Origin of the sequence: Pantoea vagans (assembly GCF_004792415.1) — a bacterium.
In the GTDB taxonomy this organism is placed as follows: Bacteria; Pseudomonadota; Gammaproteobacteria; order Enterobacterales; family Enterobacteriaceae; genus Pantoea; species Pantoea vagans.
Genome location: NZ_CP038853.1, coordinates 3,433,630 through 3,490,542 on the forward strand (window position 1 = coordinate 3,433,630; position 56,913 = coordinate 3,490,542).

The 56,913-nt window shown below is 54.5% G+C and carries 53 protein-coding genes, 3 tRNA genes and 3 pseudogenes (1 of these 59 only partly in view); 36 read left to right on the forward strand and 23 right to left on the reverse strand.

The genetic code is table 11. The annotated features are described in order from the left end of the window. The 5 genes from urtA to urtE form a co-directional block, all read left to right on the forward strand. A protein-coding gene (urtA, locus tag EGO56_RS16205) for an urea ABC transporter substrate-binding protein (protein WP_135910593.1) crosses the window boundary here: on the forward strand, positions 1-167 show its end. 1,102 nt of this gene lie to the left of the window's left edge; only the last 167 of its 1,269 coding nucleotides appear in the window; its start codon lies beyond the left edge, outside the window; its stop codon occupies positions 165-167. A gap of 100 nt (positions 168-267) precedes the next feature. Then, on the forward strand, positions 268-1,833 hold the full coding sequence (urtB, locus tag EGO56_RS16210) for an urea ABC transporter permease subunit UrtB (protein ID WP_135910171.1): 1,566 nt from the start codon (positions 268-270) through the stop codon (positions 1,831-1,833). Then, entirely contained in the window at positions 1,833-2,906 is a 1,074-nt protein-coding gene (gene urtC, locus EGO56_RS16215) for an urea ABC transporter permease subunit UrtC (RefSeq protein ID WP_135910173.1), read from the forward strand. The genes urtB and urtC overlap by 1 nt, the downstream gene beginning before the upstream one ends. After that, positions 2,903-3,694 carry an urea ABC transporter ATP-binding protein UrtD gene (urtD, locus tag EGO56_RS16220; protein WP_135910175.1) on the forward strand — a complete coding sequence of 264 codons (792 nt, stop codon included), beginning with the start codon at positions 2,903-2,905 and terminating at the stop codon, positions 3,692-3,694. Before urtC ends, urtD begins: the two co-directional genes overlap by 4 nt. A 1-nt stretch (position 3,695) precedes the next feature. Next, positions 3,696-4,394: an urea ABC transporter ATP-binding subunit UrtE gene (gene urtE, locus EGO56_RS16225; RefSeq protein ID WP_033731451.1), complete on the forward strand. Its 699-nt coding sequence runs from the start codon at positions 3,696-3,698 to the stop codon at positions 4,392-4,394. 7 nt (positions 4,395-4,401) lie between these two features. On the opposite strand, the gene EGO56_RS16230 is transcribed toward urtE, so the two are convergent. From EGO56_RS16230 to rbsK, 3 genes are read right to left on the reverse strand one after another with little or no spacing between them, the layout of a single operon-like run. Further along, the gene (locus tag EGO56_RS16230; RefSeq protein WP_135910177.1) at positions 4,402-5,415 is read right to left on the reverse strand and encodes an aldose 1-epimerase family protein; all 1,014 of its coding nucleotides are present in this window, start codon (positions 5,413-5,415) and stop codon (positions 4,402-4,404) included. Further along, positions 5,412-6,737, reverse strand: a complete 1,326-nt coding sequence (gene fucP, locus EGO56_RS16235; RefSeq protein WP_135910179.1) for an L-fucose:H+ symporter permease — start codon at positions 6,735-6,737, stop codon at positions 5,412-5,414. Before fucP ends, EGO56_RS16230 begins: the two co-directional genes overlap by 4 nt. A 9-nt stretch (positions 6,738-6,746) precedes the next feature. After that, positions 6,747-7,664: a ribokinase gene (gene rbsK, locus EGO56_RS16240; RefSeq protein ID WP_135910181.1), complete on the reverse strand. Its 918-nt coding sequence runs from the start codon at positions 7,662-7,664 to the stop codon at positions 6,747-6,749. A gap of 381 nt (positions 7,665-8,045) precedes the next feature. On the opposite strand from rbsK, the gene deoR reads away from it, so the two are divergent. Both deoR and ettA read left to right on the forward strand, forming a co-directional pair. After that, positions 8,046-8,810: a DNA-binding transcriptional repressor DeoR gene (gene deoR / locus EGO56_RS16245; RefSeq protein ID WP_135910594.1), complete on the forward strand. Its 765-nt coding sequence runs from the start codon at positions 8,046-8,048 to the stop codon at positions 8,808-8,810. A gap of 180 nt (positions 8,811-8,990) precedes the next feature. Next, the gene (gene ettA / locus EGO56_RS16250; RefSeq protein WP_135910183.1) at positions 8,991-10,658 is read left to right on the forward strand and encodes an energy-dependent translational throttle protein EttA; all 1,668 of its coding nucleotides are present in this window, start codon (positions 8,991-8,993) and stop codon (positions 10,656-10,658) included. A 45-nt stretch (positions 10,659-10,703) separates the two neighbouring features. On the opposite strand, the gene EGO56_RS16255 is transcribed toward ettA, so the two are convergent. Further along, a complete protein-coding gene (locus EGO56_RS16255; protein WP_135910184.1) occupies positions 10,704-11,600 on the reverse strand; it encodes a LysR family transcriptional regulator in 897 nt (298 codons plus the stop codon). A 204-nt stretch (positions 11,601-11,804) separates the two neighbouring features. Here EGO56_RS16255 and EGO56_RS16260 point away from each other — a divergent pair, with 204 nt between their 5' ends. After that, the gene (locus EGO56_RS16260) at positions 11,805-12,806 is read left to right on the forward strand and encodes a zinc-binding alcohol dehydrogenase family protein (RefSeq protein ID WP_013356689.1); all 1,002 of its coding nucleotides are present in this window, start codon (positions 11,805-11,807) and stop codon (positions 12,804-12,806) included. A 45-nt stretch (positions 12,807-12,851) separates the two neighbouring features. On the opposite strand, the gene nadR is transcribed toward EGO56_RS16260, so the two are convergent. From nadR to serB, 3 genes are all read right to left on the reverse strand, one after another. Then, positions 12,852-14,093 carry a multifunctional transcriptional regulator/nicotinamide-nucleotide adenylyltransferase/ribosylnicotinamide kinase NadR gene (gene nadR, locus EGO56_RS16265; protein WP_135910186.1) on the reverse strand — a complete coding sequence of 414 codons (1,242 nt, stop codon included), beginning with the start codon at positions 14,091-14,093 and terminating at the stop codon, positions 12,852-12,854. 71 nt (positions 14,094-14,164) lie between these two features. Further along, positions 14,165-15,547, reverse strand: a complete 1,383-nt coding sequence (gene radA / locus EGO56_RS16270) for a DNA repair protein RadA (protein WP_003854897.1) — start codon at positions 15,545-15,547, stop codon at positions 14,165-14,167. A 13-nt stretch (positions 15,548-15,560) separates the two neighbouring features. Next, positions 15,561-16,538 carry a phosphoserine phosphatase gene (gene serB, locus EGO56_RS16275; protein WP_095706237.1) on the reverse strand — a complete coding sequence of 326 codons (978 nt, stop codon included), beginning with the start codon at positions 16,536-16,538 and terminating at the stop codon, positions 15,561-15,563. 107 nt (positions 16,539-16,645) lie between these two features. Between serB and EGO56_RS16280 the strand changes: the two genes are divergently transcribed. After that, positions 16,646-17,296 carry a YtjB family periplasmic protein gene (locus tag EGO56_RS16280; RefSeq protein ID WP_135910188.1) on the forward strand — a complete coding sequence of 217 codons (651 nt, stop codon included), beginning with the start codon at positions 16,646-16,648 and terminating at the stop codon, positions 17,294-17,296. 405 nt (positions 17,297-17,701) lie between these two features. On the opposite strand, the gene yjjG is transcribed toward EGO56_RS16280, so the two are convergent. The 3 genes from yjjG to EGO56_RS16295 are packed head-to-tail and all read right to left on the reverse strand — an operon-like array spanning position 17,702 to position 19,223. Further along, positions 17,702-18,382: a pyrimidine 5'-nucleotidase gene (gene yjjG, locus EGO56_RS16285; protein WP_135910190.1), complete on the reverse strand. Its 681-nt coding sequence runs from the start codon at positions 18,380-18,382 to the stop codon at positions 17,702-17,704. An 18-nt stretch (positions 18,383-18,400) separates the two neighbouring features. Further along, positions 18,401-18,841, reverse strand: coding sequence for a ribosomal protein S18-alanine N-acetyltransferase (rimI, locus tag EGO56_RS16290; protein WP_013356684.1), 441 nt, complete (start codon positions 18,839-18,841; stop codon positions 18,401-18,403). Continuing rightward, positions 18,813-19,223 (reverse strand): DNA polymerase III subunit psi, encoded by a 411-nt coding sequence (locus tag EGO56_RS16295; RefSeq protein ID WP_135910192.1) that lies wholly within the window; start codon positions 19,221-19,223, stop codon positions 18,813-18,815. Before EGO56_RS16295 ends, rimI begins: the two co-directional genes overlap by 29 nt. Before the next feature lie 106 nt (positions 19,224-19,329). On the opposite strand from EGO56_RS16295, the gene rsmC reads away from it, so the two are divergent. The 4 genes from rsmC to EGO56_RS16315 all read left to right on the forward strand — a co-directional run bounded on the left by rsmC (position 19,330) and on the right by EGO56_RS16315 (position 20,831). Next, positions 19,330-20,361 (forward strand): 16S rRNA (guanine(1207)-N(2))-methyltransferase RsmC, encoded by a 1,032-nt coding sequence (gene rsmC, locus EGO56_RS16300; protein WP_033731428.1) that lies wholly within the window; start codon positions 19,330-19,332, stop codon positions 20,359-20,361. Between the two features lie 151 nt (positions 20,362-20,512). Further along, a tRNA-Leu gene (locus EGO56_RS16305) sits at positions 20,513-20,599 on the forward strand. A 30-nt stretch (positions 20,600-20,629) separates the two neighbouring features. After that, positions 20,630-20,716, forward strand: a tRNA-Leu gene (locus EGO56_RS16310). Between the two features lie 28 nt (positions 20,717-20,744). After that, positions 20,745-20,831: transfer RNA gene (locus EGO56_RS16315), tRNA-Leu, on the forward strand. Positions 20,832-20,977: 146 nt separating this feature from the next. On the opposite strand, the gene EGO56_RS16320 is transcribed toward EGO56_RS16315, so the two are convergent. Further along, the gene (locus tag EGO56_RS16320) at positions 20,978-21,262 is read right to left on the reverse strand and encodes a DUF1435 domain-containing protein (RefSeq protein ID WP_033781777.1); all 285 of its coding nucleotides are present in this window, start codon (positions 21,260-21,262) and stop codon (positions 20,978-20,980) included. A 232-nt stretch (positions 21,263-21,494) separates the two neighbouring features. Between EGO56_RS16320 and EGO56_RS16325 the strand changes: the two genes are divergently transcribed. The 3 genes from EGO56_RS16325 to EGO56_RS16335 all read left to right on the forward strand — a co-directional run bounded on the left by EGO56_RS16325 (position 21,495) and on the right by EGO56_RS16335 (position 24,130). After that, complete coding sequence (locus EGO56_RS16325; RefSeq protein ID WP_033781775.1) at positions 21,495-22,592, forward strand: diguanylate cyclase; 1,098 nt, start codon at positions 21,495-21,497, stop codon at positions 22,590-22,592. A gap of 184 nt (positions 22,593-22,776) precedes the next feature. Further along, complete coding sequence (fhuF, locus tag EGO56_RS16330; protein WP_135910194.1) at positions 22,777-23,571, forward strand: siderophore-iron reductase FhuF; 795 nt, start codon at positions 22,777-22,779, stop codon at positions 23,569-23,571. A gap of 94 nt (positions 23,572-23,665) precedes the next feature. Next, positions 23,666-24,130: a YbaK/EbsC family protein gene (locus EGO56_RS16335; protein WP_135910196.1), complete on the forward strand. Its 465-nt coding sequence runs from the start codon at positions 23,666-23,668 to the stop codon at positions 24,128-24,130. A 149-nt stretch (positions 24,131-24,279) separates the two neighbouring features. Here EGO56_RS16335 and EGO56_RS16340 read toward each other — a convergent pair whose 3' ends face one another. The 3 genes from EGO56_RS16340 to EGO56_RS16350 form a co-directional block, all read right to left on the reverse strand. Further along, a complete protein-coding gene (locus EGO56_RS16340; RefSeq protein WP_135910198.1) occupies positions 24,280-25,266 on the reverse strand; it encodes a nucleoside hydrolase in 987 nt (328 codons plus the stop codon). A gap of 11 nt (positions 25,267-25,277) precedes the next feature. After that, positions 25,278-26,300 (reverse strand): LacI family DNA-binding transcriptional regulator, encoded by a 1,023-nt coding sequence (locus tag EGO56_RS16345; RefSeq protein ID WP_135910199.1) that lies wholly within the window; start codon positions 26,298-26,300, stop codon positions 25,278-25,280. An 87-nt stretch (positions 26,301-26,387) separates the two neighbouring features. Continuing rightward, positions 26,388-27,776 (reverse strand): MFS transporter, encoded by a 1,389-nt coding sequence (locus EGO56_RS16350; protein ID WP_135910201.1) that lies wholly within the window; start codon positions 27,774-27,776, stop codon positions 26,388-26,390. 580 nt (positions 27,777-28,356) lie between these two features. Between EGO56_RS16350 and EGO56_RS16355 the strand changes: the two genes are divergently transcribed. Beyond that, a complete protein-coding gene (locus EGO56_RS16355) occupies positions 28,357-28,911 on the forward strand; it encodes a histidine phosphatase family protein (protein WP_135910203.1) in 555 nt (184 codons plus the stop codon). Here the strand turns inward: EGO56_RS16355 and EGO56_RS16360 are convergent. Next, positions 28,893-29,858 (reverse strand): beta-propeller fold lactonase family protein, encoded by a 966-nt coding sequence (locus tag EGO56_RS16360; protein ID WP_135910205.1) that lies wholly within the window; start codon positions 29,856-29,858, stop codon positions 28,893-28,895. The genes EGO56_RS16355 and EGO56_RS16360 overlap by 19 nt on opposite strands. 504 nt (positions 29,859-30,362) lie before the next feature. Between EGO56_RS16360 and EGO56_RS16365 the strand changes: the two genes are divergently transcribed. After that, positions 30,363-31,376, forward strand: a complete 1,014-nt coding sequence (locus tag EGO56_RS16365) for a glycosyltransferase family 32 protein (RefSeq protein ID WP_135910207.1) — start codon at positions 30,363-30,365, stop codon at positions 31,374-31,376. Here the strand turns inward: EGO56_RS16365 and EGO56_RS16370 are convergent. Next, the gene (locus EGO56_RS16370) at positions 31,353-32,270 is read right to left on the reverse strand and encodes a LysR substrate-binding domain-containing protein (protein ID WP_135910209.1); all 918 of its coding nucleotides are present in this window, start codon (positions 32,268-32,270) and stop codon (positions 31,353-31,355) included. The genes EGO56_RS16365 and EGO56_RS16370 overlap by 24 nt on opposite strands. Before the next feature lie 102 nt (positions 32,271-32,372). Between EGO56_RS16370 and EGO56_RS16375 the strand changes: the two genes are divergently transcribed. The 3 genes from EGO56_RS16375 (at position 32,373) to EGO56_RS22410 (ending at position 36,195) form a co-directional block, all read left to right on the forward strand. Next, positions 32,373-32,762 (forward strand): tautomerase family protein, encoded by a 390-nt coding sequence (locus EGO56_RS16375; protein ID WP_098051578.1) that lies wholly within the window; start codon positions 32,373-32,375, stop codon positions 32,760-32,762. A 209-nt stretch (positions 32,763-32,971) separates the two neighbouring features. After that, positions 32,972-35,263, forward strand: a complete 2,292-nt coding sequence (gene opgB / locus EGO56_RS16380) for a phosphatidylglycerol--membrane-oligosaccharide glycerophosphotransferase (RefSeq protein WP_135910211.1) — start codon at positions 32,972-32,974, stop codon at positions 35,261-35,263. A 218-nt stretch (positions 35,264-35,481) separates the two neighbouring features. After that, positions 35,482-36,195 (forward strand): hypothetical protein, encoded by a 714-nt coding sequence (locus EGO56_RS22410; protein WP_185948865.1) that lies wholly within the window; start codon positions 35,482-35,484, stop codon positions 36,193-36,195. 13 nt (positions 36,196-36,208) lie between these two features. Here the strand turns inward: EGO56_RS22410 and EGO56_RS16390 are convergent, their stop codons facing one another. After that, positions 36,209-36,922, reverse strand: a complete 714-nt coding sequence (locus tag EGO56_RS16390; RefSeq protein WP_135910213.1) for a GNAT family N-acetyltransferase — start codon at positions 36,920-36,922, stop codon at positions 36,209-36,211. 100 nt (positions 36,923-37,022) lie between these two features. Between EGO56_RS16390 and pdxR the strand changes: the two genes are divergently transcribed. Continuing rightward, positions 37,023-38,471, forward strand: coding sequence for a MocR-like pyridoxine biosynthesis transcription factor PdxR (gene pdxR, locus EGO56_RS16395; protein ID WP_135910595.1), 1,449 nt, complete (start codon positions 37,023-37,025; stop codon positions 38,469-38,471). Positions 38,472-38,476: 5 nt separating this feature from the next. Here the strand turns inward: pdxR and EGO56_RS16400 are convergent, their stop codons facing one another. Further along, positions 38,477-39,562, reverse strand: coding sequence for a LacI family DNA-binding transcriptional regulator (locus EGO56_RS16400; protein WP_135910214.1), 1,086 nt, complete (start codon positions 39,560-39,562; stop codon positions 38,477-38,479). 193 nt (positions 39,563-39,755) lie between these two features. Here EGO56_RS16400 and EGO56_RS16405 point away from each other — a divergent pair, with 193 nt between their 5' ends. The 4 genes from EGO56_RS16405 (at position 39,756) to EGO56_RS16420 (ending at position 43,313) form a co-directional block, all read left to right on the forward strand. Next, entirely contained in the window at positions 39,756-40,568 is an 813-nt protein-coding gene (locus EGO56_RS16405; RefSeq protein ID WP_135910216.1) for an ABC transporter substrate-binding protein, read from the forward strand. Between the two features lie 61 nt (positions 40,569-40,629). After that, positions 40,630-41,436, forward strand: a complete 807-nt coding sequence (locus tag EGO56_RS16410) for an amino acid ABC transporter permease (protein WP_033781763.1) — start codon at positions 40,630-40,632, stop codon at positions 41,434-41,436. Beyond that, entirely contained in the window at positions 41,429-42,181 is a 753-nt protein-coding gene (locus tag EGO56_RS16415) for an amino acid ABC transporter ATP-binding protein (protein ID WP_135910218.1), read from the forward strand. The genes EGO56_RS16410 and EGO56_RS16415 overlap by 8 nt, the downstream gene beginning before the upstream one ends. A gap of 19 nt (positions 42,182-42,200) precedes the next feature. Further along, complete coding sequence (locus EGO56_RS16420; RefSeq protein ID WP_135910220.1) at positions 42,201-43,313, forward strand: NAD(P)/FAD-dependent oxidoreductase; 1,113 nt, start codon at positions 42,201-42,203, stop codon at positions 43,311-43,313. A 45-nt stretch (positions 43,314-43,358) separates the two neighbouring features. On the opposite strand, the gene EGO56_RS16425 is transcribed toward EGO56_RS16420, so the two are convergent. Continuing rightward, positions 43,359-43,874, reverse strand: a complete 516-nt coding sequence (locus tag EGO56_RS16425) for an RcnB family protein (protein WP_061061526.1) — start codon at positions 43,872-43,874, stop codon at positions 43,359-43,361. A 32-nt stretch (positions 43,875-43,906) separates the two neighbouring features. Continuing rightward, a pseudogene (locus EGO56_RS22535) lies at positions 43,907-44,164 on the reverse strand (hypothetical protein); the annotation flags it as partial. A gap of 357 nt (positions 44,165-44,521) precedes the next feature. Between EGO56_RS22535 and EGO56_RS16435 the strand changes: the two are divergent. The 7 genes from EGO56_RS16435 to EGO56_RS16465 all read left to right on the forward strand — a co-directional run bounded on the left by EGO56_RS16435 (position 44,522) and on the right by EGO56_RS16465 (position 50,267). Further along, the gene (locus EGO56_RS16435) at positions 44,522-45,190 is read left to right on the forward strand and encodes a YecA/YgfB family protein (RefSeq protein ID WP_135910222.1); all 669 of its coding nucleotides are present in this window, start codon (positions 44,522-44,524) and stop codon (positions 45,188-45,190) included. 352 nt (positions 45,191-45,542) lie between these two features. Next, on the forward strand, positions 45,543-45,959 hold the full coding sequence (locus EGO56_RS16440; RefSeq protein ID WP_135910224.1) for a GtrA family protein: 417 nt from the start codon (positions 45,543-45,545) through the stop codon (positions 45,957-45,959). Between the two features lie 11 nt (positions 45,960-45,970). Continuing rightward, positions 45,971-46,777 carry a glycosyltransferase family 2 protein gene (locus tag EGO56_RS16445; RefSeq protein ID WP_135910226.1) on the forward strand — a complete coding sequence of 269 codons (807 nt, stop codon included), beginning with the start codon at positions 45,971-45,973 and terminating at the stop codon, positions 46,775-46,777. A gap of 10 nt (positions 46,778-46,787) precedes the next feature. Next, positions 46,788-47,657, forward strand: a complete 870-nt coding sequence (locus EGO56_RS16450) for a lysylphosphatidylglycerol synthase domain-containing protein (RefSeq protein ID WP_135910228.1) — start codon at positions 46,788-46,790, stop codon at positions 47,655-47,657. Position 47,658: 1 nt separating this feature from the next. Continuing rightward, positions 47,659-49,122, forward strand: a complete 1,464-nt coding sequence (locus tag EGO56_RS16455) for a hypothetical protein (protein WP_135910230.1) — start codon at positions 47,659-47,661, stop codon at positions 49,120-49,122. After that, positions 49,115-49,513, forward strand: coding sequence for an HAD family hydrolase (locus EGO56_RS16460; RefSeq protein WP_135910231.1), 399 nt, complete (start codon positions 49,115-49,117; stop codon positions 49,511-49,513). Before EGO56_RS16455 ends, EGO56_RS16460 begins: the two co-directional genes overlap by 8 nt. Positions 49,514-49,523: 10 nt before the next feature. Next, entirely contained in the window at positions 49,524-50,267 is a 744-nt protein-coding gene (locus EGO56_RS16465; protein WP_135910233.1) for a glycosyltransferase family 2 protein, read from the forward strand. 593 nt (positions 50,268-50,860) lie between these two features. On the opposite strand, the gene EGO56_RS16470 is transcribed toward EGO56_RS16465, so the two are convergent. After that, on the reverse strand, positions 50,861-52,351 hold the full coding sequence (locus EGO56_RS16470) for a hypothetical protein (RefSeq protein WP_135910235.1): 1,491 nt from the start codon (positions 52,349-52,351) through the stop codon (positions 50,861-50,863). Positions 52,352-52,976: 625 nt separating this feature from the next. Between EGO56_RS16470 and EGO56_RS22665 the strand changes: the two are divergent. Beyond that, a pseudogene (locus tag EGO56_RS22665) lies at positions 52,977-53,494 on the forward strand (fructose-specific PTS transporter subunit EIIC); the annotation flags it as partial. Next, positions 53,489-54,245 (forward strand): annotated as a pseudogene (locus EGO56_RS22670) (class II fructose-bisphosphate aldolase); the annotation flags it as partial. The pseudogenes EGO56_RS22665 and EGO56_RS22670, both read left to right, overlap by 6 nt. Positions 54,246-54,363: 118 nt before the next feature. Here the strand turns inward: EGO56_RS22670 and EGO56_RS16480 are convergent. Next, entirely contained in the window at positions 54,364-55,158 is a 795-nt protein-coding gene (locus tag EGO56_RS16480) for a CDP-diacylglycerol diphosphatase (protein WP_420371901.1), read from the reverse strand. 222 nt (positions 55,159-55,380) lie between these two features. Between EGO56_RS16480 and EGO56_RS16485 the strand changes: the two genes are divergently transcribed. Then, complete coding sequence (locus tag EGO56_RS16485; RefSeq protein ID WP_135910596.1) at positions 55,381-56,253, forward strand: phosphorothioated DNA-binding restriction endonuclease; 873 nt, start codon at positions 55,381-55,383, stop codon at positions 56,251-56,253. Positions 56,254-56,546: 293 nt separating this feature from the next. On the opposite strand, the gene symE is transcribed toward EGO56_RS16485, so the two are convergent. Further along, positions 56,547-56,876 carry an endoribonuclease SymE gene (symE, locus tag EGO56_RS16490; protein WP_135910238.1) on the reverse strand — a complete coding sequence of 110 codons (330 nt, stop codon included), beginning with the start codon at positions 56,874-56,876 and terminating at the stop codon, positions 56,547-56,549. Positions 56,877-56,913: the final 37 nt, after the last annotated feature.

Consider the following 56,913-nt stretch of genomic DNA (forward strand, 5'->3'; position numbering starts at 1 on the left):
AGACCAACCATCATCTGCATAAGCCGGTCATGATTGGCGAAGTGGAAGAGAACGGCCAGTTCAGCGTGGTGTGGCAGACCGATAAGCCGGTGCGCGCGCAGCCGTGGAGCCCGTACATTGCCGGTAACAACAAGAAGCCCGATCACCCGGTGAAGACCGCGCAGTAAGCGCGCGTTGCTGATGAGAAAGCGTCACCCGCTGTGACGCGGCAGCACGGCAGCCACTTTTCAGGCTGCCGTGCTGACCTTCCCAAACGAGGCTCCTTTTATGAATTTATGTCGCTGCTTTTTCAGCCTGCTGCTGCTGGTCCCGCTGTTTGCCAGTGCCGGACCGGCGGCTGACTTTGCCGCTGCCAGCCGCAGTCAGCAGGCCACGCTGCTGCAACAGTGGGCCGCCGCGCCGGACAGCCATCGTCTGCCGCTGCTGGAAGCGCTGAAGGCCGAAACCGTGGTCATCGACCAGAACAAACAGCCATTCAGCCAGCAGGGTTCGACGCTGCAGCCGCTGGACGCTGTATCGCAGCCCACCGGCAACCTTAAAAAGCTGTTTATGAACAATCGCCTGCGCGTGCTGGTGAACAACGCGCTGGCTGCCCATCAGCTGGTGAGCAGCGATGCCACACTGCGTTTGCGCGCGGCGCAGCAGCTGCAGAATGACGGTTCTGCAGACCAGCTGCCGCTGCTGGAACAGCGTCTGGCCGCCGAAAAAGATAGCCGCGTTCACGCCGCATTAGCGCTGGCACTGGCGAACCTGCAACTGGCGGATGGCGAGCCGATGGTGCGCCTGCGGGCGGTGAAACTGCTGGGCGAGTCCAGCGATCCCAATACCCAGGCCAGCCTGCAACGCCTGACCCAGCCCGCGAATGAACCGGACGCCACGGTGCGGGCAGCCGCGACGGAGAGCCTGCAGCAGATTCAGAAACGGCTGATGTGGGGCGATCTGCTGGGGCAGGCCTTCAGCGGCCTGTCACTGGGCTCCATCCTGCTGCTGGCCGCGCTGGGCCTGGCGATCACCTATGGCCTGCTCGGCGTGATCAACATGGCGCACGGTGAAATGCTGATGCTCGGCGCGTACGCCACCTGGTGGGTACAGAGCCTGTTTCAGCAGTTTGCACCGGACTATTTAGCCTGGTATCCGCTGCTGGCGCTGCCGGTTGCCTTTATGGTCACCGCCGCCATCGGTATGGCGCTGGAGCGCACGGTGATCCGCCATCTCTATGGCCGTCCGCTGGAGACGCTGCTCGCGACCTGGGGCATCAGCCTGATGCTGATCCAGCTGGTGCGGGTGCTGTTCGGGGCGCAGAACCTGGAGGTGGCGAACCCGTCGTGGCTCTCCGGAGGCTTACAGCTGCTGCCTAATCTGGTGCTGCCGTGGAACCGCATCGCGGTAATCCTGTTTGTGGTGTTTGTGCTGGCGCTCACCTGGCTGCTGCTTAACCGGACCCGTCTTGGCATGAACGTGCGCGCCGTGACGCAGAACCGCGCCATGGCGGAGTGCTGCGGCGTGCCGACCGGTCGTGTCGATATGCTGGCGTTTGGCCTCGGCTCCGGCATTGCCGGGCTGGGCGGCGTGGCGCTGTCGCAGCTCAGTAACGTCGGACCGGAGCTGGGTCAGGGCTACATCATCGACTCGTTCCTGGTGGTGGTGCTGGGTGGCGTCGGCCAGCTGGCGGGCACCGTGGTTGCCGCGTTCAGCCTGGGGATTCTGAACAAAGTGCTGGAGCCGCAGATTGGCGCGGTGCTGGGTAAGATCCTGATTCTGGTGATTATCGTGCTGTTTATTCAGAAACGTCCGCAGGGCCTGTTTGCGGTTAAAGGAAGGGTGACTGACTGATGACGCAACCCATCACGCTCCGCGCGGTGCGCACTGCGCCGCGCCTGACGATCAGCATCGGTCTGGCGATCACCCTGGCGTTACTGGTGATGCCGTTTCTGGCGCTGCTGCCCGCCACGCATCCGCTGGCGATCTCTACCTATACCCTGACGCTGGTCGGCAAAATCCTCTGCTACGCGGTGGTCGCGGTGGCGCTGGATCTGGTGTGGGGCTACGCCGGATTGCTGTCGCTGGGTCACGGCCTGTTCTTTGCTCTGGGCGGATATGCCATGGGCATGTACCTGATGCGTCAGGCCGCCGGTGAGGGCTTGCCCGCCTTTATGTCCTTTCTCTCCTGGCGTGAGCTGCCCTGGTTCTGGACCGGCACTGAATATTTCGCCTGGGCGCTCTGTCTGAGCATGCTGGTGCCGGGCCTGCTGGCGCTGGTGTTTGGCTTCTTCGCTTTTCGCTCGAAGATCAAAGGCGTCTACTTCTCCATCATGACCCAGGCGCTGACCTACGCCGGGATGCTGCTGTTCTTCCGCAACGAAACCGGTTTTGGCGGCAACAACGGCTTTACCGGCTTTACCACCCTGCTCGGCTTTTCGGTGACCGCGACCGGCACGCGTGTCGGGCTGTTTATCGCCACCGTACTGCTGCTGCTGCTGAGTCTGGTCATCGGCTTCGCCCTGGCGCGCAGCAAGTTTGGCCGGGTGCTGACGGCAGTGCGGGACGCCGAAAACCGCCTGATGTTCTGTGGTTACGATCCACGCGGCTTCAAGCTGTTTGTCTGGACGCTCTCCGCCGTGCTGTGCGGTCTGGCCGGGGCGCTCTATGTGCCGCAGGTCGGCATTATCAATCCGGGGGAGATGTCACCGGCTAACTCGATAGAAGCGGCGATCTGGGTGGCGCTGGGCGGACGCGGCACGCTGATTGGCCCGCTGCTGGGCGCGGCGATTGTAAACGGCGCGCGCAGCTTCTTCACCGTCGCCTTCCCTGAATACTGGCTCTTCTTCCTGGGACTGATGTTTATCCTGGTGACACTGTTTCTGCCGCACGGCGTGATTGGCCTGCTGCGCCGGAGGAAAAAATGAGTGATGCCCTGTTTACCCAACCCCAGCTGGCGGATCGCCACCGGGTGCAGCGCGATCCGGTGCTGCAACTGGAGAAGATCAGCGTGTCGTTTGACGGCTTCCGGGCGCTGAACGATCTCTCGCTGCAGATCGGCGTCGGTGAGCTGCGCTGCGTGATCGGCCCCAATGGCGCGGGTAAAACCACGCTGATGGATGTGATCACCGGCAAAACCCGGCCAGACGCCGGTCGGGTGATCTACGACCAGGACAGCGATCTGACCCGTCTTTCACCCGTCGAGATCGCCCGCGCCGGCATTGGCCGTAAGTTCCAGAAGCCCACGGTGTTTGAGGCGTTAACCGTGTTCGAGAATCTGGAGATCGCGCTCACAGCCGATAAATCGGTGTGGGCCAGCCTGCGCGCCCGCCTTAGCGGCGAACAGCGCGATCGCATTGATGAGGTGCTGAAACTGCTGCGGCTGGGCGGCGAACGCCAGCGGCGCGCGGGTCTGCTGTCACACGGCCAGAAGCAGTTTCTGGAGATCGGCATGCTGCTGGTGCAGGAGCCGCATCTGCTGCTGCTGGATGAACCGGCGGCGGGCATGACCGACGCGGAGACGGACTACACCGCCGAGCTGTTCCGCAGCCTGGCGGGCAAGCATTCCCTGATGGTGGTGGAGCATGACATGGGCTTTGTCGAGACCATCGCCGATCATGTCACCGTGCTGCATCAGGGGCAGGTGCTGGCCGAGGGTTCGCTGCGCGAAGTTCAGGCTAATGAGCAGGTTATCGACGTTTATCTGGGGCGCTGAGATGTTACAGGTTACTGAACTGAATCAATATTATGGCGGCAGTCACATTCTGCGCGGCCTGTCGTTTGAGGTAAAGATTGGCGAAATTACCTGCCTGCTGGGGCGCAATGGCGTTGGGAAAACTACGCTGCTGAAGTGCCTGATGGGGCTGATCCCCGCGAAGTCGGGCGAGATCCAGTGGCAGCAGCAGCGGATGAATGGCCGCAAGCCACACCAGCGGGTGCAGGCGGGCATTGCCTACGTGCCGCAGGGGCGGGAAATCTTTCCGCGTCTGACGGTGGAAGAGAACCTGCTGATGGGTCTGTCGCGCTTTCCGGCAGCAGCGGCGCGTGAAGTGCCGGAGGAGATCTACCAGCTTTTTCCGGTGCTGCTGGCGATGAAGTCACGACGGGGCGGCGATCTCTCTGGCGGTCAGCAGCAGCAGCTGGCGATCGGCCGGGCACTGGCCTGTCGGCCACAGCTGCTGATCCTCGACGAGCCGACCGAAGGGATCCAGCCTTCGGTGATCAAAGAGATCGGCGCGGTGATCCGCCAGCTGGCGCAGCGCGGCGATATGGCGATCCTGCTGGTGGAGCAGTTTTATGACTTCGCGGCGGAGCTGGCGGACAGCTATCTGGTGATGTCGCGCGGGGAGATCGTGCAGCGTGGCCGCGGCGACACCATGGAAGCTGAGGGTGTGCGCGGCCTGGTGGCGATTTAAATCCGGCTCACAGCAAACCGGTTTCCACGGAGAAGTGCCGCTGTTCGCCGCTCGCCAGAGTGATCAGCGTGCCGGCCTGTTGCGCGGCAAGAAAACCCTCGGGCCGGCTGGTGGCGGGCAGAATGTAGGCCGCCACCTGCTGATCGTGGTTGTGCAGCAGCCAGCGGGTCGCGTGCGGGAACTGCGCGGTAGAGAAGCGCGTCATCAGCGCAAAGCCCTGCGGCGAGTGCAGCTCAAACTGCACGTCATCGCCATACTGCGGCAGATCGTCCGCGAAGAAGACGATCTCCGGATCGCAGAGTTGTGGCTGATCGAGCTGCTGTAACGCTTGTGGATCGCGCGATAAGCGATCCATGTACTCGCGCCAGGCGGGTGTGGGTTTAAGGTGCGCGGGGATCGAGCGTCGCAGCTGAAATGCTCCTTCGGGGATCGACTGCCGGAAGCGTCCCTGGTCGATCCACGCGCTGTTAAGGTGACACATATACTGCAACGGCATCGGTGCACCCGCCAGATTAGTCACCGTCATCTCAATCCTCAGACGGGGCCGATCGGCCTGAAGGCGGACGGCAGGGGCCGCAAGGTAGTGATGGCCGAAACCTTTGACATATTCACACTCCCCTTCCAGCGACAGCGTCTGATCGTCCAGTACCAGCCAGGCGCTGTCCATGCGGGCGCAGGCCATCTCACCATGCAGCGGATGATCGTCCTCTGGCGCCGGGCAGCCGTTAGCCAGCAGCCCCGAATGAAAGGCAAAACAGCCATAGGTGTCGATGATCGAACTGGCAGGCAGCGGCTGTTTAAAGCTGTGGCCCATGGTCAGGTTATGATCGTCAAACTGCACGTCCCAGATCATCTGCCCGAGAAACGGCAGCACGGTCACGCTGCCGCGCCGGTTATGAATGCGCACCGCCTCAATGCCCGCCGGGTAGCGAAACAGCTCAACCCGGAAGTCATCACTCTCCAGCAACACCCAGGGCGTGGCGTGAAACTGCTCACGCGCTAAGGGCAAACGGGTTTTCATGGTAACTCCTCCACCAGACGACCGGCCGCGACCGGCTGTTTTTTATGGCGCAGTTCGCCATAGAAGTAGAATCCGACCCAGGCAAAACAGAGCAGCGAGACGCCAAACGCCAGCTGCATTGACCCCAGCGTGTCAGACACCAGGCCCTGCAGCGCCGGAACAAAAGCCGCGCCGACAATCGCCATCACGATAAACGCGCCTGCCACTTCGGTATATTTATTATCGACTGTCGCCAGCGTACCGGCATAGATCGTTGCCCAGCAGGGGCCAAACAGCACGCTGACAAACACGGCGGCGTAGACGGCGGTAAAGTTCGGCACCAGCATCACATAGGCCAGCGTCAGCACACCCAGCACCGAATAGGCGATCAGCACTTTCTCGGCACGGAAACGGGTCATCAGAAAGTTCGCCACGAACTTGCCGATAAAGAAGCAGACGAAGCTGTAGATCATAAAGTTCGAAGCGTGACGTTCATTGGCCGCCCCCAGCGTCAGCGCCAGACGAATGGTAAATGACCAGACCGCCACCTGCATGCCGACATAGAGGAACTGGGTCACAATGCCCCGTTTAAAGTGACGATTAGCCGCCAGATAGCGGAAGGTTTCGCCCAGCGACGGCCGGGATTTCTCATTACTCTCTGGTTTACAGCGCGGATAGCGGGTGAACATAAACAGCAGCATCACCACCACCAGCACCATGACCAGATATTTGTAGGGCTCCAGCGTATGTTCCAGCATCGTCAGGCGGAAGGCATGCGCCTGCTCTGCCGTCATCGTCGCCATCTGACTTTCCAGGCTGTCGCCCTCCTGGAACACCAGATATTTACCCAGCACGATCCCCATCAGCGCACCAATCGGATAGAAGGTCTGGCTGACGTTGAGGCGCAGCGTGGCATGGTCGCGATGGCCAATCATCGAGCTGTAAGTATTGGCCGCAGTTTCCAGGAAGCTCAGGCCGATGGCGATGGCAAAGATCGCCGCCAGGAACATGGTGTAGGTCGCCATGTGCGAAGCGGGATAGAAGGCGATACAGCCAGCAATGTAGAGCGCCAGGCCGATCATAATCGCCATCTTGTAACTGGTTTTGCGGATCACCAGCGAGGCGGGGATCGCAATCAGAAAATAGCCGCCATAAAAGGCGCTCTGCACCAGCGCACTGGCAAAGTCGCTCAGGGCAAAGACGCTTTTAAACTGGGTGATCAGGATATCGTTGAGACTCGCCGCACAACCCCAGAGCGGAAAGAGGCATGACAGCAGAATGAACTGGAATAGCGGCGTTTTATTCAGATAGCCATCAGATTGCTGAACAATTTTCTGTTGCATAGCAGAGCCTCAGTTACGGTTGAGAAAACGCTGGAATTGCGCGGCGTCGGGATAAGCGCACTGCGTGCCGCGTCCGGTGACGCTGCAGGCGGCATAAGCCGAAGCCTGAGTCATGGCGGTGACCACATCGCCGGTTTTCACCAGCAGATACGCGAAGCAGCCGATAAAGGCATCGCCCGCGCCGCTGGTATCGACCGCCTGAACCGGTATTGCGGCCACGCGATGCACCTCGTCGGCACTCATCCAGACCGAACCCCGGCTGCCCAGCGTGATGATTAGATTTTTAAGGCCGCGCTTCAGCAGCGACTGCCCGGCCAGGATCACCTCTTCATCGGTGCTGACCGGCAGGCCGGTGAGGATCTCCAGCTCGGTTTCGTTCGGCATGAAGAAGTCGCATTTGCAGGCGTAGTGAATATCCAGCGTGGCAACGGCGGGTGCCGGATTGAGGATCACCCTGATCTGATGCTGCCGGGCAAAATCGATGGCGTAATAGACCGTCTCCAGCGGGATCTCCAGCTGCAGGATGATCAGCGCACAGGCTTTCAGCGCCTCTGCCGCGTCGTCGATATCGGCCGGTTTCAGCTGCTGGTTGGCACCTTTGATAATCAGAATGCGGTTCTGCGATTGATCATCGACAAAAATCGGTGCCACGCCGCTGGAGGTGCCTGCTGCGGTAGTGACAAAGCGCGTGTCCACGCCCTGCTGCTGTAAATTGGCTACGGTGTTGGGAGCAAAGAGGTCGTCGCCGACCTTGCTGACCATCATCACGTTGCCGCCCATTTTCGCGGCCGCGACCGCCTGGTTAGCGCCTTTACCGCCGCAGCCAATGGCAAAGTCGGGCGCTTCAAGGGTTTCACCCGCTTTCGGCAGGCTGTTGGTGTAGGTAATCAGATCGACCATGTTTGAGCCGATGACCGCAATTGTCATGAACATTTCTCCCGGATGTTTTTCACATTTAAAATGTTATTAAAGTAACAATAACCTTTCTTAAAGGTTAAATATGTGACAAAAACCACATCCTGAAGCGGCGAATAATGCCGGAATACGGCATGAGCGGGGATTTAAAATGTTACTATTATAACAAGATCACATCATGGAGCGTGGCGACTGAGAGGCGTGATCGCCTGCAGGGAAGGTCCGTTATCACCGTACGGCGGAGGTTTGCGGCCCTTACAGATTGCAGGTAAGATTGACTGCCAGCCTGGCGGATGAGACGCAACTCATTCAAATCTGTGAGGTTTGTAGCGTATCGACGTCGATTATGACGTCCCTTCTCCGCACTGCAGGATAGGTAACAGAGAGATGACCATGCAAACCCGGCGCGACGAACGCATTCACAAGCTGACGCAGGCGCTGAAACGCACCGACAAACTGCATCTGAAAGATGCGGCCCAGCTGCTGGGTGTCTCAGAGATGACGGTTCGCCGTGATTTAACCGAGCCGGGTTCCAGCGTGGTCCTGCTGGGCGGTTACATTGTCAGCGATCCGAAAAGTCATGCCGGCCACTATTTTGTCAGCGATCAGCATGGGCAGAATGCCGCCAGAAAGCAGCGGCTGGCGCAGGCGGCGGCCAGCCTGATCGGTGAAAACGATACGGTCTTCTTTGACTGCGGCACCACCCTGCCCTATATCGTTGATGCCATTCCTGACACGCTGTCGTTTACCGCTATCTGCTGCGCCATGAATACCTTTCTGACCCTGAAAGAGAAACCGGCCTGCAACGTCATCCTCAGCGGCGGTGAATTTCATGCCGACAATGCGCTGTTTACGCCGATTGGCGTGCATACCATCCTGGACGATCTCTGTCCGACGCTGGCCTTTATCTCTGCCGCGGGCATCGACAAAGATCAGGGGGCGACCTGCTACAACACCAATGAGCTGATGATGAAACATCACGCCATGCTGCGCGCCCGTAAGTCGGTGCTGGTGGCGGACAGCAGTAAATATGGCAAAGTGCTGCCCGCCCGCATCGCCGAGCTGCAGCGCTTTGATCTGCTGGTGAGTGATAGCGCGCCCGATCAGGCATTACAAAACTGGCTGGCACAGCAGGCGATACCGCTGCGCCTGCCCTGAGGCCTGCCCCGGCACTATCGTCAGCGATTGAGCGCGGAAATCAGTCAGTTATCCCGCATGCTGCCCGGCATCACATCCTGCAGGGCATTATTCGCCGCCCCCCGGCTGGGATTAGACGGTGAAAAAGGCTAAACTTCGACATCATTCCAACGACCAACAGACCCAGAGGCTCAAACCAACGTGGCTCAATTCGTCTATAGCATGCATCGCGTCGGCAAAGTGGTTCCGCCGAAGCGTCATATTCTGAAAAACATCTCCCTCAGCTTCTTCCCTGGCGCAAAAATCGGCGTACTCGGTCTGAACGGTGCGGGTAAATCTACCCTGCTGCGCATCATGGCTGGCATCGATAAAGATATCGAAGGGGAAGCGCGTCCGCAGCCAGGCATCAAGATTGGCTACCTGCCGCAGGAGCCGCAGCTTAACCTTGACCACACCGTGCGTGAGTCGGTTGAAGAAGCGCTGTCAGAAGTGGTTGGCGCACTGAAACGTCTCGACGAAGTCTATGCGCTCTATGCCGAAGAGGGTGCAGATTTCGACAAGCTGGCCGCTGAGCAGGGCCGTCTGGAAGAGATCATCCAGGCACACGATGGTCACAACCTGAATACCCAGCTGGAGCGTGCTGCCGATGCGCTGCGCCTGCCGGACTGGGACGCAAAAATTGCCACCCTTTCCGGTGGTGAACGTCGTCGCGTCGCCCTGTGCCGCCTGCTGCTGGAAAAACCAGACATGCTGCTGCTGGATGAGCCAACGAACCACCTGGACGCCGAATCTGTCGCCTGGCTGGAGCGCTTCCTGCATGACTTCGAAGGCACCGTCGTGGCGATTACGCATGACCGTTACTTCCTGGATAACGTGGCAGGCTGGATTCTGGAACTTGACCGCGGTGAAGGTATTCCGTGGGAAGGCAACTACTCCTCCTGGCTGGAGCAGAAAGATGCGCGTCTGGCGCAGGAAGCCTCTTCTGAAGCCGCTCGTCGTAAGTCGATTGAGAAAGAGCTGGAGTGGGTTCGTAAAGGACCAAAAGGCCAGCAGTCGAAAGGCAAAGCCCGTCTGGCACGCTTTGAAGAGCTGAATAACACCGACTACCAGAAGCGTAACGAAACCAACGAACTGTTCATTCCGCCAGGTGCCCGTCTGGGTGACAAAGTGCTGGAAGTCAGCAATCTGCGTAAGTCCTATGGCGACCGTGTGCTGATTGACGATCTCTCGTTCTCCGTGCCAAAAGGCGCGATTGTCGGGATTATCGGTCCGAACGGTGCGGGTAAATCAACCCTGTTCCGCATGATGTCCGGTCAGGAACAGCCTGATTCCGGCAGCATCGTGCTGGGTGAGACCGTTAAGCTGGCCTCCGTCGATCAGTTCCGCGACAGCATGGACAATTCCAAAACCGTGTGGGAAGAAGTTTCCGGCGGTCAGGACATCATGCGTATCGGCAACACCGAGATGCCAAGCCGCGCCTATGTCGGCCGCTTTAACTTTAAAGGCGTCGATCAGGGCAAACGCGTGGGCGAACTCTCCGGTGGTGAGCGTGGTCGTCTGCACCTCGCAAAACTGCTGCAGGTTGGCGGCAACATGCTGCTGCTCGATGAACCAACAAACGACCTGGACATCGAAACCCTGCGCGCGCTGGAAAACGCCCTGCTGGAGTTCCCGGGCTGTGCGATGGTGATCTCGCATGACCGCTGGTTCCTGGACCGTATCGCGACGCACATTCTGGATTATCAGGATGAAGGCAACATCGAATTCTTCGAAGGTAACTTTACCGAATATGAAGAGTACAAGAAGCGTACCCTCGGCGCCGACGCGCTGGAGCCGAAGCGCATCAAGTACAAACGTATGACGAAGTAATTGACTAAACGGGCGGCAGCGATGCCGCCCTTTTTTATCGCCGTATCAGCGATAAAACTCCCTGAACACAGGTGACTGCAGCGCAAACTCAATAAAGCGCGCCAGCGCGGGTGAGTTCAGCTTCCGACCCGGATAGACCAGCCAAAGCTCATTCCCCTCAATCTCCCATTCCGGCAGCACCGGCACCAGCCGGGGATCCGCCATCGCCCCGTCCGTCAGAAAGTGCGGCAGCAGCGTAATGCCCGCATCGCCCAGCGCCGATTCACGCGCATAGAGTAAATTGTCGGTGAGATGACCCGGCGGCAGCAGCCAGCGGTAGAACTCGTCGTCACGCTGCAAAACCCATTCATTCCAGGCGCGGTGCGCAATACAGCGGTGAGCCGACAGCTGCTGTGGATGCAGCAGCGGCGGGTGCTGGTTAAGATAGTGCTGTGATGCCACCAGCAGCCGCGGGCAGTTGCCAATCCGTCGGCCAATCAGTGAAGACTCCTGCGGCTGACCGGTGCGCAGCGCCACATCAAAACCCTCCTGCACCAGATCGCGCATCTCATCGGAGATCGAAACATCCAGCGTCACATCCGGATAGAGACGTAAAAACTCTGCATTACAGCGCGCCAGCAGCGTAGCGCCAATCCCTGCCGGGCTGGTGATGCGCAGACGCCCGCTGGGGTTTTCCCTCAGGCTGGCAATCGCCTGATCGGCGCGTTCACTGGCCTGCATCATCTCCTGGCAGTGCAGCAGATAGCGTTCACCGGCAAAGGTCAGGTTGAGCTGGCGGGTGGTGCGGTTCAGTAACCGGATCCCCAGCCGCTGCTCCAGCTGGCTGATGCGCTGACTGACGCTCGATTTGGGCAAACCTGCACGTTCCGCCGCGCCGGTAAAGCTGCCGCACTCCGCCACCAGCGCAAACAGCGCCATATCCTGCCACTGACGAAACGCCATTGTTCACCTCAGACGAACACTCTATGAAAGATTGTCCATCTTATCACTGCTAAAACCAGGTTCTACACTTAAAGCCTGTTCCGAATCATTACAGCAGTCTGCCACGAACAGCGTGGCTCAGCCCCTGCGAGTGTGAGCACTCTTCAGGGCCAGAATAGTAACCACACAATCCAGGCTCCTGGCCTGACTCAACAGGAAAACGTTATGTCTATTCGCGCTATCGCAGTAAACCCGGAAAATCCTGAACACTTCACTGAAATTTTCCCTGAAACCCCAGCGCCAGGTGAGTATGACCTGCGCGTTGAAGTCAAAGCCGCGTCGGTCAATCCGGTTGATACCAAGGTGCACAAAGGGGCGAAGAAGAACGGCTTACAGCAGCCACGCATTCTCGGCTGGGATGCCAGCGGCGTCGTGCTGGAAGTGGGCAGCTCAGTCAGCAACTTTAAGCCTGGCGATGAAGTCTTCTATGCGGGCGACCTGACCCGTCCTGGCAGTAACAGCACCGAGCAGCTGGTTGACTCACGCATCACCGGTCACAAGCCAGAGAGCCTGGACTGGGCGCAGTCGGCCGCGATCCCGCTGACGGCCCTGACCGCCTGGGAAGGCCTGTTTGAACGACTGAATCTTGAGACAGCATCAGAAGATCAGACGCTGCTGATCGTCGGCGGCGCAGGCGGTGTCGGATCGCTGGCGATCCCACTGGCGAAGCTGCGCAGCAAGGTGAAGATCATTGCGACCGCCTCGCGTGAAGATTCCGCCCAGTGGTGCCGCGATCGCGGTGCCGATCTGGTGATCAACTACAAAGATATGATCGGTGAGCTGGAGAAACAGGGCATCAAGCAGGTCGATTATATCTTCTGCCTGAATGACACCGACGGTCACTGGGAAACCATGGCGAAGCTGATCGCGCCACAAGGCCATATCTGCACTATCGTGGAAAACGAACATCCGCTGTCGATGGACCAGCTGAAGCTGAAGAGTGCGGCACTGCACTTCGAGCTGATGTATACCCGCAGCATGTTTAACACGCCGGATATGGCGCGTCAGGGCGAGATTCTGGATGCGGTATCGGCATTGCTGGACGAAGGGAAGCTGCAAACCACGCTGAGCGAAACGCTGCACGGCTTGAGCGTTGAGACCTTAACTGCCGCCCACCAGCGCGTGCTGGAAGGCCATATGCGCGGCAAAGTGGTGATGGTCTATTAATGTGCTGACCCGGCTGCCAGGCGGCAGACCGGGCCAATGCATGCGTTACGGCTGGGCGTTTTTCTCGCCCAGCATCGCTTTCACCAGTTCAATGCAGCGCAGGAAGCGGGTGTCATAATCATCTTCCTTCACGTGCAGGAATTCGATGTTGTTTTCCCGCAGCATCGTGACCAGCATCGACTGAAACTCCCGTCGATCCACTGAACTGCCCAGGCTGCGCAAGCCATCCGCGACCCAGGGCACATTGTTCTCCAGCAGGATCACCAGATCAAAACGATATTCATCGATCAGCGCCTGCACAAAGGGATGTTCACGCCCTTCATACTTGAGACAAAATGCCTGTGTGGTGACAAAGTCGGTGTCGATAAACGCCACTTTATTGGCATATTTAACGGCGAAATCGATGTACTGCGCCTGGCCCAGCGCGATCTTGTCGTAATCGGAATATTGCAGCGCCATTTCATCACCGCCCAGATGGGAAAAGACATAATCGCGGCCATATTCCCAGGCACTGGTGGTATTGAAGATGTTGGCGAGTTTATTCACCAGCGTCGATTTACCGCTCGACTCTCCGCCAAGGATCGCCACGGTGCGCACAAAGAACGGTTTCACTTCCGTGGGAATGTAATCCCAAAAGCGGAACGGATCCTGACGAATCTGCGCGCCGCTGATGCTCATAAAGGATCGGCTGGGATCGACCAGCACGGTCTGGATGCCCAGGTGCTGCTGGTACATCTCCGCATCGGGCGCTTCGCTGGTGTAGATGCAGTCTGGCGCAATGCCGTGCTCACTGAGAAACGCGCTGACGCCTTGACTCCAGACATCCCAGCCGTGCGGATAGGGTTCGATCCCCTCTTCATCAAAGGCGTGAATGCGGATATTTTTCTGATACTTAAAGGTCTGCAGCAGCCAGCGCAGGCGATCGCTGACCGTCGGCTGCTGTGACATCGCACTGTTCTCAAACAGCTCGCGGTCGCGCGGCTCGTCATAACCCATAATGATATGCAGCTCATCCACCTGGCTACAGGCGCGCTGAATCAGATAGATATGGCCGGTATGCAGCGGATAAAACTTACCAAAGACCACGCCCACCGTTTTATCGCGGCGCGGAAACTCCAGGCCCAGAAAGCGGTGCAGCGCCTCCAGCTTTTGCGCGCTGGGGCTTTTAATTTTGGCATTGAGCAACTGACTCAGATAGCCTTTGGTCATGCCGCTGGCATCAGCGACCTGTTGCAGCGTATGGCCCTGTTGGCGGATAGCCGTTTTCAGATAATCAAACGACGACATGTCGTGCCTCCTGCATCAATGCGGTTAAGGTGGGAGCAGCCAGCCCGCGACGCAGGCTGGCCGCAGGCGCGTTACAGATCGTCCAGAATCGCCAGCGCATCGGCCAGCTTCTTCGCGCTGAAAACCTGCATCCCGGCAATCGGTTTTTTCGGTGCATTCCCCGCCGGTACAATGGCGCGTTTGAAGCCATGCTTCGCTGCTTCAGAGATGCGCTCCTGACCGCTGGGCACCGGACGGATCTCACCGGCCAGTCCTACTTCGCCGAAGATCACCAGATCCTGCGGCAATGGGCGATCGCGCAGGCTCGACACCATCGACAGCATCAGCGCCAGATCCGCACTGGTTTCGGTGACCTTAACGCCACCAACCACGTTCACGAACACATCCTGGTCCGCCATCTGCAATCCGCCGTGGCGGTGTAAAACGGCGAGCAGAATCGCCAGACGGTTCTGTTCCAGACCCACCGCCACGCGGCGCGGATTGCCCATCATCGAATGATCGACCAGCGCCTGAATCTCCACCAGCAGCGGACGCGTTCCCTCCCACAGCACCATGACCGAACTGCCCGAGGTGACCTCTTCGCCACGCGACAGGAAGATAGCGGATGGATTGCTGACTTCACGCATGCCCTGCTCGGTCATGGCAAATACACCCAGCTCATTCACCGCGCCGAAGCGGTTTTTATGGCTGCGCAGCGTGCGGAAGCGGGAATCGGCATCGCCATCCAGCAGCACCGAACAGTCGATGCAGTGCTCCAGCACCTTCGGCCCGGCCAGCGAGCCATCTTTGGTGACGTGACCGACCATGATGATCGCCACGCCGCGCGTTTTGGCGAAGCGCGTCAGGTAAGCGGCGGTTTCCCGTACCTGAGCCACGCTGCCCGGCGATGACTGGATCTCCGCCATGTGCATCACCTGGATCGAGTCGATCACCATCAGTTGCGGCTGCTCCTGCTCGGCGATCAGGCAGATCTGCTCAATGCTGGTTTCAGACAGCATATTTACATTTTCGGTGGGTAATCCCAGACGATGGGCACGCATTGCCACCTGTTGCAGTGACTCTTCACCGGTGACGTACAGGGTTTTCATCCCTTCTGACAACCGGCACATCACCTGCAGCAGCAGCGTGGATTTGCCCGCGCCCGGACTGCCGCCAATCAGAATAGCACTGCCCGGCACGACGCCGCCGCCCAGCACCCGGTCAAACTCTTTAAAGCTGGTCGAGAAGCGCGGTAACGCCTCCAGGCTGATTTCAGAGAGCTTCTGCACCCGGCTGGTGCCGGCACTACCGGCATAGCCACTCAGGCGCTCGTTACGCGCAGCGGCGGGCGAGGCGGCGATGCGCACCTCGGTGATGGTGTTCCAGGCGTGACAGGCGCTGCATTGCCCCTGCCAGCGTGGGTAATCTGCGCCGCATTCATTACAGACAAATGCGCGTTTTGCCGCTTTGGCCAAATCAATACCTCTGTTAACGCTCTTCGTGGATCAGGCTGCCGGTAAGGATGCAGAACACACCCATTAAATCGGCATGGCGAATGGTGACCGCAGTCTGTTCATTCACCTTAGGTTTAGCATGGAACGCAATGCCCAGTGCTGAGGCTTTGATCATCAGCAGGTCATTGGCTCCATCGCCGATCGCCACCGTCTGTTCCGGCGCAATGTCAAAACGCTGCGCCAGCTTCTTCAGGGTATCGGCTTTATACTGTGCGTCGACAACCGGACCCAGCACGTTGCCGGTCAGCTTGCCGTCGCGAATTTCGAGTTCATTGGCCACCACCGCCGACAGATGCAGCTTGTCGCGCAGGTAGTCGGCGTAGTAGGTAAAGCCGCCGGACGCGATGGCAACCTGCCAGCCCAGCGCCTGCAGTTTCTGCGTCAGCGTCGTTAAGCCTGGCATCAGCGGCAGCGCATCACGCACCTGTTTGAGAATATTGGCGTCAGCGCCCTGCAGCGTAGCAACGCGCTGACGCAGGCTGGCGGTGAAGTCGAGTTCGCCGCGCATTGCGCGTTCCGTCACTTCCGCGACCTGCTCGCCGCAGCCCGCCAGTTTAGCGATCTCGTCGATGCATTCGATCTGAATCGCGGTCGAGTCCATATCCATGACCAGCAAGCCCGGCGTTTTGAGATGCGGGATTTTGCCCAGCGGCGCTACGTCCAGCCCGGCGTCGTGCGCCAGCTTGCTGGCAAACGGCGTCAGCGATCCCGCCAGGCGAATCACCTGATACTCATCGACGTTCCAGGCGCTGACGATCACCATCGCCGCACCCAGCTGGTGCTGGTAATCGGTCAGCCGTTGCTTATCCAGCCCGCGGCCATACAGCAGCCAGCCGGTGCGGCCAGCGCGATAATCCAGCGGCATCACTTCATCACCGCTAAGAGAAAGGGGCAAACCCGGCCAGAGGGAGACATCGGCGGGAAGATCGCACCAGGTTAAACGATTTGGCATCAGAGCTCCTGTAGGGACAACAAAACCACGCAAGAGGCTACCTTGTCGGCGCCGCTTCTGGCAACATAATCTCCAGGCTTTCTGTTGTGATATGACCCGGATGATTAATGGCTAAAACCGCACTGAAATTTCGCTTACATCGTACCGTGATCGTTCTTATCTCGATGGCGCTGCTGGTCGTGCTGATGCAGGGCGCTTCCTGGTTCAGTCTCGGCCATCAGACGGCGCGTTCTGAGCAGGTCGAGGAGCTGGCGCATACGCTGACCAGCCAGGTGGCGTTCAGCCTTGAGCCGTTGATGGACAACAGTGAAAATAACCGGAATCAGATAGAAGCCATTCTTAATCAGATGACGGCGAACAGCCGTATTCTGGATGCGTCCGTGTATGACGGCGACGGCAGCCTGGTGGCGCACAGCGGTGAAAACATCAATGTCCGCGACCGGCTGGCGCTCGACGGCAAGCGCGCGGGCAGCTATTTCAACCACCAGATTGTGCAGCCGCTGGCCGGAAACGATGGCCCGCTGGGCTTTCTGCGCGTCACGCTGGATACCCACGTGCTGGTCACCGACTCACATCAGGTCGATAACACCACCAATATTCTGCGTCTGATGATGCTGCTGGCACTGGCGATCGGCATTATTCTCTCCCGCACTCTGCTGCGCCACCGCCGCACCCGCTGGCAGCAGTCGCCGTTTCTGCTTACCGCCAGCACCCCGGTGAAAGAGGACCGGGATGAGGACGACGAGAAGAAAGAGTAGCGCGCCTGCGCTGCGGTAAAGATAAAACGAGAAAGGCCCGCACAGCGGGCCTTTTTTATACTGCTCAAAAAACAAAATCCGGGTTTGTATGACTGCAATGAATAAGCTGAATGCGCAGGGAACACGGGCAGAGGAGGAAAGCGTCCCGCCGCCCGGAAAAAAACGCCGGGAGCGTTTTTGAACAACGCAACGCGTTGGCCCGGTTACGGGCGCACCTCAGGGATGAGGGGCGTAATCGCGCGGGCCGAGCGGCCAGGGATGGTTTAAGCGACTTTCCGATCTGACCGTGTTTCCTTCGCAGACTCGGTCTTACCGCTGGCCCGGACTGAGTTTGTCAAAAATGGAAAAGGCCCGCTGTGCGGGCCTTTTTTATGAGAAAGTTGCGGATTTGCGAGGCAGCTTCCATCAGCCGATCAACAACGTTTCCAGTTCACCCAGCGATTTGACCTGCCAGGTTGGTCTGATGTGTTCCGGCAACGGCCGGGTGCCATGATCGAGCCAGCAGGTTTTCACACCAGCATTCATGCCGCCCAGAATGTCTGACTCTGGCGTATCACCCACCATCAGCACCCGCTGACGATCCGGATTGCCCATCAACTCCAGTGCATAATCAAAGATCTCTGCCGCCGGTTTTGGCACGCCGACCTGCTCAGAGATCACCAGCGCCGAGAAGTAATCACGGAAACCGGTGCGCTCAAGACGCGTCTGCTGCAGCGCGGTAAAGCCGTTGGTGATAATGCCCATCTTTACCCGGCCATGCAGCTGGTTCATCAGACTGACCGCACCCGGCAGCGGCGTGCAGATCTCCCCCATTGCGGTGAGAAAGCCGCTGTTAAGGATCTCTGGCGCAACGCTGAGCTTTTCGCTCCAGTGGTTAAAACGCTGAGTCTGCAGCTGTAACGCTGAAATGGTGCCGTTCTGATAATCGACCCACAGCGGCTTGTTGATCGCCTGATAATCGCTGTAATCCTGGTCGGTGAACTGCACGTCATAACCCGCGAAAAGGCGCTGTAAACCGGCATAGGCATCGAAATGAAAAAGGGTATCGTCCGCATCAAACAGAATGCAATCCCAGTTATCTAACATTAAAACTCCTTAACACCACTACGGCGTCAGGGCCATGAGAATGGCATCTTCACGGCCGCTGGCGGTGGGATAATAATTGGGGCGACGACTGACCTGGTTAAATCCAAGCTGCTCATAGAGCGCGATGGCGGGCAGGTTCGAGGCCCGCACTTCCAGCCACAGCGTCAGCACGTCGCGTTTGATCAGTTCATCGATCAGATGCTGCAACAGCTGGCGGCCCAGTCCCCGGCGCTGAAAGGCGGGATCGACCGCGATGTTAAACAGTGAGGCTTCGTCCAGCACCACCTGGGTAATGGCAAAAGCGGCCATTTTGCCGTCGACATCGAGACGTAAATTGATAAAGCGCTCGCCCTGATTGCTGGCAAACGTCTTTTCACTCCAGGGAAACGCGTGACTACGACACTCAATGGCGTAGGCCTGCGCCAGATCGTCAGGGGTGAGTAAAGAGATGGCTGTCATGGTTACACATCTGTTGCCAGAGCGCGCGTTTGGCGACGCCGCTACTGATCAGTTCATTGAAAGAGGCGCTGGTTAAAGCCACGCCATTAAAAGGCTGTTCGCTCTCTACGCCGAGCAGCCAGCCCGCGCAGTTCAGCGTCTCCGGCAGCATTTGCAGCTGATCCAGCGTCACGGTCATCACCTGAGCGGGTTGCAGGTTGAGAACATGCAGCACGTCGCGCATCAGCGGTTCATGCAGACCGGGCGGCGCGTCAGCGACAATAATTAACTGCGTGTCCGGTGCCAGCGTGACGGCAATTTCGCCCTGAAGCACGCGCGGGCGGCGCAGCTGGTACTGTGTAATTCCCATTTGCTGTAAAAGCCAGTCGCGCCTGGACGTCATGGTGTTACCTGTTCTGCTGCCTGAATGCGACGCTATGCTAGCAAACCCATCGAACATGCGCCAACAAACCACTATAATCCCCGCTCAGATCTTACAGGAGCCCTACATGTCTGCTTTAACCCCGGCCAGCGAAGTCATTCTGCGCCACAGTGATGAATTTACCGCCCGCCATGTTTTATTTGCTGGCGATCTGCAGGATGACCTGCCCGCTCAGCTGGAAACCGCCTCGTCGCGCGTTCACACCCAGCAATATCATCACTGGCAAAACCTGAGCCGCCGTATGGGCGAACAGGCGCGTTACGGCATGGTTGCGCAGGCAGAAGATGTGCAGGGCTGCGATACCCTGGTCTATTTCTGGACCAAGAATAAGCCGGAAGTGCAGTTCCAGCTGCAGAACCTGCTCTCTCTGCTGCCGGTCGGCTGTGACGTATTCGTTGTCGGTGAAAACCGCAGCGGCGTGCGCAGTGCCGAAGGTATGGTGGAATCGTGGGTGAAACTGGAAAAAATCGACAGCGCGCGTCGCTGTGGTCTCTACCACGGTCGCCTGGACAAACAGCCTGAGTTTGATGCCAGCAGCTTTGGTCATCAGTATCAGCTGGATGGCCTGACGATTCATACCCTGCCTGGCGTCTTCAGCCGTGACGGCCTGGACAGCGGCAGTGCCCTGCTGCTCTCGACCTTTACCCCGCACACCAAAGGTAAAGTGCTGGATATGGGCTGTGGCGCAGGCGTGATTGCTGCCTCTCTGCCGGCCCGTTCGCCTAAAGTGCGTCTGTGGCTGTGCGACGTGCACGCGGCTGCGATTGAAGCGAGTAAATTGACGCTGGCCGCCAATGGCATCGAGGGCGAAGTCTTCGCCAGCAACGTCTTCTCTGACGTGACGGGTCGTTTCGACATGATTATCTCGAATCCGCCGTTCCATGAAGGTACCCAGACCAGCCTCGACGCCGCCCAAGCGCTGATCCGTGGCGCAGTGAAACACCTGAACACCGGCGGCGAGTTGCGTATTGTGGCGAACACCTTCCTGCCCTACCCGCAGGCGCTGGATGAAGCCTTCGGCAGTCATGAAGTCATCGCACAGACCGGTCGTTTTAAAGTTTATCGCGCTGTTTACGGTCGCGGAGCCAAAACGCGCTAAGCGCTTTTCCCGGCGTTAATGGCGTTGCCGGGCTGAAAACGTTGCTTTTTACAGCGATCGTTTCAGCCCGACGAAATAGTTGTTGACGCAAAGAGTAAAATCTCTAGAATGCGCCTCCGTGGTTGTAACATTCTCAGGGTGTTACGGGTATGCGAAGGTGGCGGAATTGGTAGACGCGCTAGCTTCAGGTGTTAGTGTCCTAACGGACGTGAGGGTTCAAGTCCCTCTCTTCGCACCAAAATCACATGTTTCATATCGCGAGCACTGCGCGAAGGTGGCGGAATTGGTAGACGCGCTAGCTTCAGGTGTTAGTGTCTTAACGGACGTGAGGGTTCAAGTCCCTCTCTTCGCACCATTGCGGTGATATGAACAGACAACTCGATGCGAAGGTGGCGGAATTGGTAGACGCGCTAGCTTCAGGTGTTAGTGTCTTAACGGACGTGAGGGTTCAAGTCCCTCTCTTCGCACCAACGTTGTCATCCTCTGTTTTCCCCGTAATGCCCTTCTGCTTCCCTTGCAGTATCGTTTTATCCCCTGCTCAATTTAGTTTTTCAGCTCGGTTTCGCTCATCTGGTCGCTTCACGCTGTAAGACGATTTTCAGCCGCTCCGCCTTGATTAACTCAGATGAAAATTCACAGAGATAGCCGCCAGGCCACCCGCTAATGCCAGGCAGGATGGCAACAGCAGATAGTGTCGCAGACGCTGATTAAACAGCATCACGACAGTCAGCAGCAGCGCTACGGTCATTACCATCCGCCACTGACTGAAGCTCGGTTCCCATAAGGCGAACAGCGGCAGTGCGATGCAGGGCAGCAATACGCCCCACGCGCTATCCAGTTTTTTACCCAATGCCCAGCTGACTCCCCACAGGCCGCAGGCCGCAATAATCGCTATCCCCATGACGCAAACCTCAAATGATAAGCATTCCCATTATCATATAGCAGTTCTAATGCCCTTGCAGCCTGTTTTTGTCACGTCCGGCAACGAAGATGACAGACCAGTTGGAAAATGCTAGATTGCGGCCGATAATACTTTTAATAACAGCAACAGCAATAATTTGCTCACTCTCTGGCAGAATCTTTTTTTTGCCGGCTTGCGCTTTGGTATTTCAGGGCCGTCACGAGTATTTATAATGAAATTACAATCATATGAAGAACTGAAGCAGAGTAAATACCGGCTTTCAGTGATGCTTTTTCTCTTTTTAAATATCGCCGTTTCGCTATTTTATCTGCTGCCTGTAATGAGCAATGAGACCAATGACGCGACCCTGCCGGTAATTTGTGTCGCTGCGTTTAGCGGTATCATGCTAATTACCTATTTAATATGGCCCAGACTAAAACTTCCCCTGTTAAATCCTGTTGCACTTCTGCTGGGCATACTCTGGGCCTGGCACATTAATTATCGCTTTCATCAGGTGTTCTATTTTGATGGTGGCTTTCTTATTATCAGTTTGATCAGTGTGTTATTTATCAGTGCTATCGCCCTGAGCGATTATCTGGGTGCATTTTGTCTGCACGTCGCGCCGCCGGTCTTCACCGTATTACTGCTCGACAATGGACAGCATCTGCCGCTGATCCTGCTGACCATCATTCTGCCTCTGATCGGTTTCTCCCTGCAGCATCTGATGCGCCGCCGTGCCGACAACTTTACCCTGCGCCTGATGCATCAGCTCTACGAAGAGAAAGAGACATTCAGCGACCTCAGCATGCTCGATCCGCTGACCGGACTTTATAACCGCCGCGGCCTGAAGAACCGGCTCGATAATATTCTGGAAAACCACGCCGGCAGCCACTACGTGCTGCTGCTGGATATCGACCACTTCAAGGCCTACAACGATAATTATGGGCATGCGATGGGCGATCAGGCGCTGGCGCGGGTCTCTGTCGCGATTCGTGATGCGGTGCGTTCGCGCGATGTCGTCACCCGCTACGGCGGCGAAGAGTTTCTGGTGCTGATGACCAATGTGAACAGTTCCATCGCCATGAAGCTGGCAGAGCGAATCCGCCAGTATGTGCTGGATTTAGAAATCCCTCACCTTTTCAATGAGACCGTTTCCACCCACGTGACTATCAGTGCGGGCATCGCGCCCATTTATGATAATGAGTTCGATCTGGCGGTCGCCAATGCGGATAGCGCGTTATATGTGGCTAAAAATCAGGGTCGCAATACCATTCTCGCCTGGGAAGATTTGCCCCGACAGCAGCCTCAGACCTCCAGCGAACATGCCTGAGTAAGCATAACGCGGTCGTTGCTGACCGGAACAGTGGCGAGCGATGTGCTGCTCTGTCTGGCCTGATGACCGCTCTCAACCCCCGCCGTTTTCCCGCCAGCAGCGACGATTTTTTACACGACTTGTAGAGTTAATCAATAACGATTATCATTTGCTTTCTTATCTACACTTTCTGCGAGTCGTCATGGCAACTGCTTCAGCTCAGGAACAGCGTTTTAGCGCTCAGTCGATGATCTTCCGGCAGAATGACCGCCCGCTGGCGGAAAGTCTGCATGAGCGGCTGCAGCAACAGCGCAGCTATCTGCTTGAATCAACGAAGTTCAGCCAGTCTGCTCCGCGCGATACGCTGACGCTTGCCGCCTGGTCGGAATCAGAGGCCTTTGCCCCGCTCATCCAGCGCTATAGCGATTATCTCTATCGCGATCATCCTGATGCCGTTCGCGAAGCGAAACCGGTGCTGTCACTCTGGGCACAGTGGTATTTTGGCCTGCTGCTGCCTCCGCTCATCATGGCGTTGTTGCAGGAGTCACGTGCGCTGGACTGCTCGCCTGAGCATATTCGCGTCGGATTTCACGAGAATGGCCATCCGGCCACGTTCTGGATCGATGTGCAGGAAGATGAAGAAGCGCGCTATCTTAATTCCCTGCAGCGCATTGATCGGTTGATTCAGCAGCATCTGATCCCGGTGGTCAGGGGTATTACGCAGCATGGTGATATCAACGCCCGACTCATCTGGAACAACATGGGCTACTCATTCCAGTGGTTCCTGGGTGAGCTGAAAAGCCAGATCGATGAGGCGCTGATCCTGCAACTGGAGCAGGCGCTGTTCTTCAACCAGCGGCTGCTGGATGGCAGCGAAAACCCACTCTACCGCACCATGATCCCGCGTAACGGCGAACTGGTCCGTCGCAGCTGCTGTCAGCGTTATCGCATCCCTGATGTCGAACAATGCGGCAACTGCACCCTGAGCGGCAGCTAAACAGACTTAATTACAGCGAATTCTCCGTTTATCTCGTTTACAGGCACTGAGGCTTGTGGCAATTTTTACGCCTTCGATCAGCCTGGAGAGAAAGATGAGTCTGGAGTCCGTGCGCCAGTTCTTTGCCGAACACGCCCCTGAAATTGAAATTATTGAGCTGGCAGAAAGCACTGCAACGGTCGGGATGGCTGCACGCGCCCATGGCGTGACGCCAGGAGAGATTGCCAAGACCCTGTCACTGAAAGTGAAAAACGACGCGGTGCTGATTGTGACACGCGGCGATGCCCGACTGGATAATCGCAAGCTGAAAGCGGCTCTGGGCGCGAAAGCGCGGATGCTGAGCGTCGACGAGGTGATTAACTGGACCGGCCACCCGGTGGGCGGCGTCTGTCCGTTCGGTCTGGAGAATCCGCTGACCGTCTACTGTGATGTTTCACTGCGCAGCTTTGAAGAAGTCCTGCCCGCCGCTGGCGCTATCCACAGCGCCGTCCGCATCTCGCCACAGCAGATGGCTGAACTGACTAACGCCCGCTGGATCGACGTGTGCGAAGCGATTTAACGCTTTGCATCGGCTCACAAACCCTGCATTTCTGCCTGCGCCCGAATGCTGCTGACAACCTGACAGATTTTATCAGCCGGTGATAATCACCGCCCCATCATGGCAGTTAATCACGCGCAGTAAGCGGGCGCAGTTAATCGCCCATGACTTCAGGATGTCAGGCGCTTAAATGCCTGTTCGATGATCGACAACAGCAGCGTGTTATCGACGCTATGCAGCACATGCACCGATGCGCCGCAGTGATCTGGCACACCAACAGTGAGCCGAAGCGGCTGACGATAACGCCAGCTTTTGCCACGCGTCGCTCCGGGACGCAGTTCGATATCAACCCGATAATCGATGCCCGAGGCGACTCGCTGATTCAGCAACCAGGCGACCACCAGCGCATCGTGGATCCAGCACCCCGCCAGCTGACGGGTTTCCATTGAATAGTCGATCCACGGGCGCAGCGTGTCGCGCACAAATTCGGTCAGCGGATGATCGGCCGCGGTGAGACGTGTCAGATCCTGCTGGGTCAGCAGCGTCTGCGTGGTGACATCCATCGGCACCAGTGTTACCGCAGCACCGCTGTGCAACACCTGATGCGCCGCCTCGGGATCCAGACCAAAATTTGTGTCTTTGATGTAGTCATCCAGCGAGAAGACGCCGCCCATGATTACAATTTCCGCCACCGATTCTGCCATGGCGGGATAGCGCTGCATCGCCAGCGCCACATTCGTCAGCGGGCCAATTGCCACCAGCGTAATCTCGCCCGGATTGTCGCAAATCAGTTTGCCGATAGCGTCAGCCGCATCAAACGCATCCGCCGCAATATCGGCTGGCTGACGCACATCCTGCCAGAGTGTTCCCAGCGCAAGCTGATTGACCCGGTTATCCAGCGTCTCGCGCCACGGCGCAGGATCTTCCTGTAACGCCTGCGTCGCGCCCTGTACGACCGGGATAGATAATCCCAGCCGGACGATCAGATCTTTGGCAACGCGTGCACCCACGTCACATGGCGTGTTACCCGCTACGGTGGTGATCAATTCCAGCGACAGGGCTGGTGAAGCTAAGGCCAGCGCAATCGCCAGCCCATCATCGGTGTTGGCACCCGCGATACCATTGCCGGGATCGCAATCAATAATGATTCTTTTCATATTTTTATAAATTAACTCTGACTTTGCGGCTGACAGCCGCAGGATTCACCAATTTCAAGATAGTGTGGAAACTCCTTTAATTGCGCTTCGTTCTGTCCCTCTTTCAGCATCTGAATCGCAGAGCGTGCCATCTCACGCAGTGGCTGGCGCACGGTCGTTAATGTCGGGACATGAAACGACGAATGATCGGTCCCATTAAAGCAGACCAGTGCCACATCCTGCGGCACGCGAAGGTGATGTTCGGAAAAGGCGCGAAGCGCGCCAATCGCCTGACCTTCATTGCTGGTAAACAACGCACGAGGCACACAGCCGCGGGCGATCATGGTTTGTGCCGCATCGTAGCCGCCCTGTGGGGTGTAGCTGGCGGGGAACATCAGCGACTCATCAATCGGCAGGCCACGATCGTGCATGGCATCGCGCCAGCCCTGAATGCGATCCTGTGCGTTGAGCATATCGACCGGGCCGCTGATGATCCCCACCTGCTGATAACCGTGACTCAGCAGATGTGACGTCACCTGCCACGCGGCCTGACGCTCATTGACCCGCAGCATGTTCACGCCCGGCTGAGGCTCAACCCGCTCCAGCATCACCAGTGGCGTTCCGCTGGCTTTAATCAGGTCGATGTAAGGATGGCGATCGACGCTGTTGTAAAACAGACCATCGACCTGCCGGTTGAGCAGCCCCTGAATTAACTCCAGTTCGCGTTTGCGGTCATCACCGGCATCACCCAGCAGCATGACGTGACCGTGGTTCATCGACTCCTGCAACAACACGTGCGCCATTGACGCTACGAAGGGATTGCCGATGTTAGGCACCACCAGCCCAAACGTTTTGGTGTTACCGGAGGCCAGCGCGCGTGCTGCTGCATTGGGCCGGTAACCGGTGGCTTTAATCGCCTCCAGTACCCGCTGACGGGTCGCCTCAGCGACCGGACGAGGCCCGTTATTGATGACATAACTGACGACTGCCACTGAGGTGCCTGCCGCTTTCGCAACTTCACTGCGGGTCACTTTTCCCGTTAACGACTTAGGCACATCACGTTCCTCCATAAAAAAAACAGGCCGCTTTACACGGCCTGCTGTTTATCGCTCTCTCCTGGCAGACGGCACCTTCAGGTAAATCTAGATGGCATCTTCAGGCAGATTGAGATTCCGCCCTCGCGTCTCAGGAGCGACAAAAGTGGTAAAGAATCCAATGGCGGCCATTGCCGAGAAGTAGACCGCAATCGGCCACCAGTGACCGGTATAAGAGAGCATAGCAGCGGCAATAAGTGGCGCCGTGCCGCCGGATAAAATCGAGCCAAGCTCTTTGGCCACCGCCATTTTGGTATAGCGATGTTGAACGCCGAACATTTCCACGCCCCATGCCGCCTGCACCCCATAAATACCCAGTGACGCCAGCGCCATACCGACCACGATAACCGGGATCACCAGCATCGGTTCACGCGTGTCCAGCAGCGTAAAGGCGGGCCAGGCGTAGATCATCAGTAACAGGCAGAAGACGCGATAAACGATCCGGCGACCAAAACGATCAGAGAGCCAGCCCGCAAACGGAATAATCAGGAAACCCAGCAGTGAGGCAAGGAACACGGCCGTCGTCGGCACGGACTTATCCACCATCAGCACCTTCGCGACATAACCCACCATGAAGCCCTGAGCCAGATAAGAAGGGCCATTTTCGCCGATGCGCAAACCTATCATGGTCCAGAAAGCGCGGGTACGCTGGAAGAAAGGACGCGAGTCCACGACTGGCGTGGCCAGTACGCCTGCACGTTCCGCTTCCATCTCCGCCTTCCTGCGCTCAAATACTGGCGTTTCACGCAGGTGACGTCGAATCCATAGCGCAACAAGGGCAATCAGCGCACTGCTGAGGAAGGGAATACGCCAGCCCCACTCCAGCAGGCTCTGCTGATCCATCTGCACTACCAGCAGCCAGACCAGCGAGGCCAGCAACGTACCGCTGTTAGACCCCAGAGCAATAACGGATGAAACCAGCCCACGACGCTTAACGGGCGCATATTCACCCAGCATCACCGTGCCGCCCGATAACTCTGCGCCCGCGCCGAAACCCTGGGTAAAGCGCAGCAGCACCAGACAGGCCGGAGCCCAGACGCCAATCGCGGCATAGCTCGGTATTAAGCCGATAAAGGTGGTGGAAGCGCCCATCAGAATGATGGTGGAGATCATCACGACCCTTCGGCCTTTGCGGTCGCCCAGCCAGCCGAAAAAGAGTGCGCCGATAGGCCGGGCAACAAAGCCGACTGACCAGGTAGCAAAGCTGGAGAGCAGTGCCATCGCGGGAGTCGATTCCGGAAAGAAGACGTCGCCAAAGATGATACCGGCAGCCAGACCGTAGAGCGCGAAATCCGCGTACTCCATTGCCGTTCCGAGCCAGCATGAGAAAGTGGCGCGCCAGAAATCTTTGCGGCCTGAAGAAGTATTAAACCGCTCGTCGGCGGCTGAGGTGGAAGACAGTGATGCCTGCTGCTTAACGGAATTGTGTGCCGTCATAACCCTATCCCTGAATGAGTATGCAGATTGATAAACGCCCGTCCATGGGTCGATTCCCTGATGAAAGCGGAATTCCCCCGGTGGCGACGTTCAGTTGACTAACCATGATGAAAGGTTAAAGGATTCCCTGGTGTTGGAATCTTGTTCTTCGCCCCGTTTCGCCGATGTATTTTTCACCGGTCGCTTAAACTGAGCGAATGTAACTTAACAATCAATGGAGCCTACTGTGCATCGCACCGTGAGCAATCACTGGGGACCTAGTGTATCTACGCGCGTAGATAAATCAAGAGATCCCGACGCAAATTGTTAGTAAAACTTCACTATCACATTGCGTCATCACACATTTTCAGCGCAAATTCAGCCAGTTAACTCCACCCAATCGCACAATAAAAAATCACTCTGCACGGTAAGTTAGCATTTTCTCTAATCATTAAGCGTTATAAGCGGGGCAAAAATCCTTTCATCGGGTTCTGTTGTCGCACACCCGGATTACCTGCAGATGACACTTCATCTTTATTCTGAAAAATCGCTGCAAGCGCAGACAATGCGTTACCCTGAAAAAAAGCCTGACAGAGGTGTTATGACCATTATTCTGATGCGACACGGTAAACCTGACCACCAGGCAGCGGGTCGCCAGAGCGTGCAGGCACTGGCAGACTGGTGCGAAGCTTACGATCAGTCCGGAGTCAGTGACGGGCCGCCACCGCGCAGTATTAAGATTGCCCGTCAGGCCGCAATTATTGTCTGCAGTCCCCTGCCCCGCGCGCAATCTTCTCTGAGCCAGCTTGGCCTGCAGCCTCATGAGATTGATGCGCTCTACAGCGAAGTCGCCGTACCGCTGCTGCGAACGGGTGCCTTTCAGCTGCCGACGATCTGCTGGCTGGCCTTACTGCGGCTGTTGTGGTTCTGCGGTTATGCGGGTGAAGCGGAGTCGCTGCAACATGCGCGCAGCCGGGCCTCGGCGGCGGCAGAGAAGCTGATCGAGCACTCACGGCGTGGCACGGTGCTGCTGCTGGGCCACGGCATCATGAACAAGATGATTGCGCGAGAATTACGTAAACGCGGCTGGCAGGCAGAGAAACATGCCAGCAGCCGCCACTGGAGTTCCGCAATCTATCATCGTCCGTTTATCTGACCCATCGGAAAATAGCCCAGCACCTCACAGCCCGTTCCGACATGCGGTGTGGCAATCACTTTACGCTGCGCCAGTTCGATCACGCTCAGCGTGCCGTCATCCTGATTCGCAATCAGCAGCTGTTGCCTGTCTGGCGTGAAGCAGCCATCCATCGGCATGTTGCCCACGCTGATATCGCCCAGCGGATTCAGCAGGTCGTCAAACAGCGTTACCAGCGGTTCCTGATCGCCAATCGCCACCAGCTGTTCGCCATCGGCGCTGAAGCGAACCACCTGGCAGGGCTGCTGATGACCTGGCAGCGTAATGCGCTGGCGAATACGGTGGCTCTGTCGGTCGATCACATAGAGCAACGGCGCATCTGCTGCACTGGCGACCAGATAAGGGTGTTTTGGTGAGGCGGCGATACCCGCAATCGGACCCGGCAGCAGAATCGTATCAATCACCCGTCCCTCTGCTTCACAGAGATCCACGACGGTGATGGTCGCATCCTCTTCGTTAGCGGTGAACAGTTTGCGGCCGCTGGGTGATAGCGTCAGGCGATGCGCGTTGTGAGAAGGAATCGGGATGATCTTTTCCACTTTGTCGGTCTGCGGATCGATCACGGCTACAGCGGCGCTCTGCTCACAGCAGAGATAGACTTTGCCATCGCGGCCCAGTTGCCCGCTGTGTGGTGCTCGCAACGGCGACAGATCGATAAAGCCGCTGATCTCGCGACGCTGCAAATCAATGATCGCCACTTTGTGACCCGGATGCGGATTATTGCCATGAACGCCGTCACCATAGATGGGCACATACGCTTTACCCCAGGGTGCCAGCATCAGGAGTTCATGCGGCCGCGGTGGAAAAGCGTTCAGCTCGCGCTCGACCGCGAAGGTTTCCGGGTTAAGAAACAGGACGCGATTGCCCTGCTTATCAACCGCCAGTAAACCATAGGATTCACTCTGCATGCGCGCTCCTTTCTCAGTAAGTTCTTCTTAAGCGTAGACAATCCTCTTCAGGCTGTCCGATTCCGCACATTGTTGAGCCGGGCTTACGCCACACGTTAAGCGCAATATTCACTGTTTCTGAGGTCCGGGCCCTGAGAGAAGCCAAAGGCTTAGCATAATATTCAGACATTCCTTAGTTATGCGTTCCGCCACATTTAAATAACTGATTAACCGTGGCGATATTATTATTCCATTAAGGTGACCGGATTATTTCCGTATTATCCTAAAGTCAAAAAAAGACATAGCTAATGTGTAAATAATGTTTTATTAAAAAGGGGCAGTGCAATTAAAAAGCCGTGAGGAAACTATCGCGCGCTCCCGCACTGCGTCGCCACCAGGGAAAACTATTCATTAATTCCCGCACTCGTCGGAATTGCAGTCAATATGCAATGCCGCCCGTTCACGCCTCAGGCCCAACGGGCAGAGTCTGCACTATAGCGGGAAAATAAAAATAACAGGTGTACCATGACTTCACATCGCCAACGTCCAGCGCATAAAATCTGGCGTAACTGGAAAAGAATATCGTTCAGTAGCCAGATGTTATGGAATAAGAAACAGCAGAGCCTCTGTCAGGCACCGGAATATGATCCGGGACAGGAAGATAATGTCGTATTGATTGCTCAGCAGAAAGATCTGCCCGAGATTCCAAAGATTGTCTGGATGGTCTGGCATAACGATCAGCTGCCGACGTCAATGGCGCTGAATATCAGTAAAATCCGGCGGGACAACCCCGATCACCAGGTTTATCTGGTCACGCAGCGCACTCTGTCGCAGTGGCTGCCCGAACTCAGCTTTATCTCTTCCGATCTGACGCTGGCACATAAAAGTGAAATCATCCGGCTTGAGCTGATTCACCGCTATGGCGGTATCGGCATCGACTGCAGTACCCTGCTGTTTGAAAATCTTGCCTGGGTACATCGCGTTCACCATGCGCGACCAATGGATCTCATCGGCTACTATCGCGAGCAATCAACGCTGAACCTGCTTGCGCCGGTCACCGAGAGCTGGTTTATTGCCGCGCCGCCGCAGAATGCCTTTATTCGCGAATGGCTGAAACAGCTGGCACCGGTTAAAAACGTCGGTATCCGCAACTATTTCCATGAGCTGAAGAAGCGTGATGATTTTCCGCTGATTGTGCAGAATGTAGATAATCCGTCACGCCAGCTTCTGGCGCTGGCGCAGCAGGTCGCTATGCGCGAATACCGGCGGGCTAATCTTTATCTGCGTAAAGGTGAAGCCAGCGCCTGGTACTATCAGCGCCTGCATGCCGACAGCAGCACCGCGTTTGCGCAGTCTGTGATGTTTCAGCAGCGGCCAGAGACGCCACCACCGATTATCAAATTAACCGGCAACGAGCGACTGCATCTCGACTTCAATCTGCGACTGGGTTTGTATAACCGCAGCAGCCTGATTGGCGAGATGATGCATACCTCATCACCAGCGCTGGCATTGCCATCAACGGTCAAAGCGCGCGCGTAGCCACTGCGTAAAAGTGGTGACCGCGCGGGGCACCTGCGCCGCCCAGGGTCGGACGATCCACAGGCGGGCGGCAAAGGCCTCCACCGGCTCCCACTCAGGTAACACCTGCTGCAAAGAGCCTGCGGCCAGCGCTTCATGGGCGCTGAAGTCGGGCAGCATCGCGATTCCCAGTCCCTGCAGAGCGGCATCACGTATCGACTCACTGTTGTTAGTGGCAAAGCAGCCCTGAATCCGCACCTGCACCTCTTCGCCATCCGCTGCGGTAACAAACCGCCAGCGCGGTGATTCAACACCACGCGGATAGTAAAGGCAGTTATGCTGCATCAGATCCTGCGGCGTGTTCGGTATACCTTGTTGGTTAAGATAGGCAGGTGAGGCCACCAGCACTGTCTGCGTATCACACAGCGGCAGCGCCACATGGGTTTCCGGCAGCGTGTCACTGTGCCGGATGGCCAGATCAAACCCCTCACTGCTCAGCGACACAATGCGGTCCGTCACATCCAGCTGCAGACGCACCTGCGGATAGTCACGCAGAAACTCACCAATAATCGGCACCAGCTGCTGCCGGGCAAATGCCACCGGCGCGGTAATACGCACCAGACCACGCACTGGCCCGGCGGTATCACGCACGCTAAAAAAACTCTGTTCGATGCGGGCAAAAGGCTCGCGCAACTCCTCCACCAGCTTCTCTCCCGCTGATGTCAGTCGTACGCTGCGCGTGGTGCGCTGTACCAGCAGTACACCGGCTATCTGCTCCAGCTCTTTGATTTTCTGACTCATCGCAGCTTTGCTGACATCCAGCCGCTCCGCCGCGCGGGTAAAGCTGCCCTGCTCAGCCAGTACGGTCAGCCAGTGAAGATGATCCCACAGCGTATCCGTTTTCATCTCTTTCATTGCGATTGTTCATTATAGTGAATAATCATTTCAGGCTACGCGCTTTTTCCCGCCGGATAAAGGGGTCACCATAGGTTCATTAATCACGATGAGGAATTCACTATGCCACTGCTGCAATTCGATGTTATTCAGGGTCGTTCAGAATCAGAACTGCGTACACTGCTGGATGCGGCGCACCGTGCCGTGCTGACAGCTTTTAACGTGCCTGAACGGGATCGTTATCAGATTGTTCAGGAAAATAAGCGCTATCAGATGGTGTTTCAGGATACCGGGCTGGGATTCAGCCGCAGCGATAATCTGGTGATGGTGCGGGTTTATACCAGCCCACGCAGCCGTGAACAGAAGCAGCATTTTATGGCGGAGCTGGCGCGTGAGCTGCGTGAGCACTGTGGCGTGCAGGGCAACGATTTAATGATCAGCTTTATCACTAACGACAAAGGTGACTGGAGTTTTGCCGACGGCGAAGCGCAATACCTCACCGGCAAACTCTGAAAAACGTCCTGACTTCTGCTCTGCTGACGGTGCGCCAGCCACCGTCACGCCTGAAAACCTCACTTCTGAACCAATCTGCTCTCCACCGCACAAATCGGGCCGGATATGTTGCAGCCGGATGACAGCCAATATAGATTGTCGAAAAACCATCCCCGAAGGTGGCCGGTTGCGTGAAGCCTCGTGCAACCCTGTAGAGAGAGGATTTACCGTTGTCCGAATTGGTCTCCGTCGCGCTGTTTCTGGCCGCTATTGCAATCTATTCCTGTAAAGCCGGGCGTAACAAATTCTGGTTTATTCTTGTTCTTATCCTGCTGGTGCTTTTCGTTGTCCTGAATGCCACCCTCTATGCCAGCAACTATTTTACCGGTGACGGCATCAACGATGCGGTGCTCTATACGCTGACTAACAGCCTGACCGGCGCGGGTGTCAGTAAATATGTGGTGCCCGCGATTGGGCTGATTATTGTGCTGTTCCTGCTGTTCTGCCTGCTGTCGTGGATTCTGCGTCGGCGTAAGCGTCCGCATCACATGGGCTGGTCACTGCTGGCGGCCGCCTGCGCGCTCGGCTCGGTGCAGACCACCCCGGCCTTTCGCCAGGTCGCGACGCTCATCGTGTCGCATACCCAGATGGCGGACTCTGACTTCGACAACTTCTATAAAGTGCCGCGTAATCGCATTGAACAGCCGCGCCTTAACGTGGTTTACATCTATGGTGAAAGCTTAGAGCGCACCTATTTCGACCCCATCGCCTTTCCCGGCCTGGCGCCTGAGCTGAGCCGGCAGAAAGAGCAGAGTATCGACTTCAGCGAAACCGAACAGTTACCCGGCACCGATTACACCATTGCAGGCATGGTCGCCTCACAGTGCGGCATTCCGCTGTTTGCGCCGTTTGACGGTAATGCGTCGGCGTCGCTCTCCAGCTTCTATCCGCAGAACGTCTGTCTGGGCGACATCCTGAAAAACTCCGGCTACCAGAACTGGTTTATTCAGGGCGCCGATCTGCGTTTTGCCGGTAAAGATGTCTTCCTGAAATCGCACGGTTTCGACCCCGAAAATCTTTATGGTTCGCAGGAGCTGAAAAGCCGCGTTGCCGATCCTGCTTATCGCAATAACTGGGGTTATTACGACGATACGGTGCTGGATGAAGTCTTTGAGAAGTATCAGGAACTCTCGCAGGCCGGTAAACCTTTCGCGCTGTTTACGCTGACCGTCGATACGCATCACCCGGACGGGTTTATCTCACGCAGCTGCGATCGCAGGAGCTACAGCATTGATGGCAAACCGAATCAGTCCTTCAGCGCGGTCGCCTGCTCGCAGGAGCACGTGGCGCGGCTGATTACACGCATCAAAGCATCGCCGTGGTTTAAAAATACCGTAATTGTGGTGAGCTCCGATCATCTGGCCATGAACAACACGGCGCATCCGTGGCTGGTCAAACAGCCACGTCGCAATCTGTTCATGGTGATCCGGGGTGATAAACCGCAGGCGGAGCTGATGGAGGCGAAGCGCAGCACGCTGGATAATGGCGCGACGCTGCTGGATATTCTCGGCGGCGATAACGCGATTGGCCTGGGCCGCAGCAGCCTTTCTTCTCTTTCGCTCTCCACCCAGTTCGACGACATTAAGAGTAAGGTGGCGAGCTGGAAACCCGACATCATCCAGCTCTGGAACTTCCCGAAGAAGATAGACAGCTTCACGGTGGATCAGGCGAAGAATACCTTCAGCTTCTCAGGGACCACCTTTAAACTGCCGATTCTGTTCCGTATCAGTGATAAGCATGTTGAGCCGATGCCGGAAGGGGAATATTCAGCCCCACTGCGCTATCAGCTGGCCGATTTCGCCTCTGCTGATAAATTCCTCTGGGTGGATCGCTGTTTCAAAATGGCGCGACTCTGGCAGCCTTCGCTGGCCCTTTCCGGCGATCTCTGTGTGGCGATGGGGCAGCTGGGCGGCACGCCAACCGTGACACATGTCGACAAACCGCAGTGGAAAGGCAAAGTGCAGTTCCCGGACGGCGCTGTCAGCGAGGCACGTTACCAGCAGAACCTGGCGCAGATCCGCATTGAAGATAACAACATTCGCTATAGCGCCGACAGCTTCCGGCTTGATGTGCCTGGCGCGCCGGAAACGATTAAAAGCTTCAGCGGCATCTCACGGCCAGAGAGCTGGGGGCGCTGGTCAAACGCCAATCTCGCGCCAGAAGTGCATATCGATTATGTCGATGCACTCCCGGCTAAGTTTGATCTGGTCATTACCGCACGCGCATATGGCCCCAACGCACACCGCGCGATCCCGGTTCGGGTCGGCGATCAGCAGCAACTGCTGTCGCTGGGCGAAGAGGTATCGACGCATACCCTGCATTTCGACAACCCAGGCGCCAGCCATCAGCTGGTCATTGCCCCCCCTGAGCCGCAGCTGAGTAACACCGGCAATATTACCGGGCAGGATCCGCGCAAACTGGGCATCGGTATGGTTGAAATTAAAATCGTACCCCAGCCTTAAGACCCGTTTTTTCTTCTCCCGCCTCTGCGGATTACCGCAGAGGCGCCTCATCCTATCCCTCGCGACATGTTGCGAGGCAGCCCGTACTTCACTGCACGTTACCTGTTGTACTAATTGATATTTTCGACATGGCGCGCAAAATATAACCGACTGAGTGGTGATGCGCTTTTTGCCTGTCATGATGCGGTTATCGCCGGAGTACACAGGGAGGTGTCGTGATGACAAGCACAATGATGAGTACCCACAAAGCCTTTAAAGCGCTGCAACAGGCGGGGATCGACGATCAGCAAGCGGAGGCGATGGTGGAGGTTTTTACCGATATGCAGCAGAGGCAGCCAGGCGCACAGGTCGGGAAGCAGCTCGGTCAGATTCAGACCAAAGCCAATCATATTGACGTCCGGATCGGCCAGCTTCAGACAAAAGCTGAACAGACAGACGAGCAGCTCGGCAAGCTTACGATGAAAGTTGACCAGATGGACAATCGACTCGGCAAGCTCACGACGAAAGTAGATCAGATTGACGAGCGGCTCGGGCATCTCACCACAAAGGTTAATCAGATCGACGAGCGGCTTGGGCATCTCACCATAAAGGTTAATCAGATCGACGATCGCCTCGGGCATCTCACCACAAAGGTTAATCAGATCGACGATCGCCTCGGGCATCTCGCCACGAAGGTTAATCAGATCGACGAGCGGCTTGGCCATGTTGAAAGAAAAACCGACAAGCTGGCTATCCGTTTTAATCACCTGGAAATCAAAGTGGATAAGATGGACGCGATGCTCAGTGAAATGAATTTCCGATTAACGGGCGCTGTCGACAGCCTGAGAAATGACGTTGTGACACTGAGCACTGATATGCGCTGGATCAAACGGTTGTCTATCCTCATGACCACCACCCTGCTGGCGGCGGTCCTGAAAGATATTCTACTGTGAGCCCACTACCCGATCAGGGTCTGTCGCGCAGTGCTTCCAGCTTCTCACGCTGCTGACCCTCAGCGGTAAAGTTTTCCTCTGCCAGCCAGCGCTGCAGGCCCTTTTTTACCTGCGGCCATTCGCTGTCGATAATCGAAAACCAGCTGGTGTCACGCGAACGCCCTTTGTAGACAATTGCCTGACGGAACTCACCTTCATACCGGAAACCGAGACGGGCCGCTGCCTCACGCGACGGGGCATTGCAGCTGTCGCATTTCCATTCATAACGACGATAACCCAGCGTCTCAAACGCGTAGCGCATCAGCAGAAAATGCGCTTCCGTTGCCATGCGGGTCTGCTTCAGCCTGGGCGAAAAAGCAACGTGTCCGACTTCCATTACGCCATGTTCAGGCTGAATGCGCATTAACGACAGACTGCCCACCGCCTGCTCCGTGGCGATATCGATCACCGCAAAATGCAGTGGGTCGCGACTGCCTTCCATCTGGCTGAAATAATCCTGCCACGCCTGCCGGTCATCAAACGGTCCCATAAACATGTAAGTCCAGTCGCGTCCATCCTCAGCCAGCCCCCAGGCTTCAGACAGTGCATCACCATGCCGTGCTGCACTGAACGGCTCCAGCCGACATGACTCGCCGGTGAAAACCTGATGCTGCGGTAAAGGACGGGGTTGCCAGTCTGGTAAAGGCTGGCCGACCGGCTGACCGAATTGATTCAGATATTGTGACATATCGCCTCCCGGCTGCAGATGATATCCGCAGATTGCCACTATCATGGTGGGTTAAAAAGTACCACAATCAGGAAAAATGATAGATCCACGGGACCCGACTATGAAGCCAGAGATCTCCCCTTTGCTGCTGGCACCATTGATACCCGCCGCCGGGACCACGCTGCAGCAGCAACTTTATCAGCGGATAAAACAGGGCATTTTGCAGGGTCAGCTTGCCACTGGCGCGATGTTACCAGCTACACGGCAGCTGGCAGTTGAGCTGCAGGTATCGCGGAATACCGTGCTTAACGTCTGGACCCAGTTGCAGGCTGAGGGCTATCTGATGAGCGATCGACAGGGCAGCCGCGTCAGCTCACTGGCTTTGCCTGCCGGGCAGGCGGATGACGACACGCTAGCCAGCTGGCCGCTGGCAAAACGGATTGAGGCTTTTCACCAAAGCCAGTGGATCGACACCGGCTCATTGCCGCTGCGACCCGGCATACCGGCTCTGAATCATTTTCCGATGGCGGCCTGGCGCCGGGCGCTGAGTCAGGTAATGAGTCACCCGCCACCGTCGCTGCTCGGCTATGGCGATCCCTTTGGTGAAGCAGAACTGCGTGCCGTACTGGCGCAACAGTTGCGTATCACGCGCGGTGTACGTTGTGACCCCGGACAGATTGTGATTACTGAAGGTGTGCAGCAGGCGCTTACGCTGTGCGTCGCCCTGCTGAGTAATCCGGGCGATCATGGCTGGATTGAAGAACCGGGTTATCGTAATGCCAAATCGGCTCTGCAGGCCGGAGAACTTAACGTTGTCCCGATCCGCACCGATGACCAGGGAATGGCCCCCGAGCCGGAACACTGGAAACAGGCTCCACCCCGTCTGATTTATACCACGCCTACCCATCAGTATCCCACCGGCGTCGTCATGAGCGCGGCCCGGCGTCTGGCGCTGATTGCGGCTGCGCAGCAGCACCAAGCCTGGATTATTGAAGATGATTATGATGGCGACTTCCATTACCACGGCGAACCTGTAATGGCGATGCAGGGCATGACCGATAATGCTCCGGTTATCTATCTCGGCTCATTCAGCAAGACGCTATTCCCCGCGCTGCGCATCGGTTTTATGGTGCTGCCCGCGCCGCTGGTCAGGCGTCTGCAACCGGCACTGCATCAGATCCTGCGCGGCGGAAACCGGCTGGAACAACAGGCGCTGGCGCGTTTTATTCTCAGTGGTGATTATCGCCGCCATCTGGGCAAAATGCGTCGTCTCTATCGTCAGCGACAGGCATGGCTGCGAACCGAACTGCAACGCGCTGCAGGGCAGGCGATTCCGTTGCTGGGTGGTAACAGCGGTATGCATCTGGTGCTGCCACTCGAGCCTCATCGGGATGACGTCGCTATCACCCGCACACTGCTCCAGGCGGGCTACGCACCTACGGCTCTCTCGACCTTCTGTCTGCGCGAACCGGTGCAGCAGGGGCTGGTGATTGGCTATGGTAATTGCAGCGACACGCAAATTACCGCAGCGACGCGCCAGCTAAGTCGCCTGCTCGGCTGGCCCGGATAACCTAATCATTCCGTGCTGACAAGGCTGGCCGGCGCAGCAATCGACTGGCGAATCATCAGGCGGGCATCAAAGCGCGGCATCGGCCCGACGGCTTCGCCGCGTATCTCCGAAATCAGGCGTCGTGCGGCTTCCCGGCCCATCTCATACACCGGTTGCGCCACTACAGTCAGCGGCGGCGTGACAATCTCACTCCACGGAAAATTGTCATACATCACAAAGGAGAGATCGGCAGGGATGCGCAGTCCGCGCTGCGTGACTTCCCGCAGCAGCCACATCGCGACCACGCTGTCTGAGGCCACCAGCGCCGTAGGCGGCTGCGGACGCTGCCACAGTTCAGCCACAATACGGGCAATCTCGGTTTCATCCAGCGCGTTCACTTTCACTAGCGTTTGATCAAACGCCACGCCCGCGGCAGCAAAGGCCTGCATCATGCCGCCAACGCGCTGGGCGACCGGCGTCAGGCCAAAATCGCCTGGCGTGCTGTAGTCGGTTGCTAGCGCCATGCTGGTGACATAGGCGATATGACGATGACCGGCCTCCAGCAATCGGGTAGTCGCCTGTTTAGCGACCTCAGTGAATTCGCAGCAGATCGCTTCCACATCAAGGTCAGTCACTGCGCGATCAAATAATTTCAGCGCTCTGCCGTCTTCCAGTACCTGCGTCAGATGGCTGTTGTGCTGGTGCTCCGAACAGCATGGCGCCACGATAATGCCGTCGACCTGCTTTTCCAGCATCACCCGCACTGCATCCTGCTCAGCCTGCAGTTTCTCATCGCTGTTACTGAGCAGCAGATGGTAACCCGCCGTGCGTGCCACATCGGCCATCCCGCGCAGCGCAAGGCCAAAGTGAGGATTTTCGATATCGCCGACAATCACACCGATGGTATTAGAACGCCCGGTATTCATGCTGCGGGCCAGGGCATTCGGACGGTAGCCCAGCGCAGAGGCCGCGCTGCTGACCCGCTCCTGCACCTCATCACTGACTGCCCCATAGCCTCCCAGCGCACGCGCCGCCTGAGCTTTTGAGACGTTTGCTGCACGTGCCACATCCGCCACGGTAGGCGCTTTCGATTGTCGTTTCTGACTCGTCATAATTATTTTGAATCACAGGTTGATGACAGGAATATTGACGCCGAAAAAAGGCTGTGCTTAAACTCATTGTAACCCCTTGAGACCGGTCTCACAATGCCCACGTCTTAAGGTGCCACCTGCGTTGAGACCGGTCTCAATTATAATTGCTGGCTCAACAGTCTCTGATGTTTAAACCTGCAAAAACGGATGAGCTATGAAATCGCAAACCACCCTGGGCAAACTGCTCGGCACCACGCTCGCACTCTGTTCACTTTCGTTCTGTACGCTGGCTGCCAGCGATAATAATCCTTATGGGCTGATCGAACCGGGTCAGCTACGGGTCGCCAGCGTCGGCGACTCCAAACCTTACACCTTCACGGACGCCAGCGGTCAGTTCACCGGCTTTGACGTCGAGTTTTTCCGGGACGTCGCCCACCGTATCGGGATCGATAAGGTCGATTTTATTGGTCAGGACTTCTCGGCGATCATGCCGGCCGTGGCTAACGGTCAGTATGACGCGGCGGTGGCGGCTATCGGCATCACGCCTGCGCGGGAAAAGACGGTCGACTTTTCGATGGGGTATCTGGCGGGATTTCTCACCGTTCTCACCCGATCTGACAGCGGCGTGAAGGATGTCGCCAGCCTGGCAAAACACCGGCTCGGCGTCGTTCAGGGCACGCTGCAGGAGAGCTATGCCGTCGAACACTTCCCACAGACCGATCTGGTGCGCTTCCCGGATAACAACAGCGCCGTCTCCGCGCTCAACAACGGCACGCTCGACGCCATTTTCCTGGACTACGAGGCGGCCAAAAGCTACGCCGAACGCTTCAAACTGGTTTCTGCCGCCGACATTCCCTCGTTTGATGCACCAGCTGGCATTGCCATAGCCAAAGGCAAACCCGCCTTTAAGGCCGCGCTGGACGGGGCCATCAAAGCCGCGATGCAGGATGGCACCTGGAAACGACTTTACGAGAAGTGGTTCCCCGGATCGCCGATGCCAAAACAGTATCTGCCTGGCGGGCAATAAAGAGGCGGACGTTCGCGTCCTGAGTTAACCGGGGGAACCCCCGCCCTGCATGGAGACGGCGATGGACCTGCTCACGATTCTTTCGCGCACCTTCTTTGATTTTCCATCCATGATGGAAGTGCTGCCGCAGATGCTGACCACCGGGCTGGTCAACACGGTGATTATCTCGCTCGCAGCTACGCTGCTCGGCACGCTGTTTGGGCTGCTGCTGGCGCTGATGGGCATTTCGCCCTCACGCTGGCTGCGCCTGCCGGCCCGGCTCTATACCGATCTGTTTCGCGGGCTGCCTTCGATTCTGACCATTCTGCTGATTGGTCAGGGCCTGGCGCGCTTCAGCTATCAGCTGTTCGGTCCTACGCCCTATCCGCTGGGGATCTTCGCCCTCAGCCTGATCGCCAGCGCCTATATGGGCGAGATTTTTCGCGCCGGTATTCAGAGCGTGGAGCGCGGCCAGATGGAGGCCTGCCGGGCGCTGGGGATGAGCTATGGCCGGGCAATGCGACTGGTGGTGATCCCACAGGGGATCCGCCGCGTGCTGCCCGCCATCGTTAACCAGTTCATCGCCATCATCAAAGATTCCTCGCTGGTCTACCTGCTGGGCCTGATGACCCAGCAGCGGGAGCTGTTCCGTGTGGGTCAGGATGCCGCGGTGCTCACCGGCAACCTCTCGCCCCTGATGCTGGCCGGGCTGTTCTATCTGATCATCACGGTGCCGCTGACGCACATGGTCAACTATGTCGATGTGCGCTATCGCACCGGCCGCCGTCGCCTGACGGCACCGAAAAGCGGCTTAAAAGAGGTGGATGAAGTCAGAGCGCCCGGCGTTTCACTGGTCACGCAACCCCGAATCGGAGGCACCCATGAATAACCTGAATGGCGCGAGCTGGCATGGTGCCAGCCTGGAGCTGCGCGATCTGACGCTGGCCTATGGCCCGATTGAGGTGCTGCGTAACGTCTCGCTGCGGGTCGCGCCAGGCAGCACCACCTGCATTATCGGGCCATCCGGCTCGGGTAAATCGACGCTGCTGCGCGGCATCAATCGGCTGCATGAGCCGCAGTCCGGGGATGTCCTGCTTGCTGACCGATCGGTGCTGCACGACAAGCCTGATGCGCTGCGGCTGCGGATTGGCATGGTGTTTCAGCACTTCAACCTCTTCCCCGATCACAGCGCGCTGGAGAACGTGGCGCTGGCCCCGTGGCGGGTTAAAGGCCTGCCCAAGGCGCAGGCAATGGCGATTGCGCGTCAGCGGCTGGAAGAGGTGGGCCTGGGCCAACGTGCCGATCACCGGCCACGCGATCTCTCCGGCGGCCAGCAGCAGCGCGTCGCGATTGCCCGCGCGCTGGCGATGGATCCCGAGGTGATGCTGTTTGACGAGGCGACCTCCGCACTCGATCCCGAACTGGTGAAAGGTGTCCTGACGCTGATGGCGGCTCTCTGTCGTCGCGGCATGACGATGGTTGTGGTGACCCATGAAATGGGCTTTGCACGCAAAGTGGCAGATCAGGTGGTGTTTATGGATGAAGGCGAGATTGTTGAAGCCGGACCGCCGGGTGCCATTTTTGATGCACCGCAGTCGCCGCGACTGCAACGTTTTCTCTCTGAAGTGCTGTAACTGAGCAAGGAACCTGATAATGGCGTTAAAAATTGAATTGAAAGTGGTGGTACTGGGCGGTGGCGTGATCGGTGTCTCGACGGCGCTGGAGCTGACCAAACGGGGTGCAGCGGTGACGCTGGTGACCGAAGCTGCGCTCTGTTCCGGCGCATCGGGACGTTCACTGTCGTGGCTCAACTCAGCGGGTGAGCGCTCCCTGCCCTACCACGCGCTGCGCATGGCGGGCATTGATCGCTATCGCACCCTGTTTACTCAACATCCTGACCTCGACTGGCTGCGTTTTGATGGCGGGGTCTGCTGGTTTAAAGACGATGCAGCCGGAACCCAGGCGCGGCATGCCTATGAGAAAGCCCACGGCTACGACTCACAACTTATGACCGCGGATAACGTGGCGCAGGCAGATGCGGCCATCGATCCCGACGCGCTGCCGTCGCAGGCGATATTCAATCCCGGTGAAGGCTGGGTCAGCCTGCCGCACCTGACCGATTATCTGGTAAATCAGTTCCGGGCGCGCGGGGGTGAAGTGATAGAACACGCCGGTAAAGCCAGCGTGCTCACCGAGCAGGGCCGCGCCTGTGGCATCCGCAGTGAACAGGGTGAACTGCGGGCAGATGCGGTGGTGGTCGCGTGCGGTCCCTGGACACCAAATGTGGTTGCACCGCTTGGCGTGACGATCCCCAACGGATCGCCGGTCTCCATGCTGGTCATCACCGAACCGGGCAGCCATAAGTTGAAAGCGGTGCTGAACACGCCCCGCGCCGCTATCCGTCCCAATCCGGGTAACCGTTACGCACTGGATCATGACTGGTACGAAGAGGATATCCGGCTGCTGCCCGGCGGTGAGTACCATATTGATGAGCAGGTCGTGGCAAAGCTGGCAGACGAAGCGAGCAGGCTGTTACGGGGTGACGAGCCGCTCAGCGTTCAGAGCTGGAAGATTGGCCTGAAGCCGATTCCGGGCGATGGCGATCCGGTGCTGGGACAGCTGCAAAAGGTGCCGGGCTGTTATGTGGCGTTCACGCATTCCGGCGCAACGCTGGCGCTGATTGTCGGGGAATTACTGGCGGAAGAGATCGTAAGCGGTGAGAAGCATCCGATGCTGGCAGGCTTTAGTGCAGAGCGTTTTAGCTAAAAAAAGCCGGTCATCATGACCGGCTGATTTTATTTAGCCACGGAATCAGCCACGGAAGAAGATATCACCCGATTTACCCATGACGATTTTGCCGGTGTCATTGGTAATCAGAATGTAGTTGGCGTTGATATACGCCCAGTGGGTATTTTCCTGCGGTGCAGGCAGATTACGCTTTTGCCACTCGGTGATGGTGAAAGTTTTATCGGTGTACTTCTCTGGCACGATGTCACCGATGTTGTACTGTTTGTAGTCGATGATGATGGTGCTGAGATCGTAATTAGGGCGCGCACCATTAACCGTTGACGGCGTGTTTGGCGTGGTCGGCGTAATACCATCATTAGACTGTGAGCTGGTCGGTGCCTGGCTTTGCGCCGCACCGGCATCCGGCTGGACGCTGCCGGTATCAGGCGTCGCGGGCTGAGCATCAGGATTAGCGGGCTGGATCTGCGGCGGTGGCGGAACGGTATCCGTTGCTTCGCCAGCAGCCTGTACAGCGGGGATCAGGCTCAGCGAGCCAACCAGTAATCCCATTGATAAAAGTACACGTTGAGTCCTGCGCATAATGATTTCCACGTTGAATTTTGACAGTCAGGCTAAAGTTTACCGCACTTCAGTTCCGTTGTGCTGCTGCTATGTGCAGGGAAAACAGCGCGGTTCGCTTTACTGCACACAGGCCAGGTAACGGATCTGACCACTTTATCCTGAGTTGCCAGATCGACCAACAACGCAATGCCTGAATTGTTGCTCCAGTTAAAGCCGTTCTGCAGCACCACAATCGCATTACCGTGACGTTTGTCGTAGCCGATAAAACTGGCGTAGCCGCCGATATAGCCCACCAGCGCGGAGATCTGCGACAGGGTGACACCACCCGCCAGCAGGCAGATTAAATCGCATTGTTATCTGCTCATCCACTGGCCGATAGCGGAGATCCGTGTGAAACAGCCAGCCAAAGCCATGCTGCAGGAAACGCTGTTTTACCTCTGCCAGTCATTTATTTAACGCGCCGCAGAGCGGCGGCAGCGCCAGAACGTACCTCAGATGCGACGTGCCTGCTGTTTCATAAAGGGTGACAGAGAGGCTAAACGCGGTTTCGCTGCCAGGGAATGCCCGAACAGGGTTAGCTGTGTTGCAGCCCACAAGGGTGTACACTGCTGCGGTTTTGAGGCTTAACGCCGCGCTGAAATTTGATATGCCCGGGAGGCAACCGCATGAAAGAAGGCCCACTGTCCGAAAAAGAGCTGCAATGGCTGGAAGATATGCTGGAAAAATATGGCAGCGAAGCGTCAATTATCGATGTCTCCGAACTGGATGGCCTGCTGACTGCCGTTCTCTCCGGCCCCGTGACCGTCGAACCCAGCCAGTGGCTGGTGGCGCTGTGGGGTGGCGAGAAGCAGATTCCAAAATGGAGCAACGAGCGTGAAATGACGCGCTTTATGTCGCTGTGCTTCCAGCATATGAATGATGTGGCTGACCGCTTATCTGAATTCCCGGAGCAGTTCGAACCGCTGTTTGGCATCCGCGAGATGGAAGGTCTGGAGTTTACCGTGGTGGAAGAGTGGTGCTTCGGCTACATGCGCGGTGTCGCGCTGACCGACTGGTCTGCCCTGCCTGCCGATCTGCAGCCTGCGCTGGACGCTATCGCCCTGCACGGTGTGGAAGAGAACCTCGAAAAGATCGACGCCATGACGCCGGACGAGATGGAAGCCAGCATTGAGGCGATTCGCCCTGCTGCGCTGGCGATTCACGATCACTGGATCTCCCAGCCGGAAGCTATTCCCGTGCCACAGAAACCTGTCTCAGCAGAGAAACTGCCTGGTCGTAACGATCCCTGCCCGTGCGGCAGCGGCAAAAAGTATAAGCAGTGCTGCCTGCATTGATTGAGGATGCTGTGTTGTGAGCTGCCGGGTGAAGGGCTAGCCCGGCAGGTTTTTTCCCGTCATTCTGACCTGTCTAACCCTGCCCACGTCTTTCTCCGGTTACACCGCTCACAACTTGAACAACCACGCGCTTATCGTTAAGCGTAGCGCGGTTTTACCTCCAAACTATCTGCTATCCTTCAACTCTGAATTTCCCCACTAATCTGACAAAACAAATCTTAGATGCACACCCATTTGAGTCGATAAAAAAGGTGATTTTACGTATCTGTATGTAATAAGATCGCCAGCCTTTGGTTCGAAGTAGCCCACCTGGAGTGGATGCTGGCAATAAATTTTAGAAGGCATTACCTCTATGAAATTGTTTCTAAGCTTTGTGTTAATCTCAGGTGTTGGATGGCTTCTGGATATGCTGACTTTTACTGTCATATCACAATTTTTTGGAACTGCCCCCGCTTATGCAAACTTCATATCTTCAATGGTTGGAGTGACATATGTCTGGATCGTCGCACTCAATCGCGTGTTTAAACGACGCGGGTACGGTAAGTCGGTGTACCTTCCTGTTTATTGGGGTTATCAGGGTATATCAATATTGTCATACTCGGCATTGATTACCCAAGTTGCAACATCGAGATTCAATTTTGAAATTAGCGAACTACTTGGCATCAACTCTGGTCTGATTGCAAAAATAATTATCACAGGCCCAAATTTATTAACCAACTTCCTTTTTATGACATTGCTGACCAGGTTCATGAAACCTGAAAATCAATAACAGGCGTATTTATGAAACCAAGAATCTTAGTTTTTATACCAGCTTACCGATGCGAAGCACAAATTCGCCGTGTTATCAATCAATTTGATACTAAAGTACAGCAATGGATTGATACCGTTATAGTCATTGACAATCAGTCACCCGACAAGACTTTAGAAGTCGCTATTGAATGTGGCAAGTCAGTCTTTACGCATTGCAATTTCATTGCCTGGCGCAACGATGATAATTATGGACTTGGTGGTTCACACAAGGCAGCATTTAATTATGCAATCGAACAGAATTTCGACTACCTCGTAGTACTACATGGGGACGACCAGGCAGACATTCATGATCTGATTCCACAACTGGAAGCCGGAAATCATTTAGACGCTGACTGTTTACTCGGTGCAAGATTTATGCGTAACAGCCGTCTCAAAGGTTATTCATGGTTTCGTACCTTTGGTAATCGGGTATATAACTCTTTATTCTCTCTAGTGGCAAAACGTTCAATTTATGATTTAGGTTCAGGTCTGAATTTATATCGCATGGAAACCTTTCAGGAATTTTACCTGAAAAAGTTCCCTGACGATTTAACCTTCAATTATGTCATGCTTTTGGCAAGTTATCATCGCAAGCAAAAAGTGCGATTTTTTCCTATCTCATGGCGTGAAGAAGATCAACGTTCCAATGTCAAACTGTTTACTCAGGCATTTAAGGTACTCTGGTTATTGACGAATTATGCGTTCAAACGCGGCAGATTCTTAAACAGCGAACTACGTACGAGGTCCTTCGAGAATTACACCGGGCAGATTCGCTACCGTAACAACGAAAATAACTGATGAATCCGATATGAGTAAAAGCCTAAAAATTTATTTGTGCCTGTTATTAGCCATTGTTGTAGGGTGGCTCAGTTGCCATATATCCGACATAGCCAGTCTCGGTCATGTCACAAACTGGGCGGGTCTGCTCGGTATCACGATGCTATATCTTTGCTCGCATGTTTTCCGAATGCTTCGTTTAGTTTTATTAACACTCGACAAAAGAAAAAATGCATTTTCTCTTGTCTCGTCACACGCTTTAACCGCTCTACCCAGTAGCTTCCTGCCGTTCAAAATGGGTGAAATATTGCGTCTAATTGCATTCGTACGCGTATATGACGAACGTCAGAAGGGGATTGCAGTCTGGCTGGCTGAACGATTTGGCGATGTATTGATACTTAGTGTCTTCATTTTTAGCTTCTACCTATTAAATATTAATGTGCCACCTAAAATGCGTGTGGTTTTTATCGTTTTCGTACTGGCAAGCGGAATCGGCCTATTAGGATTATTCGCAGTAGCAAACGTATTCGTTTATCTTAATCGTCATCTGGTCCATACCAGCCTATCGAAACGCGGCCTGCTCATCCTTCGCACCAGCCATACCCTGCGTAATCTTGGGAATAATATAAATCGGTCACTAGAGGGACGTGTTTCAGGTTTCCTACTCCTGTCGGTTTTGATATGGTTATTTGAAATAATGGCCTTATCACTTTTCATAAAATTGCTTGCCATCGACGAACCAAATTTTGCAGAGCTCTTTGCCTCGGGCCTGTTGGCTAGCTTACCAACAGGTAGTCAGGACGCCTTTGGCGTTTACCAATCTCTTGCTCTAGTCATACTGACCATTGCGTTTCTGTTTGCGGTATGGCTTGCAGCACGCTTCAAAATAACGAGAATTTGATATGTCAGACATCCACTCGAAACTTATCCTCATAGTCGACGATCGTGAACTCACAAGCGGTGAAGTATGCAGCCTGGTAGGTGTCCGCAGCTATGGCGACATCATATTGAAGCGTCGACCATTATTTGAACATTTCCGGGAAGCATTACCTGAGTGGGCGAAAAAGAGGCTGGTGCGCCTGAAAAACAATGCTGACCTTACAGCATTGCGTTTGACTCTTGAGAACTGTAGCGAAGATACAGCGGCCTGTGTAATTGCTGGCCGTGCGGGCTTTTCCAAAGCTGATTCACTTACCCAGTTAATTGAACGTCTACCTTATGCAGAAGAGGACTTTACTAATACTCTTTATAAGCCCTTGATGGTATTTTGGCATAATGCCCATAAATTGGTGGATGAGTGGGAAAAGTTCACTTCTTCGCCATTACATATCTGGTCAGAGTCATGGCAAGATAGCCAGCGCCTGCAATCGTTGCAATTACTTGACCTGGGAAAAATTCGCGACTTTATATTATTCAGCAGCGGTTCAACGGCAACGCGCCACTTTAATGAGGTCATGATTGATACGTATTACTATACGAAGCGTTCGAGTGATAAGCGCAAGATGCAGGCCGAGTATATGTACTATAGTCTGGTCCCCGAGCGAATGAGACCATGGATTATTCAAACATTTAACTATAATGATGAAGGTGATTTTTCCTCTTACAAAATGCTTCGCTACTATCTTGCTGATTCTGCGCTGCAATGGGTACATGGCGCATTTGATCCAGATACCTTTGCTCCCTTTATTGAACGATTGCTATTCTTTTTTTCAGACCGGCCTAAGAAATCCTGTACTAAAGAACAGATGACTGCCCTGACCCACAGTCTATTCGTGAGCAAGCTTGAAAAACGAGTAAATGAGTTTTTGACTATGCCTGAAGGCATAAGGATCAATCAACTTGCTTCAAGTACATCACCAGAAATTGACATCACCCATCTTTTGAATCGCTATTTAAAGCTTTTTAAGAAGTTCGAAAAATCATTTTGTTTCGACTATCTTGTAGTAGGCCATGGTGATCCGTGCTTTTCCAATATTCTGTATGACCAGCAGCGCTACTTACTCAAATTAATAGATCCTAAAGGGGCTTTATCAGAAGAAGATCTATGGACTCATCCGTTGTACGACCTATGCAAAATTTCACACAGCGTATTGGGTGATTACGACTTTATCAATAACGGTCTTTATAGCGTTGGTTTTGAAGACAATAACGATTTAGTTCTTAATTTTGATCATATTAATCATTTAACTCTGAAGCCAATCTTTGTCAATCAGGTAAAAGCTATGGGTCACGATGTTCGCATCATGCGATTAGGCGAGGCCTCTCTATTTTTATCGATGCTGCCACTGCACATCGACTACCCAAATAAAGTGCTCGCTTTTATGTTAAAAGCGCGCCAAATACTCGATGAGGTTGAAAATGTTTAATCAAATTGATGATGTTGATGGTACTCTGGTTGTTGACATAGACGGCACACTCTGTGGAATTAAAACCGCAGACCAATCTTATGCGGATTTAATTCCAAGGCAGGAGATGCTTGACAAGCTGGCCGAATATCAGAGCAAAGGGTATAGAATATTATTATATACATCGAGAAATATGAATACCTATAAAAATAACATTGGTGAAATTAATAAGCATACAGCCCCAGTGTTACTCCAATGGCTGGAAAAATGGAACGTTCCTTACGATGAAATTTTATTTGGAAAACCATGGCCACGAAAACTTGGATTTTATATTGATGACCGCTCAATTCGCCCTGATGAATTTCTCAAACTGAGTGAAAATGAAATCCAAAAATTACTTGGACAGGAATAAAGGTAAGATCATGTCAATTAATATTGTTATCACTATGGCCGGACGGGGCTCGCGGTTTTATGAAGCGGGTTACAATACACCAAAATATGAAATCATGGCCCATGACCGTAGCTTGTTTGAATGGTCTATGCTTTCTTTAAAAAATTTCTTCACACCAGATTGTAAGGTCATTTTTGTATGTCTGCGTGAAAATAAATCATCAGAATTTGTTCTACATCATACGAATGCTCTTGGCCTTGATGATGTTCACATTGTTGAAGTTGAAGAATTGACTGATGGTCAGGCTACCAGTGCTTATTTATCGCGCGAATTTTGGAATCCAGACTGGCCTTTACTAGTTTACAATATTGATACATACGTCAAACCTCATGCACTCACTCCGGCCGATATACGTACAGGATCGGATGGTTGGGTACCTTGTTTTAAGGTTCCAGGAGATCACTGGAGTTTTGTAAAATTAGGAGAGGATGGATGGGCAGTCGATCTTGCTGAAAAGCAGCGTATCTCAGATTATGCTTCTATCGGTTTATACTGGTTCGGTAATGCAGGCCAATATGTAGATCTTTACGACCGTTTTTTCAGCGAGCCACTTAATCTTGTTCGCGGCGAAAAATATATTGCCCCGCTATACCGTCAATTACTGATTGAAGGTGGAAAAGTATCTTTGTCTGACTTACAACTTTCTGATGTTCATGTGTTAGGAACCCCAGCTGAACTCAAGCAGTTCCTGCAATTACCGGCTAATAAATTGTGAAATTTGGAAAGTAAAAAAATAATAATAAAAGGAATCGATAGTAAAAGAAAATATTTCGTAGAGTTATTACCGTAATATACAAATAGTGCAATGGCCTTTAAATTCCAGGCTGCAATTATTCTGTGCATGCGCTATTGCTTTTTCGCCGGTGTCAATTTGACGACAACCGGCGAAATTTTTTAGCTTCTGTTGACCATTATAAAGAAGAAACCTGGTTTTTTTTATAAAAATTTGTTATTTTATAATTTAACAACCTAAGCAGTTATATTCCTAAAACTCATTTTAATTAATCAATGCACTTGCGTTTAAAATAACTTTGACGATTTATACCTTGTGGCTTTTTATTGAATTATTATATTTATCTATCGAATAGTTTATCGAAACGTTGATAAAGGTGACGATTAGCTTTTCGACAATAAAAATGCCGTAATCTATAAAAATTAGTTGTGACATTTTTTAATCTTACCTGAGACCCGATAAAAAATAAGGTAACCTTTTTATCAGTCACCTTACTTAGTAGAGATAAACTAAATTAGCATTAAATCTTCTTTCTTATCAATAATAAACCCCTGCTTTTTGAAATTATTTTGAAGTTAACGGTTATTTTTTTTAGATATAGTTGCCTCTTCAAAACGATATAAGCCAGGCCCTTTACTCGCAATATCATCACCATTCATCGGTATAAATGGGATCCTTTTTGGCGGATTAAAGTATTCTTCATATCCTTCTGGCTTATAAAGTTTATTTACAACCCAATTTTTCTGAAGACTCATACCTAATACCGTCCATGCCCATCCCCAGCGATACTTATATGCATTTTCATTATTAGCAGCAACCAGGTACTTACGAACATTATCAGGGTCAATCCTTGAAAAAGATGAACTCTGCAATACCTGTGATGTAGCGTTAGTAAAGATTGACCATTGTAAATTATTTGATATCTGCCATAAGGATGCTGAAATTATACCTGCACAAATGATAGCCTTATTTATGGATTTAACATTATTGCTAAGTGGTTTATTGTATAAATAATATAATATTGACAACAACATCCATCCACTTGAACCAAATGTTATCAAAAATCTATATTCATACTCTCTTGCAGGATCGGTAAAACTGAAGTCATTAATTGCATGAATTCCAATTAATAACATCCAACTAAAAATAAAAATAAGGAAAATGCAGGTGCAAATGTTTGATAATTTATTTTTTCTCGGATTGCGATTGAGCAATAACTGGCTAAAGAAAAATAATATCAAAGCTATCGTCATCACAACACTTATTTTCGTATTTCCAACCCAAATCTCCGAGGGTTTCAACAGAGTAATGAGCTGTAGAAATGCAGATGTTTGCTCTCCAACAGGGTGTGAATATTGCCAGAACGCAACAAAACCTGACTGGAGCATACCAAACACACCAATCATATATATTAGATATTTTTTATTATCAAAAAACATTCTATCCCGGAAAATTTTAACGCAAACAGCGCCGAGGAAAAAAATACCACCCCATATTATCAGACTTTCATGCGCTCGAAATAAAATAGCGCAAATAACAAAAACTGCAGCATAATCAAAAGAATTTAATCTCAAATTCAATAGCAAGTAATGAATGACAATCCATGATAGGGCCAAAGAGGTGAAAGCCTGATTCAGGATAAACATATCCGATGGAATGGCACATGCTACAAGATTGAAAATTGAAAAATAGAAAACTCTAAAGTCCCCCGCCCTACGACTTAAATAAAAACAGTATAGATAAAAACATAGTGGCATCAGAAAAAGTCCCATGCCAAAGTAAATTCTTAGCGCAGGTAAATCAGTAACACCTGTTTTAAGTGCAATCACTATGGGAAGCTGATTGATAATATTGACGAACAATCTAATGTGTTTTGAATCGTCTGCGACTGGCCAGTTGCTCGTCTTAGTAAGTAACTCAACGAAGAAATTCGCCCCATCAGCATACAGCGCTCTCCCGGTATAAATAGCCTGAACCAGATATGCGGCGTAAATAATAATAGCAGCCATCATCAAAAGCGTTAGTGCCAGTTTTGCCGGACCTTTGCTATATTTATCGGTAATCACATTTCAACCCCTATTCGAAAGAATATTGCCAACATCTATTCCGTTAAAAAAGCTTACGCATAGGTCAATCATTTTATATGGAATGGTAATATTTAGCCACCTCACAATGTGCCTGCCTTCATACTCTTAATCAGCTAAGATAAGAGGATGCATAATCACCCCCATACTAAAGGAGACCCTGTTAGCAATCAAATCATAATAACTGGCTTAACTATCAGAAACGAAGAAACTATGCCCCATTGTAATCCTGCATACGAAGAAACACTGTTTTATTCTTATCCATAAATATCATGCGGCTAACATTTTATCAGATAAATGGAACGTCTAAGGTAATCATGTAGTTATTCATTCAACTACAAAGCTGTCAACCTATGGTCATTGACAATAACCCTTATTAGGGCCGAGCGAGGCCTGAAGAACTGGCCACTTCCGCTCTCAAATCAATAATACCCTTTAGCCACTTTATGTCTGCTTGCAGCGATGTTACTTGCAAATAATGTCTTTGTATCAGCTTAACATTTCTATAAACCTCCCTGAAGATGAGCATTTATCTTAACAGACTATAGGGCATGCAAAGCTTCCCCGAAATCCAAAAAACCGATTGGAGAACACATCACATTTAAGCAGTCAGTCCATCCTAGGCAAAGCGGGCATCGTGGCTAGCGCGGTGGGTGGGATAATGGCGATCTACGCCGGATCCGGCTTTCCCGGCGCGCTGATTGGCGGCTTCCTGGCCGGTTACATCACGCAGCTTATCACCAACCATATTCACCTGCCCAAAGTCGTCGCTGGGTTAAACCTATCTTAATTGCGCCGCTGCTGAGCATGTTGCTGACCGGGGCACTGATGGTGCTGCTGATTGGTGAGCCAATCAAAATGCTGCTCGGCTGGCTGACCACCTTCCTATGTTAGCTGGGTAACATTAACGCGGCGATCCTCGGCCTGCTGTTCTGCTTGATGGTGGCCTTTGATATGGGCGGAGCGCTGAACAAAACCGTCTGAATGTTTGCGATTGGCCTGATGTCGAGCGGCATTTACGGACCGATTGCGGCCTGTATGGCGGCGGGCATGGTGCCGCCGCTGGGCATCGCGCTGGCGACCACCCTCTTCCGCCGCAAGTTTACCGAGCAGGAGCGTGAGACTGACGAGCGACTGGATTCATCGCTGATTCTGGAGATCCATTCTGAAGAGAGGGCGTTTACCGGCCCAGAATTTATCGGCTAGCTGCGAACGCTGGCGATTCAGTCACGTGTGCCGGTGGTGATCCACCTGGACCATGGCCGCACTCTGGAAGAGGTGATGAAAGCGGTCTACGCCGATTTTACTTCGGTGATAATTGACGCCACGTCTCACCCTTTTGAGCAGAACATTGCACTGGCGAAGAAGATTGTAGAGATAGTGCAAACGGTGAATATTTTTGTGGAAGCGGAGCTGGGCACCATCGGTGTGGCGGAAGGCAGCGGCGAAGGCGACAGTAAAGAGATTTCTATACCAATCCGCTAAAGGCTGAGACCTTTGTGAGCGAGACCGGCACCGACACACTGGCGGTAGCTATCAGTACCTCACATGGTCTCTACCCAAAAGGAAAGCAGCCGAAACTGGACATCGAGCGCCTGCAGCAGATCCGTAAAGTGGTTAATATCACGCTGGTGCTGCATGGCGGTTCTGGCAACAAAGATAGCGAGGTTGCGAAGTTAATCCGTTATGGCGTCATTAAAATCAATACCTCCAGCGACATGAAGAAGCTTTTTTCGTGGTGCTGGAGCAGGAGCTGAAGCCTGGGGGACACGAGCCTGATACTCTGTTTGTTGGGACGATGCAGGCCGCTAGTGAAGTCGTTGCGGCAACGATGGCGCTGTTTAGTTCAGCAGGAAAAGCGTCGCTGCATTGGTAAGCCAGTCGCCAGCGCTTAATGGGATATCAGACCCGATGCTCGGGCGATCGTCCTCATAAGCCGGATTCGTGTTATCAGAGGGTTCCATTGCACCAAAGTGGCTGTGTCAGTGCAAAATTCAGGGTGATGAAGTTTGGTTAACCGCAGCTGAAACGTCAGCTGGCGGCGCTGAAAGAATAGCGCAGCGTTTATCCAGTAGCGACTCAACGGACGCCCGGTTGCCCTTATCCCAGCCGCGTCGGGTGGTTAGCAGGATAAACCCCTTTTCTCCCGAGAAAGTCGCCGGGATAAGCGCCACACCAGACTCCGCCAGCTGCGGCGAGGACAGATGGAAATGGTGCGCCACGGAGGAAACAGGATAGATCCCCATCGCCGTCGGTTGCATAACGCGACTGGCATAGTAGGTGTGATTCAGCAAACGGTCCGGCAAGGGTCGCCAGTCATTATGAATAAAGGGGCGCTCGGCCTGAAGCTGGCGATAGACATCTTCCCGCAGGCAGGTCAGATGAATATGTAGTTGATTCTGGCTGCGGCCATAAGCGGAATTCAACGCCATGCCGAGCCGATCCTCAGGTACTTCAGCACCGTAGGCCGCCATCAGACGATAACGCATTAACCAGGCGTAGCCGAAATAATCGGGACCTCCGGGGCGCGACAGCGCAATGCTCTCAATGCCGGACATCGCCACCGTCGGCACCAGAATAAAGTGCAGCCTGTGGCGAGGATTCTGGATAATGCTGTAGCCCTGTGTGCTGTCCTGCGGCAGATAGACTTGCTGGCAGGGTGCCGGATCGCGACGGTAGTGATAGTTATTCATGCAGAGGTCATGCGTGACCGTCCACAGCGCGTCAGAGCGGGCGCATCCCACCAGTAGCAGCGCAATGACCAGCGGCAGAGACCGGCGTCGCCACAATAATTTTCCGTTCAGTGGATTGCGTCCGGTCAGGCGACTCAATGCAGATACAACCTCATCAGCAAGGGTTCATATTGGGGGAGTGTTTATGCAGTTTAGCATGGAGCCGGTGGTGATCTGTTTCAACGGATACAACTCACAGTATGTTCTCGTGAGCATGCATTGAATCTCATACTTTTTAAGAGCATGATCGCAATAATTATCCGTTGCTTAGCCCTGACTATGACTCCAGCCCAATCACTTCAGACTGCCATTTCCGATGTCGCGGTCTGGCGCAAAGGCGATCAATGCGCCCCTCATAAGCCTCTATTGCTGCTCTATGTATTATCCCAATACAGGAAAGGACATTCGCGGCTGTTTAACTATGGAAATGAGATTGACGAGCCGTTAACCAGACTGCTGATTGAGTTTGGTCCGAAAAGGCGTGAGTACTATCCCAATATGCCTTTCTGGCGGTTGAGAACAGATGGGTTCTGGACGCTCGAAAACTCAGAGAACTGCAGACCTCGTAAAGGAAACATCCAGCCGACTAAGCGCGAGCTGATTGAAAATCAGGTTAGCGGCGGATTTGATGAGGATAATTATCAAACGCTGCAAAAAAATCCAGCCCTGATCGACAAACTGGCGCAGCAGATTCTGACTGAGCGCTTTCCCGAGACTCTCCAGATTAAACTGGCCGAACTGTTAGGCTTCGATTTAGTCACGCTGATGAGAACTCGCAACCCTCGCTTTCGCGACATGATTTTACGGGCTTATCACTCACAATGCGCCATTTGCGGGTATGACTTGCGACTGGATGGTGCGCTGGTCGGACTTGAGGCGGCGCACATACGCTGGAAGCAATATGGTGGACCATGTGAAGTCAATAACGGACTGGCCCTCTGCTCCGTACACCATTCTGCATTCGACAAAGGTGCTATCGGCATTGATGAAAACCTGAATATTCAGATATCAGGTGGGGTCAATCGTAGCCCCATTGTTGACCAGCTTTTCTGGGCGCTTGAAGGACACAGGCTTCATCTGCCTAAAGATAAAGTGCTGTGGCCTGCTGAGCGATTTATTGAGTGGCATCAGACACAGGTATTTAAAGCCTGAGGGCATAAAAGCCGCCTCAGCATCACGTTAATTATGCAGAGGTCAAATGTCGGAAGAGGCTGAATATTCTCTTTTATCAAAGAATGGTTTGCTGGCGCATTCACTTTGTATGAAGTCGATATAACGTTGACGTCGGGTATAGTATTCCTTTGCAGTCGGACATTCAGGCGTCAGTCTGCAATGCGTTAAACGTGGCCAACTGTGAAGAAAGTCCGGCAACAGATATGCTGGTAGAACTATTCTGGTCCTGATAGTTAACCGCTCCCGATACGATGTCGGGAGCGGCTTCTCATTCAGACGAGTTTCTGTTTACCGGATATAACCTGAATAAACTCCTGCACCTGCTTTTGTTTCCGCGCCGACAGTTTGCACACCTGGCGCAGCGACTGCATCAGTTCGCTCTCCTGTCGGGCGGTGAGCACAATACAACCTTCCATTACCTTTACTTCTACGGCTGTGCCTGTGGCAAAACCGGCTGCTTCCAGCCATTGCCCTTTCATGGTGATGGCTGGAATCCGGCTGTAATCCGGATAGCGACTCGCGTAGCCAACAGTCAATTGACGGTTATTTGCCGGGGAGACTTCTGGTTCAGACGGTTGTGCAATAGAATGGGCGTCAGTCATGATTACTATTCCTTCTAAATAGTGATTGTGATTAGCG

Bases quoted from the DNA above. Each gene is read 5' to 3' on its own strand.
- urtB (WP_135910171.1), top strand. From the start codon at position 268: ATGAATTTATGTCGCTGCTTTTTCAGCCTGCTGCTGCTGGTCCCGCTG.
- urtC (WP_135910173.1), top strand. From the start codon at position 1,833: ATGACGCAACCCATCACGCTCCGCGCGGTGCGCACTGCGCCGCGCCTG.
- urtD (WP_135910175.1), top strand. From the start codon at position 2,903: ATGAGTGATGCCCTGTTTACCCAACCCCAGCTGGCGGATCGCCACCGG.
- urtE (WP_033731451.1), top strand. From the start codon at position 3,696: ATGTTACAGGTTACTGAACTGAATCAATATTATGGCGGCAGTCACATT.
- EGO56_RS16230 (WP_135910177.1), bottom strand. From the start codon at position 5,415: ATGAAAACCCGTTTGCCCTTAGCGCGTGAGCAGTTTCACGCCACGCCC.
- fucP (WP_135910179.1), bottom strand. From the start codon at position 6,737: ATGCAACAGAAAATTGTTCAGCAATCTGATGGCTATCTGAATAAAACG.
- rbsK (WP_135910181.1), bottom strand. From the start codon at position 7,664: ATGACAATTGCGGTCATCGGCTCAAACATGGTCGATCTGATTACCTAC.
- deoR (WP_135910594.1), top strand. From the start codon at position 8,046: ATGCAAACCCGGCGCGACGAACGCATTCACAAGCTGACGCAGGCGCTG.
- EGO56_RS16255 (WP_135910184.1), bottom strand. From the start codon at position 11,600: ATGGCGTTTCGTCAGTGGCAGGATATGGCGCTGTTTGCGCTGGTGGCG.
- EGO56_RS16260 (WP_013356689.1), top strand. From the start codon at position 11,805: ATGTCTATTCGCGCTATCGCAGTAAACCCGGAAAATCCTGAACACTTC.
- nadR (WP_135910186.1), bottom strand. From the start codon at position 14,093: ATGTCGTCGTTTGATTATCTGAAAACGGCTATCCGCCAACAGGGCCAT.
- serB (WP_095706237.1), bottom strand. From the start codon at position 16,538: ATGCCAAATCGTTTAACCTGGTGCGATCTTCCCGCCGATGTCTCCCTC.
- EGO56_RS16280 (WP_135910188.1), top strand. From the start codon at position 16,646: ATGGCTAAAACCGCACTGAAATTTCGCTTACATCGTACCGTGATCGTT.
- yjjG (WP_135910190.1), bottom strand. From the start codon at position 18,382: ATGTTAGATAACTGGGATTGCATTCTGTTTGATGCGGACGATACCCTT.
- rimI (WP_013356684.1), bottom strand. From the start codon at position 18,841: ATGACAGCCATCTCTTTACTCACCCCTGACGATCTGGCGCAGGCCTAC.
- EGO56_RS16295 (WP_135910192.1), bottom strand. From the start codon at position 19,223: ATGACGTCCAGGCGCGACTGGCTTTTACAGCAAATGGGAATTACACAG.
- rsmC (WP_033731428.1), top strand. From the start codon at position 19,330: ATGTCTGCTTTAACCCCGGCCAGCGAAGTCATTCTGCGCCACAGTGAT.
- EGO56_RS16320 (WP_033781777.1), bottom strand. From the start codon at position 21,262: ATGGGGATAGCGATTATTGCGGCCTGCGGCCTGTGGGGAGTCAGCTGG.
- EGO56_RS16325 (WP_033781775.1), top strand. From the start codon at position 21,495: ATGAAATTACAATCATATGAAGAACTGAAGCAGAGTAAATACCGGCTT.
- fhuF (WP_135910194.1), top strand. From the start codon at position 22,777: ATGGCAACTGCTTCAGCTCAGGAACAGCGTTTTAGCGCTCAGTCGATG.
- EGO56_RS16335 (WP_135910196.1), top strand. From the start codon at position 23,666: ATGAGTCTGGAGTCCGTGCGCCAGTTCTTTGCCGAACACGCCCCTGAA.
- EGO56_RS16340 (WP_135910198.1), bottom strand. From the start codon at position 25,266: ATGAAAAGAATCATTATTGATTGCGATCCCGGCAATGGTATCGCGGGT.
- EGO56_RS16350 (WP_135910201.1), bottom strand. From the start codon at position 27,776: ATGACGGCACACAATTCCGTTAAGCAGCAGGCATCACTGTCTTCCACC.
- EGO56_RS16355 (WP_135910203.1), top strand. From the start codon at position 28,357: ATGACCATTATTCTGATGCGACACGGTAAACCTGACCACCAGGCAGCG.
- EGO56_RS16360 (WP_135910205.1), bottom strand. From the start codon at position 29,858: ATGCAGAGTGAATCCTATGGTTTACTGGCGGTTGATAAGCAGGGCAAT.
- EGO56_RS16365 (WP_135910207.1), top strand. From the start codon at position 30,363: ATGACTTCACATCGCCAACGTCCAGCGCATAAAATCTGGCGTAACTGG.
- EGO56_RS16370 (WP_135910209.1), bottom strand. From the start codon at position 32,270: ATGAAAGAGATGAAAACGGATACGCTGTGGGATCATCTTCACTGGCTG.
- EGO56_RS16375 (WP_098051578.1), top strand. From the start codon at position 32,373: ATGCCACTGCTGCAATTCGATGTTATTCAGGGTCGTTCAGAATCAGAA.
- EGO56_RS22410 (WP_185948865.1), top strand. From the start codon at position 35,482: ATGACAAGCACAATGATGAGTACCCACAAAGCCTTTAAAGCGCTGCAA.
- EGO56_RS16390 (WP_135910213.1), bottom strand. From the start codon at position 36,922: ATGTCACAATATCTGAATCAATTCGGTCAGCCGGTCGGCCAGCCTTTA.
- pdxR (WP_135910595.1), top strand. From the start codon at position 37,023: ATGAAGCCAGAGATCTCCCCTTTGCTGCTGGCACCATTGATACCCGCC.
- EGO56_RS16400 (WP_135910214.1), bottom strand. From the start codon at position 39,562: ATGACGAGTCAGAAACGACAATCGAAAGCGCCTACCGTGGCGGATGTG.
- EGO56_RS16405 (WP_135910216.1), top strand. From the start codon at position 39,756: ATGAAATCGCAAACCACCCTGGGCAAACTGCTCGGCACCACGCTCGCA.
- EGO56_RS16410 (WP_033781763.1), top strand. From the start codon at position 40,630: ATGGACCTGCTCACGATTCTTTCGCGCACCTTCTTTGATTTTCCATCC.
- EGO56_RS16415 (WP_135910218.1), top strand. From the start codon at position 41,429: ATGAATAACCTGAATGGCGCGAGCTGGCATGGTGCCAGCCTGGAGCTG.
- EGO56_RS16420 (WP_135910220.1), top strand. From the start codon at position 42,201: ATGGCGTTAAAAATTGAATTGAAAGTGGTGGTACTGGGCGGTGGCGTG.
- EGO56_RS16425 (WP_061061526.1), bottom strand. From the start codon at position 43,874: ATGCGCAGGACTCAACGTGTACTTTTATCAATGGGATTACTGGTTGGC.
- EGO56_RS16435 (WP_135910222.1), top strand. From the start codon at position 44,522: ATGAAAGAAGGCCCACTGTCCGAAAAAGAGCTGCAATGGCTGGAAGAT.
- EGO56_RS16440 (WP_135910224.1), top strand. From the start codon at position 45,543: ATGAAATTGTTTCTAAGCTTTGTGTTAATCTCAGGTGTTGGATGGCTT.
- EGO56_RS16445 (WP_135910226.1), top strand. From the start codon at position 45,971: ATGAAACCAAGAATCTTAGTTTTTATACCAGCTTACCGATGCGAAGCA.
- EGO56_RS16450 (WP_135910228.1), top strand. From the start codon at position 46,788: ATGAGTAAAAGCCTAAAAATTTATTTGTGCCTGTTATTAGCCATTGTT.
- EGO56_RS16455 (WP_135910230.1), top strand. From the start codon at position 47,659: ATGTCAGACATCCACTCGAAACTTATCCTCATAGTCGACGATCGTGAA.
- EGO56_RS16460 (WP_135910231.1), top strand. From the start codon at position 49,115: ATGTTTAATCAAATTGATGATGTTGATGGTACTCTGGTTGTTGACATA.
- EGO56_RS16465 (WP_135910233.1), top strand. From the start codon at position 49,524: ATGTCAATTAATATTGTTATCACTATGGCCGGACGGGGCTCGCGGTTT.
- EGO56_RS16485 (WP_135910596.1), top strand. From the start codon at position 55,381: ATGACTCCAGCCCAATCACTTCAGACTGCCATTTCCGATGTCGCGGTC.
- symE (WP_135910238.1), bottom strand. From the start codon at position 56,876: ATGACTGACGCCCATTCTATTGCACAACCGTCTGAACCAGAAGTCTCC.